The sequence below is a fragment of the Bacteroides sp. AM10-21B genome (genome assembly GCF_003472565.1).
Classification (GTDB): domain Bacteria; phylum Bacteroidota; class Bacteroidia; order Bacteroidales; family Bacteroidaceae; genus Bacteroides; species Bacteroides propionicigenes.
Genome location: NZ_QRME01000003.1, coordinates 57,672 through 115,342, shown reverse-complemented (window position 1 = coordinate 115,342; position 57,671 = coordinate 57,672). Strand labels below are relative to the sequence as shown.

Below are 57,671 nucleotides of genomic sequence, written 5' to 3'. Positions count from 1 at the left end.
CCCAATGCGGCCATCTCGTCTGCCGTATAACTTCCCCGGGCTTTTATATGCTGTACTTCTTTTATGAATGCCTCAGCATTAGCCAGAAAGTCCCGGAAAGTCTTCATCTCTTGAGGATGCCCCTTCACCATCGGCAAGCGCTTGGCAATGTCCAACTGGATAACCAGTTTCATTATCTTCATATCCAGACGAGCCATGTCGGGAGCTGGCTTGCGCATACACTGTCGCAGAATGCTCTGCATCGTGACAGACATCCTGTTCATGGCAAGTATTTGCTCCTTCATCGGATTATCATTCAGCAATATTTTCTGCGCCCCTTCGGTAAAAGGTGACAATATGTCAAGAATATTCTCTTTATATTCAGCCATCTCAACGCTCAGCCGATAGTTAACAGGCAATAGCTTATCAGCGGCAGTCTTATCCTTTACTTTCAAGAACGAGAGATACTGATTAAAACCGGTATAAAATTGCTTTCTTGCCTGAAATAACTGCATAAAATTCTGTTTCAGATTGCGCTGAGTCTCTTCATTAAAATACGTACCGGGATTGACTGCCAACGCCGAGTCCTTCTGAGAGAAAACCGGAGAGACAACAGTTGTCAACATCGGTGCATTCCCGCCTTGTTCCATATATCCCAGTACGGAATTCACATCTTTCTCCACTACCAAATTCTTCAATAAGGCGAGTGAAGTAGTATAGTAGTTCATCACTTGATTAGCCTGCTCCACCTCCGTAGCAGAATATTTTTCAGAAAATTCCTTCCGGACGCCGCTGCCGCAAGCAGCCAACATAAGGGTAATCGCAAATACTCCCACAAACATTAAATTCTTTCTCATAAGGTTTCCTTTCATTATTTAATATGCACGTACGCTTTTAATCATTGATTTTGCAAACCATTATGTGGAACAAACAATGAAAGAGATAGGTTCCGGCATATCGTTTAAAATTCAAGAAAAAGATTCTACTTCGCCCGCTTATAGTCCGCAATAAAACCTTCCATCATCCATTTTGCCAAAGCTTGGCGGTTAGAGCTGATGACAAAACGACGTTGATCGAAAGAATTCTGTATATTGCCCAATTCCACAAAAAGGGAAGCCGGTGCAGCTTTCAGCAATACATAAAGGTTGCGTGAACTGACAGTCCCTTCAAATCCGCGGTTCGGCTGATGTTTGTCGTATTTCGACTCGAATGTTTCTTTCATGGTAACAGCCAGTTTCTTCCCTAACACACTTTTCGGAGCGTGATAAAAGAATACATCCGTCTGCGCACTCTTACTGCGGCTGTCCACATGCAAAAATATAGCCCGGCAATATTTATAAATTTTGCGGTCTTTCCGATAAAGCTCATTGATTTTTGCACAACGCTGCTGCAGACGAGCTACCTGATTCAACGGAATGGCATCTCCCATACAAGTTTCCCTCTTGCTGTTGGCCAGGTAGCGGTCATCGCGAATCCCGTCTTTGGCATCCTGAATGATGATACGTACTTCCGCCCCTTCCTGCATCAAGTTACGGGCAAGGCGCAAGGCAACATCATAGGCATACTCATCTTCATGCAATTCCACCTTTCCTATTTTCCCGATAGCTCCCGGGTCGGGACCTCCATGTCCGCTGACGACATAGAAACACGCCCCTTGCAAACGGTTAGAGGTCACTTTCACATCAGCAAGTTTTTTCCCGAACAGACGTTCCCGGACCGTTTCTTTTTTATTAGTGGCAAATTTGGACGAAACTGCGGCAGAAGTCCCTTTCCTCAATGGGGGTAACACATATTTCACTCCCAACCGCAATTCCTCTTTTCCACGCAGACGCTTCTCATTCAACTTCATAAACTCATTATAGTACGCTTTTCCCGGACGCTTGTTCCGTTCTAAAAAAGCAGAGATACCCTCACCCGATTTGGGTGTGGCATATTCTCCCTGAGCCGAGACATCAAAAACAAGAAAAGTGCAAAAGAGGATAGCCAGCAAGCAAAATATACGTTTCATATTCCCGTTATTCGTCATTTATTCATATCGGCTGCAAATTTTCAGCCGCTAAATTATAGCATTTTACTATTCACGCGTACAAATTTATATTTTTTTCCCTACTTTTGCGACAACTTACGCGTTTTAAAGAAAAGAAACTCTAAAAACAGATAGCATTATGGCAAAGCAATTCAAACCGGAGACACTGTGCGTACAAGCTGGGTGGACTCCTAAAAAGGGCGAACCTCGTGTACTCCCCATTTATCAAAGTACAACTTTCAAATATGACACCAGCGAACAAATGGCGCGTCTGTTCGACCTCGAAGACAGCGGGTACTTCTACACCCGTCTGCAGAACCCTACGAACGATGCAGTTGCCGCCAAAATAGCCGCCCTTGAAGGCGGTGTAGCCGCTATGCTTACCTCAAGCGGACAAGCTGCTAATTTCTATGCTATCTTCAATATCTGCCAGGCAGGCGACCATTTCGTATGCTCATCCACTATCTATGGAGGAACGTTCAATCTGTTTGGCGTAACAATGAAAAAACTGGGTGTCGATGTAACTTTTGTCAATCCGGATGCGCCTGAAGAGGAAATTTCCGCTGCTTTCCGTCCGAATACCAAAGCATTGTTCGGTGAAACAATCTCCAACCCTACGCTGGAGGTTCTCGATATTGAAAAATTTGCCCGAATTGCCCATAAGCATGGCGTACCCTTGATTGTAGACAATACTTTCCCCACTCCTATCAACTGCCGCCCGTTTGAATGGGGAGCCGATATAGTAGTTCACTCCACTACCAAATACATGGACGGACACGCCACCAGTGTAGGCGGCGCAATTGTAGACAGCGGTAATTTTGACTGGGATGCACATGCCGATAAATTCCCCGGACTCTGTACTCCGGATGAATCGTATCATGGGTTGACTTATACAAAAGCTTTCGGCAAACTGGCTTATATCACTAAAGCTACCGCACAGTTGATGCGTGACCTCGGCAGCATCCAGTCTCCACAGAATGCATTCTTATTGAACCTTGGCCTGGAAACTCTGCACTTACGTATGCCGCAACATTGCGGAAACGCCCAAAAAGTCGCCGAATATCTTTCCAAAAATGATAAAGTGGCATGGGTGAACTATTGCGGTCTGCCCGACAATAAGTACTACGAATTAGCACAAAAATATATGCCCAACGGTTCGTGCGGCGTTATCTCCTTCGGACTGAAAGGCGGTCGCGAGGTATCTATCAAATTCATGGATTCGTTAAAGTTAGCGGCTATCGTAACCCATGTTGCCGATGCACGTACTTGCGTGCTTCATCCCGCCAGCCATACACATCGTCAGCTTTCTGACGAACAACTGTTGGAAGCCGGTATCCGTCCGGACCTTATCCGTTTCTCGGTAGGTATTGAAAATGCGGATGATATCATCGCAGATATAGAACAAGCGCTGAATGAGTAATCAAATAAGTTTTTCACCACAGTGGTATTCCTTTTCCACTGTGGTGAAAATTATAATATATCATTCCGTTCTCAACGTTATCGGTAAACTTTCCTTACCCTGATAAAACGTCTTGGCTTTAACAACCGAAGCATCACACTTCACCGGCGCTTCCCATAAAGCGGATTGTACGGTTGGTTCAGAACCATCCATCGTATAGCGTATCTCAGCCCCGTGAATGGCCGTATTGGCATAAAGTTTACCGTCTTTCACTTGCAGTCCCGGATGCGGCAAGCGGAAGTTGATGCCATTCTTTGCCCAATAAGGCATTTCCATATCACTGATTTTTTCATAATACAATGCCAACGCCTTGTCGAAAGCCTGTCGTTCCTGTACTCCTCGCAGTTTTTCCCATGCCGGACAAGCATTCCAACCGCGTTCTGCCAATCCCATGATTTTCGGGAAAAGAAGATATTCCACACCGTTGAAACTGCGGATAGTCTCGGCAAATAATTGACCCTGTACACCCAAAATATTCTTTTTCCCCTCTGCTGTCAGGGCTGTTTTTCCTTTTTCCACTTTTTCCAAATCAACAGGATTTCCCGCCCCGTCCGTACGCAATGAACGATAGATGCTGTAAGGAAGCATGGAGAAAGATATAGATTCGCCCACATATCCTCCCCAGTCCAGTCCACGTTCGTCAGGATGCCCGTTGTAAGCCATATCCATATAGAAATTTCCCACGTTGCAAAGGATTACCGGATAGCCGTTATTAGCAATCTGATAAACCACCTCATCATATCCGGGAACCGTGTTCCAGCAATACACGCCTGCCGCCTGACTCCGCAATTGCCGGTGTGCTTCTTCAGTATGCCCCAAAGCAACTTCCTGCCAACCGCTGAATTTCAGACCGTTTCTCTGCATAATACCCGCCATCTGCGTAATGAAATACTCCGCCAAATCATGCGGCTTCGTCATTCCTTTTTCTTTCATCAACACCCGGCATTTAGGAGATCCCTGCCATACACCGCGTGCCACTTCATCACCGCCAAGGTGCACCGTAGTGAGTGCTGCACCGGCTTCTTTATACATAGCCGCAAGTTCCCGAATAACTTTCTCCATAAAATGGTAAGACGAAGGCAGGGCGACATTTATCACATTATCCGTGTAGTACTGAACGGATGCATAACGGGAAGTATCCTCCGGCTCACTCAACAGATATTCGACAGCCTTTTCCACATCCGTTTCCTTATACTTATTATAACGCGCCTTCATGGAAACAATAGCGGCACGGGCGTGTCCGGGTGATTCTATTTCCGGTATGACGCGAATATGCCTTTCGGCAGCATAACGTAGCAAACCTATGAAATCCTCGCGGGAGTAATATCCGTTGCCAACGGTTGCGGCATCAGGATCATATCCTCCATCGTAGCATGGAAACAGACACCGGCTTTCGTCAGTAGTATGTCCGCGACGACTTCCCACGGCAGTAAGTTCCTCCAAACCGGGAATTTCCAAACGCCATGCTTCATCATCTGCAAAATGGAAATGCAGCACATTCAATTTATAAGAAGCAAAAATATCCACCAGTTTTTTAAGATTCTCCACTGTTGTGAAATTACGGGCAATATCTATCATCTGTCCGCGATACAAAAGGTCGGGATAGTCTTCCACAGACATGGCATTCAATTGATAAGGCGCCGTTTTATTTTTCAGCATTGCCAGCAAAGTTTGCGTGCCGTTGAAAATTCCATGCGGAGTGGCAGCGCTAATCTTGATTCGGCCACTGCCTATAACCATATTATAATACTCATCGTTCACAGCCTGCACCTTGTCGGACAAGGGTTCCAAAGCAATAATAACAGGGGCTTTACCGTCTACTTCCAAATTGTACAAATCGTGCAACTTTTCTTTCAATAACCTTGCCTCATCCGCATATTCATCGGAATAAGTCAAAGAGACTTTACCGTCCAGTACAACATAGCCTTCGGCAGATACCACTTTCTTTACCGACGGCAGTATATCCGATTGCTCCAAGACCGGAACATTTTTCAAACGAAGATTCGATTCATAGATGTTAGTAGCGTCCGGATAGCCGGGAAGCGACTCTGGCGAGGACAATGGAAGTGCATTCAGTGCAATGGGAAGCGGCTTCCCTTCTTTACCGTCCACGGTAGCCACCCAATAAACACCCTCAGGCGCATGCGAATTCCTATCTAATTTATAAGAACACAAGAAAGAGATACGCATGGAATCACCCGGAGCCAACGGTTTAAAACTATCCGTAGGATACATTTTAAAGAAGTTTCCGTTCACTGCTTCCACTTTAACGGCGGGATTTTCTTCTTGCTTCACATAGCGGGGGAGCTGTGAATAATAGATTGTCCAATCTTTGGAGAGAGGTGAACCGGAAATGTTTGTAAGGACAAAGGAGTTCTCGTAATATCCGGGTTCAATGTTACTCGCACCCATCTCCCAAGTCAAGGAAACCGGTGCTTCAAGTTTGTCACTCGTTCCGCATCCTGCCCAAAACGGCACTGTGCAAAACAATAATCCTACAAGAGGACGTCTTAAAATTTTCATAAAACACTTGTGTTAAGTTAGTAAATTGGGGGTAATACTTAAATATACTGCCAAAAATAAGCATTTTTAGTTTATTTACTGATAAATCTAATAGAAATTATCAGTCGCAAGCTACAATTTAGAACTTTTATCTCTAAATTTGCGACCAAATTATAACCATTTTAACTAATCTATTATGGCTAAGATAACCAAAGAAGCCGCCTTGCTCTATCATTCGCAAGGCAAACCGGGAAAAATAGAGGTAGTGCCAACCAAGCCCTACAGTACGCAAACCGATCTTTCACTCGCTTATTCTCCGGGCGTGGCAGAACCGTGTCTTGAAATTGAGAAAAACCCGCAGGACGCATACAAATATACAGCAAAAGGTAATTTGGTAGCTGTCATCTCCAATGGAACCGCTGTCCTCGGTTTGGGCGATATAGGCGCAATGGCAGGTAAGCCCGTAATGGAAGGTAAAGGTCTGCTTTTCAAAATCTATGGCGGCATCGACGTATTCGATATTGAAGTGAATGAAAAAGATCCCGATAAATTTATCGAGGCAGTAAAAGCTATCGCCCCCACTTTCGGCGGTATCAATCTGGAAGACATCAAAGCTCCCGAATGTTTTGAAATAGAACGCCGCCTGAAAGAAGAGCTCGACATTCCCGTAATGCACGATGATCAACATGGTACAGCCATCATCTCCAGCGCCGGATTGCTGAACGCTCTGGAAGTGGCAGGCAAGAAGATAGAAGATGTGAAGATTGTAGTAAACGGCGCCGGTGCGGCAGCCATCTCCTGCACCAAACTTTATGAAGCGTTGGGAGCTACTCACGAAAATATCATCATGCTCGACTCCAAAGGTGTCATCACCAGCGACCGCCCAGGACTGAACGAAACCAAAAGATACTTTGCTACCGACCGCCGCGATGTCCATACACTGGAAGAAGCCGTACGGGGTGCGGATGTATTCCTCGGCCTTTCCAAAGGTAACGTCCTGACACAAGACATGGTACGTAGCATGGCAGCGCATCCTATCGTATTTGCCCTTGCCAATCCCGTACCGGAAATTTCTTATGAGGACGCCATGGAAGCCCGTCCTGATGTACTTATGTCAACCGGACGTTCGGACTATCCGAACCAGATAAACAATGTAATAGGCTTTCCCTACATCTTCCGCGGTGCTTTGGACGTAGCCGCCACCGCTATCAATGAGGAGATGAAGCTGGCAGCCGTCCGTGCCATTGCAGCACTTGCCAAACAGCCCGTGCCCGATGTAGTGAACGAAGTATACCACGTCAACAATTTCACTTTCGGCCCTGATTACTTCATTCCGAAACCCGTTGACCCGCGTCTGATAACCGAAGTCTCCATGGCAGTAGCCAAAGCAGCCATGGAAAGCGGTGTAGCCCGCAAGCAAATCACCGACTGGGAAGGTTATCGCCAGCACCTGAAAGAGTTGATGGGACAAGAAAGCAAACTTACCCGCCAGCTCTACGACACCGCCCGCCGCAACCCGCAGCGCGTAGTCTTTGCCGAAGGTATTCACCCCAATATGCTGAAAGCCGCTGTTGAGGCCAAAGCCGAAGGCATCTGCCATCCTATTATATTGGGCAATGACGAAGCTATCGAGAAGTTGGCTAAACAGCTCGACCTCAGCCTCGAAGGCATCGAAATCGTAAACCTGCGTCACCCCGATGAAGCAGAACGTCGCGAACGCTACGCACGTATTCTTTCTGAAAAACGCGCCCGCGAAGGTGTGACTTACGAAGAAGCCAATGACAAGATGTTCGAACGCAACTACTTCGGTATGATGATGGTGGAAACCGGTGAAGCTGACGCTTTCATCACCGGACTGTACACCAAATACAGCAATACCATCAAAGTTGCCAAAGAAGTTATCGGCATCCGTCCGGAGTACAAGCATTTCGGTACGATGCACATCCTCAACTCCAAAAAAGGCACATATTTCCTTGCCGATACACTTATCAACCGCCATCCCAATGCGGAAACGCTGATTGATATCGCAAAGCTGTCGGAACACACCGTACGCTTCTTCAACCACACGCCGGTCATGGCAATGTTGAGCTACTCCAATTTTGGTGCAGATAAGGAAGGAAGTCCGGTAAGCGTGCACACAGCCGTAGAATATATGCAGCAAAACTACCCGGAACTTGCCATAGACGGTGAAATGCAGGTGAACTTTGCCATGAACCGTGAATTGCGCGATGCCAAATATCCGTTTACCCGCCTGAAAGGAAAGGATGTAAACACACTGGTATTCCCGAACTTGAGTTCAGCTAATTCCGCCTACAAACTGCTTCAGGCCATGGATATGGATGCCGAACTTATCGGCCCGATACAAATGGGATTGAACAAGCCTATCCACTTCACTGATTTTGAAAGTTCTGTACGCGATATAGTAAATATCACCGCTGTGGCAGTTATTGATGCCATTGTCGATAAAAAGAAAGCCGGTAAATGAAAAGACGATTATCCAAATTCCAAATAGTTTGCATTACGCTTCTTTGGGCGGCACTTTGTTACATAGTACTAACATCTGCCGAACGAATTGACGGTCCAATCATCCTGACCCTTGTCATTTCGGCGGCATTAGTATTCATTCCCGTAATAAAAGCGCTTAAAAGAGGATAAATAATATCTTTTTATTCCTTTTTGCGGGATAAAACAACATTTTTGTTGTTTTATCCCGCATTTTCTTTATAAATTGTTTGTTTGTATCATTTTTATGTTTACTTTTGCAACCGCAAACAAGAAAAAAGTGATAAGGTGACAATTACCACTTTATAATACGAATATGTAACCAAATAAAAGAATATAGATTATGAATGCAGCTAAGGTATTAGAAGATTTGAAAAGACGGTTCCCCAACGAACCGGAGTATCATCAGGCAGTAGAAGAAGTTCTCTCTACTATTGAAGAAGAGTACAACAAACATCCGGAGTTTGACAAAGCCAATCTGATTGAACGTCTTTGCATCCCCGATCGCGTTTACCAATTCCGTGTTACTTGGGTGGATGATAAGGGTAACGTGCAGACCAACATGGGTTACCGTGTACAACACAACAACGCCATCGGCCCGTACAAAGGCGGTATCCGTTTCCACGCTTCCGTAAACCTCTCCATCTTGAAATTCCTCGCTTTCGAACAGACTTTCAAAAACTCACTGACCACTCTGCCTATGGGTGGCGGTAAAGGTGGTTCGGACTTCTCTCCGCGCGGCAAGTCAAATGCGGAAGTGATGCGTTTCGTTCAAGCCTTCATGCTGGAACTGTGGCGTCACATCGGTCCTGAAACTGACGTTCCTGCGGGTGACATCGGTGTAGGCGGTCGCGAAGTAGGTTTCATGTTCGGTATGTACAAGAAGCTGACTCACGAGTTTACCGGAACATTCACAGGAAAAGGCCGCGAATTCGGCGGTTCGCTGATTCGTCCCGAAGCTACAGGTTACGGTAACATATACTTCCTGTTGGAAATGCTGAAAACCAAAGGCACTGACCTCAAAGGCAAGACTTGTTTGATTTCCGGTTCGGGCAACGTAGCTCAATACACTGCCGAAAAAGTACTGGAAATGGGCGGTAAAGTGTTAACCATGTCCGATTCTGACGGTTATATATATGACCCCGCAGGTATCGACCGTGAAAAACTGGACTACATCATGGAACTGAAAAACCTCTATCGTGGACGTATCCGCGAATATGCAGAGCAATATCCGGGCGTCAAATACGTAGAAGGCGCACGTCCCTGGGGTGAAAAAGCTGATATTGCCTTGCCGTCGGCCACTCAGAATGAAATTAACGGTGACGACGCCAAGAAACTCATCGCCAACGGTGTGATGGCAGTATCCGAAGGTGCAAATATGCCTTCTACTCCCGAAGCAATCAAAGTATTCCAAGAAGCTAAGATTCTGTATGCTCCGGGCAAGGCAGCCAATGCCGGCGGTGTATCAGTATCAGGGCTTGAAATGACTCAAAACTCCATCAAACTGGGTTGGAGTTCCGAAGAAGTGGACGAGAAGCTGAAAAGCATCATGAAGAATATCCATGCCGCTTGTGTACAGTACGGTACGGAAGAAAACGGTTACGTGAACTACGTGAAAGGCGCCAACGTTGCCGGATTCATGAAGGTAGCCAAGGCCATGATGGCACAAGGTATCCTGTAAGAACAGACAGCCATAGTATAATAAAAAATAGAGGTGGAAAGCTACAATGTTTTCCGCCTCTATTTTTTTATTTAATAATATTGTCTACATTTACTCCCTGTTAAAGAGATTTCAAAAACAAATCATATGAAACATTTGCTCTTACTCTTATTCAGCCTGGCCCTGTTTGCCAATCCTCACTGCCAGGCACAGCCTCTCACATCCGAGGAACATCCCGTTACATTGAATACTGCCAACGGAAATATCAAAGGTAAACTTCTGTTGCCTGCCAATGCAAAAACCTGTCCCGTAGTGCTGCTAATTGCCGGTTCCGGCCCCACCGACATGGACGGAAATAACCCCATGATGAAAAATAATTCACTGAAATTCCTTGCGGAAGGACTGGTACAGGAAGGTATCGCTTCCCTCCGTTTCGACAAGCGCGGTATAGCCGGCAGCGCCTCAGCCGGTCAAGAAGAGTCCCTGTTACGCTTCGAGGATTATGTAAACGACGTTACGGGCTGGATAGACTTTCTTGCCAAAGACAAGCGTTTCACCGGCATAACAGTGGCAGGACACAGTGAAGGTTCACTTATCGGAATGCTTGCCTGCACAAACCGGCCAAAAGTGAAGAGTTTTATTTCCATCGCAGGTGCAGGCAGTCCCGCATATGAAATCATAGAAAAGCAACTCATTACCCAAATGACGCCGGAATCCATACAAAAAGAAGTGGCAGGCATCAACCGGTCTTTGAGGAACGGAAAAGAAGTAGCGCAAATCCCTCCTTATCTGCAAACCCTGTTCCGCCCTTCCGTGCAGCCCTACCTCATTTCGTGGTACAAATATAATCCTCAGACCGTTATCGCCTCCCTAAAAATGCCCGTACTGATTCTCCAAGGTAAAAACGACATTCAAGTACAGGAAGAGGACGCAACGCTGCTAAAGAAAGCATCTTCCCAAGCTGAGTTAAAGTTGATAGACAAGATGAACCATGTATTGAAAGACTGTGAGAGCATCAACCCCCAACAACAAATGGCTGTGTACAATAACCCGTCATTACCCGTCAATGACACATTGCTGAATACAATCGTGCAGTTCATTAAGAGAAACAAGTAAACAAATAAGATAGAGATTCAAAACCAATATGACAACAAAAGAGATTCCCGTACTGCTCCTTACCGGTTATCTGGGCAGCGGTAAAACAACTTTAGTGAACCACATTCTTTCTAACAAACAAGGTATCAAGTTCGCCGTTATCGTCAATGACATAGGCGAGGTAAACATTGATGCGGACCTCATTCAAAAGGGCGGTGTCGTCGGCAAAAAAGACGAAAGTCTCGTTGCGCTTCAAAACGGCTGCATCTGTTGTACGCTGAAAATGGACTTGATAGAACAAATAGGAGAAATCATGCGGATGGAACGTTTCGATTATATTGTTATCGAAGCCAGCGGTATCTGCGAACCTGAGCCTATCGCACAGACCATTTGCTCCATCCCCCGCATGGGAGGTATGTATACCAAGTATGGCATTTGCCGTCTGGACTGCATCACCACCGTAGTGGATGCCTTGCGCCTGCAAAGCGAATTTTCCTGCGGTAACGACCTTACCCGGAAAGGAATTGATGAGGAGGATATCGAGAACCTTATCATCCAACAGATTGAGTTCTGCAACATAATCCTTCTGAACAAGGCAGCGGAAGTATCACCCGAAGAGCTGCAACGTATCAAGCAAATTATACACACCTTGCAGCCCGGCGCCGAAATCATCGAATGCAATTATGCGGATGTAAACTTGGAAAAAATTATCCATACAAGAATGTTCGATTTTGAACGTGCAGCCACATCGGCCGGATGGATTCGCGGAATAGAAAAACAAGCCACCGAAGAAGAGGAAAAAGAAGCACATGAACACCATCACGAAGAGCATGAACATCACCACCATCATGAAGAGGGTGAAGCAGAGGAATACGGCATCGGAACTTTTGTTTATTATCGCCGTCCGGCTTTCGACATTCACAAATTCGACCATTTCATCGCTACCAAATGGAGCCGGAATATCATTCGTGCCAAAGGTGTATGCTACTTCAGCCACAACCGCGATATGTCCTACCTCTTCGAACAGGCAGGTACGCAAAAGCAATTGACCGAAGCAGGCCTATGGTATGCCACAGCACCCGAAGAAGACTTAATCGAACTGATGCGCCAAGAACCCGGACTACTACGTGACTGGGACGAAAAGTACGGCGACCGTATGCAGAAAATCGTATTCATCGGCCAGCATATGGATAAGGAACAAATTATACGCGACCTTGACAAATGCCTGGAATAAGAATCGGAGCAAAGTCTAAAATTATTTTGTGCCACCTAGGTGGCACAACTTTGCCAACAAAGAGGCACAGTTGTGCCAACGGATAGGCAAGGTTGTGCCAACGAACAGGCAAAACAATACTATTCTTTGCGTTTCAACGCATCGTAAACAGCCGGATGCAGGAAATAGCGCACATCCCTGCCCTCCTCCATTGCCCGGCGGATAAAGGTAGAACTGATTTCGAAGGTAGGCGAAGAGGCCAGTTTTACATTTTGAGGTAAAGTATCCTTGTCTACCGCATAACCCGGACGGGGATAGACAAGAACAGGATTTTCTGCAAGAATGCGCTCCGACTGATACCAGCGCGGAAAAAGCAACCAGTTATCAGAACCTACAATGAGGTGGAAAGTATCTTGCGGATAAGCCTGCTTCAGTTTATCAAGCGTATGAACGGTATAGGACGGACGCGGCAAATGGAACTCAAAGTCGGAAGCACGGAATTTGGGATAACCCGCAATGGCAAGTTGCACCAGCCTCAAACGTAATTCATCGTTCATCAGCAATGTTTCCTCTTTCAGCGGATTATGCGGAGTTACCATGAACCATACCTCGTCCAGCCCTTCGTATTCACAAAGATAGTTGGCAAGGGCCAGATGCCCGATGTGCACCGGATTGAATGAGCCGCTGAAGATACCTATGTCCACTTGGCTAATTGAGAATTAAGAATTGAGGAATCGGGTGATTACTTTCAGGGCTTCCGCCTTGGCCGTCTCCAAATCATCGTTGATAATTACCGTATCGAACTTCGGAGCAAAGCCAAGTTCATATTCGGCTTTTGCCACACGGCTCTCAATGACTTCGGGAGCATCCGTGCCACGCCCCACCAAACGCTTGCGCAGTTCTTCCACGGAAGGCGGCTGGATGAAAACAGACAAGGCACGCTCACCGTAGAACTTCTTGATGTTGCAACCGCCTACCACATCTACGTCAAACACTACATTCTGTCCCGCAGCCAATTGCTTTTCCACCTGTTCTTTCAGCGTCCCGTAAAAACGGTCTTGATAGACTTCTTCATATTCCAAAAACTCATCATTGGCTATACGGCTCCGGAACTCGTCGGGAGTAAGGAAAAAGTATTCCACGCCGTTCTGTTCAGTACCGCGCGGCGGGCGGCTGGTTGCGGAGATAGAAAAAGCCAAGTTCAGGTTCTGCGCCAACAGATAGTTGATAATCGTGGACTTGCCCGAACCGGAGGGGGCGGAAAATATAATCAGTTTACCCATTGATGGTATTTACTATTTGACGATTTACAATTTACTATTTAATACTCTGCCGTGTGGCATTCGGAGTCTGCTCCTTACATCACATTCAGGACTTGTTCCTTTATTTGTTCCAGTTCATCCTTCATCTGCACTACAATCTTCTGCATCTCGGCATGGTTGGACTTACTGCCTAAAGTATTGATTTCACGCCCCATTTCCTGCGCAATGAATCCCAGCTTCTTGCCCTGTCCGCTACCGCTCTCGAGCGTACTGATGAAGTATTTCAGATGATTGGAAAGCCGTTGTTTCTCTTCGTTGACGTCCAGTTTCTCGATATAGTAGATAAGTTCCTGTTCAAGGCGGTTCTTATCGTAATCTACGCTCAACGTTTTTTCAAGGGCATCGGTAATGCGGTCTTTGACCTTGCCTACCCGTTCCTGCTCGTACGGTGCAACCGATTCGAGCAACCGGGCGATATTCGCAATTTTCTCACGGAACTTCTTCTCCAACGCAGCGCCTTCCTGCTTGCGGAAGTCTGTCAGATGATTGATTGCCTCTTCTACCGCTGCATGAACCACCGCCCATTCTTCGTCGCTCAGTTCCTGAGTTTCATTCTTAGTCATCACATCCGGCATACGCAGCAGCGTGGCAAACCAATCGGCAGGTTCGGGAATACCGGCCGTCGCTGAAATTTCCTTAATCCGTTTATAGTAAGCCTCCACCAATTCCTGATTGATAGGAGTAGCCAGTTGTTCTGCATCTTTCTTCTCAATCCAAAGGCTGAAATCGACCTTGCCACGCTCCAGCATCTTGGATATTTCATTGCGGATTTCCATTTCCTTCTCCCTGTAAAGCGGAGCAATACGGGCAGACAAATCCATTGCTTTACTGTTGAGCGACTTAATCTCAACATTGATTTTCTTATCGGACAACTCGGCAGTCGCTTTGCCGTAGCCCGTCATAGATTGTATCATAATGTTATAGTTTTGCGCAAAATTACACGATTATTTTAATTAGTGAAAATAATCACGTAAATTTGCCACAATAAAATTCAGAATAGAAGCTATGTCATGTATCTTGCATATTGAAACGTCCACTTCGGCCTGCTCCGTAGCTGTGAGCGAAGACGGGCAGAACGTTTTCAAAAAAGAAGACCTGAACGGTCCTTCACACGCAGTATCACTGGGAGTATTCGTGGACGAGGCCCTGTCGTTTGCCGACAGCCATGCCATGCCGCTGGACGCCGTTGCCGTAAGTTGCGGTCCCGGCTCTTACACAGGATTGCGTATCGGCGTATCTATGGCAAAAGGAGTCTGCTATGGTCGCAACCTGCCGCTTATCGGACTGCCCACCCTCAAAGTGCAGTGTGTACCGGTGTTGCTTTACCACGAAGAGTTGCCGGAAGATGCGTTGTTGTGTCCGATGATTGACGCACGGCGCATGGAAGTATATGCAGCCGTTTATGACCGTGCCTTGAAACCCGTACGCGAAATTGCCGCCGATATAGTGGACGAAAACTCATATCGGGAGTATCTGGACAAGCACCCCGTATACTTCTTTGGTGACGGCGCAGCCAAGTGCAAAGAAAAGATTACACATCCCAATGCGCACTTCATCGACGGCATCCGCCCGCTGGCAAGCATGATGTTTCCGCTGGCGGAAAAAGCCATAGCCGAAGAGGATTTTAAGGACGTTGCCTATTTCGAACCGTTCTACCTGAAGGAGTTCGTGGCAAGCCAACCGAAAAAACTTTTATAACTATTAAAGATTATGCAATATAATACTCAACAAAAGCGGATGCCTTTGCCGGAATACGGCCGCAGCATCCAGAATATGGTAGACCATGCATTGACCATCGAGGACCGCGCTGAGCGTCAGCGTTGTGCAAACACCATTATCAACATCATGGGAAATATGTTTCCTCACTTGCGAGACGTACCCGATTTCAAACATAAACTTTGGGATCATCTTGCCATCATGGCCGATTTCAAACTGGACATTAACTATCCATACGAAATCATCCGCAAGGATAATCTGAGGACTAAACCTGAAGTTGTTCCCTATCCCAGCACTAAAATCCGCTACCGTCATTACGGCCGCACGTTGGAAGTGCTGATTAAGAAAGCCATCGACTTCCCCGAAGGAGAAGAGAAGCAAAACCTCGTTGCGCTGATATGCAACCATATGAAGAAAGATTATATGGCTTGGAACAAGGATACCATCGACGATCGCAAGATAGCGGACGACCTTGCAGAACTGTCCGACGGCAAACTGCAAATGACCGACAGCCTTCTGCGCCTGATGTCCGAACGGATTGAACAGAATTATCGCCCGAAGATAAACAACCAGAACAACAGGAACAACAACAGAAACAATAAAAGGAAATACTAACCACTAATTCCATGGCTTCATTTATAATAGAAGGCGGACACAGCCTTTCCGGTGATATTTATCCTCAGGGAGCAAAGAACGAAGTGTTGCAGATTATCTGCGCCACGCTGCTTACAGCCGAAGAGGTAACGGTGCACAACATACCGGACATATTAGACGTGAACAACCTGATTCAGTTGATGCGGGACATGGGAGTCTGCGTATCGAAAAAAGGTATTGATACATACAGCTTTCAGGCTGTCAATATAGACTTCGCCTACTTGGAGAGCGATGAATTCCTGAAAAAATGCTCCAGTCTGCGCGGTTCTGTCATGTTGGTAGGACCAATGGTAGCACGTTTCGGTAAGGCTATGATTTCCAAACCGGGCGGGGACAAGATAGGTCGCCGCCGTCTGGATACGCATTTCATCGGTATACAAAATTTAGGAGCCGATTTTATTTACAACGAAAAACGGGAGGTTTACGAAATATCCTCCCGGCAACTGCAAGGCAGCTATATGCTGCTGGATGAAGCGTCTGTCACAGGAACAGCCAACATCGTAATGGCAGCTGTATTGGCTAAAGGCAAAACGACCATTTACAATGCCGCCTGCGAGCCTTACGTACAGCAACTCTGCCGGATGCTGAACCGTATGGGCGCAAAAATAGAAGGTATCGCTTCCAACCTGCTCACCATCGAGGGAGTGGACGAACTGCATGGAACAGAGCATACGATTCTTCCGGACATGATTGAAGTAGGAAGTTTCATCGGTATGGCAGCCATGACAAAGAGCGAACTTACCATCAAGAACGTCTCGCACGAGAACTTAGGCATCATCCCTGACAGTTTCCGACGCTTAGGCATCAAAATGGAACAACGCGGTGATGATATTTATGTACCTGCACAGGACACTTATCAGATAGAATCCTTTATCGACGGCTCCATCATGACAATTGCCGACGCTCCCTGGCCCGGACTTACACCGGACTTGTTGAGCGTATTGCTGGTAGTTGCCACACAAGCCAAAGGCAGTGTTCTGATTCATCAGAAGATGTTTGAAAGCCGCCTGTTCTTCGTGGACAAACTGATAGATATGGGGGCGCAGATCATTCTGTGCGACCCGCACCGTGCCGTAGTTATCGGGCATAATCACGGTTTCAAGCTGCGTGGCGGCAATATGACGTCACCGGATATCCGTGCCGGTATCGCTTTGCTGATAGCTGCCATGAGTGCCGACGGCATCAGCCGTATTCATAACATCGAGCAGATAGACCGGGGGTATCAGAATATCGAAGGGCGACTGAATGCACTTGGAGCGAGAATAACGAGAATATGATAAGAGAGTGATAAGAGAATAAAACGGTATGATACGCAAAGAAGAAGTATATAAGATAGGTATATTCAACAAGCCTCACGGCATTCATGGAGAGTTGTCATTCACCTTTACGGATGACATATTCGACCGTGTGGAGGCTGAATATCTCATTTGCCTGTTGGACGGGATATTCGTACCGTTCTTTATGGAAGAATATCGTTTTCGCTCGGACACTACGGCTCTCGTCAAACTCGAAGGGGTAGATACGGCGGAACGCGCACGGATGTTTACCAACATTGAAGTCTACTTCCCGGTAAAGCACGCCGAAGAAGCCGGGCCGGGAGAACTCAGTTGGGATTTCTTTATAGGATTCCGTATGGAGGAAATTCATCACGGCAAGTTGGGTGAAGTTACGGATGTAGACACATCGACCATCAATACTTTATTCGTGGTAGATTATAAAGGAGAAGAATTACTGGTTCCGGCACAGGAAGATTTTATTATAGACATCGACCAAAAGCATAAGGTTATTACGGTAGATCTGCCGGAAGGACTGCTTGCTTTGGATGATACGGAAGAGGTGTGAATGAAGAAGAAGAAGAAAAGAAGAAAAGCATTCTGGAGTAATATCAAGTTTAAGTATAGACTGACAGTTACGAACGAGAATACCCTTGAGGATATTGTCACGTTGCGTGTGTCCAAGCTGAACGGAATCTCCGTATTGCTTTCCGTACTGACAGTACTGTTTCTGATTGCTTCCCTGATTGTAGCTTTTACCCCGCTGCGCAATTATCTGCCCGGATATATGAACAGTGAAATTCGCGCACAGGTTGTAGAAAATGCCCTGCGTGTAGACTCGCTCCAACAACTGGTGGACAGGCAAAACCTGTACATAATGAACATTCAGGATATTTTTCAAGGTAAGATAAAAGCCGACACCATCCATTCCATAGACTCACTGACCACCGTACGCGAAGATTCACTCATGGAACGTACGCAACGCGAAGCCGAATTCCGCAAACAATACGAGGAAACCGAAAAATACAACCTGACAAGCATCACCTCACGCCCCGAAGTAGACGGATTGATATTCTACCGTCCCACCCGCGGCATGATTTCTTCTCCTTTTAATGCAGAGAAGAAGCACTTCGGTACAGACATAGCCGCCAATCCGGGAGAGAGTGTATTGGCAACTCTGGACGGGACAGTCATTCTAAGTACTTACACTGCCGAAACCGGCTATTTGATAGAAGTACAGCACAACCAAGATTTTGTGTCCGTCTACAAGCATTGCGGCTCTCTGTTGAAACGAGAGGGAGACATCGTAAAAGGCGGAGAAGCCATTGCGTTAGTAGGAAACACCGGACAACTGACTACTGGCCCGCATTTGCACTTTGAATTGTGGCACAAGGGAAGGGCGGTGAATCCGGAACTTTATATCGTATTTTGAGGATGAAATATGAGGTGTAAAGCATGAAATATAAGATATAAAAATCTGAAATCATAAACTATAAAGCTGATGAAGAAACAAATTGCCATACTTGGCTCTACCGGTTCTATCGGTACACAGGCATTGCAGGTCATAGAGGAGCATTCTGACCAATACGAGGCCTATGTGCTGACAGCCAACAACCGGGTAGATGATCTGATTGCCCAGGCCCGCAAGTTCAAGCCTGAAGCAGTGGTAATAGCAAACGAAACAAAATACCAACAACTGAAAGACGCACTTGCCGACCTGCCTATTAAAGTGTATGCCGGAGAAGAAGCATTATGCCAGATTGTAGCGGAAACGCCTATTGACCTTGTACTGACCGCTATGGTGGGCTATGCCGGGCTGAAGCCGACTATGAACGCCATTCGTGCACGCAAAGTAATAGCCCTTGCCAACAAGGAAACATTGGTCGTAGCCGGTGAACTCATTAATGACTTGGCACGTTTCAGCGGCACTCCCATCCTTCCGGTAGACTCCGAACACTCCGCTGTATTCCAGTGTTTGGCCGGAGAGGTAGGCAACCCTATTGAGAAAGTAATACTGACAGCTTCCGGCGGCCCGTTCCGTACCTGTACAATAGAACAACTCGCCACCGTAACCAAAGCACAGGCTTTGAAACACCCCAATTGGGATATGGGAGCCAAAATCACCATAGACTCCGCTTCCATGATGAACAAGGGTTTTGAGGTGATTGAAGCAAAATGGCTGTTCGGCGTGCGTCCCGACCAAATAGAAGTGGTGGTACACCCGCAGTCCGTTATTCATTCGATGGTACAATTCGAAGACGGGGCGGTGAAAGCACAGTTGGGAATGCCGGATATGCGACTGCCCATTCAATACGCATTCTCCTATCCGGAACGCCTGAAAGCATCCTTCCCGCGGCTGGACTTCAAACTGTGTACAGACCTGACATTCGAACAGCCGGATACGAAACGTTTCCGCAATCTGGCGCTGGCATACGAGGCCTTACACCGCGCAGGCAATATGCCATGTATCGTCAATGCAGCCAATGAGGTGGTGGTAGCCGCTTTCTTACGGGATGAAATCTCCTTCCTCGGCATGAGCGATGTCATTGAAAAGACAATGGCACGCGTGTCTTTCATACAGAAGCCTACTTACGAGGACTATGTAGCAACTGATGCGGAAGCCAGACGGATAGCGGAAGAGCTGATATAATCAGATATTGACAGTTAAAAATCAAACAGTAAACAGTAAATTGTAAATCATAAAATAGTAAATAATTAGATGGAAACATTTTTAATCCGTGCCCTACAACTTATAATGAGCCTTTCATTGCTCATCATAGTCCACGAAGGAGGGCACTTTCTCTTTGCTCGCTTATTCAAGACACGAGTGGAAAAGTTTTGTTTATTCTTTGACTTCGGATTCACGCTATTCAAATTTAAGCCTAAAAACAGCGAGACAGAATATGGTATCGGTTGGTTGCCCTTAGGCGGATATGTTAAGATTGCGGGTATGATAGACGAATCTATGGATACCGAACAAATGAAACAACCTGTGCAACCGTGGGAGTTCCGCGCCAAACCGGCATGGCAACGCTTATTAATCATGGTAGGCGGCGTATTGTTCAACTTCTTGCTGGCATTGTTCATCTATTCCATGATACTTTTTGCTTGGGGAGATGAATATGTACCTTTGCAGAAAGCGCCGTTGGGTATGGACTTCAACGAAACAGCCAAAGCAATCGGTTTTCGCGACGGTGACATATTGGTATCTGCCGACGGCGTACCCCTTGAACGCTATGGAGGCGATATGTTGACAAACATTGTCGATGCGCGCCAAGTTACCGTATTGCGTAACGGACAGGAGGCTTCCGTATATATCCCCGAAGACATGATGGAACGCCTGCTTGCCGACAGTGTCCGCTTTGCATCATTCCGTTACCCGTTTGTTGTTGACAGCATTATACCCGGCCGTCCCGCCGCACTTGCCGGACTGCAACCGGGCGACAGCATCACCCAACTGAACGGACACGACATTGCCTATTTCGACTTCCAAGAAGAAATGCAAAACCGTCAGAAGACAGCTAACGACAGTACCAGCCGCCTTCTCACCCTGACCTATGTAAGAGCCGGGGTGGCAGACACCGTAACACTGGCAACAGATTCTTTACACCAAATCGGTGTTGCCGCATTGTTACAGACCGACAAGTTGTTGCCTTTTGTCAAGAAAGAATATAGTTTCTTCGCATCGATTCCCGCCGGAGTAACTTTGGGGGTAAATACGCTGAAAGGATACGTCAGCCAGATGAAATACCTCTTCTCCAAAGAGGGTGCCAAACAGCTCGGCGGTTTCGGAACAATCGGCAGCATATTCCCTGCAACATGGGACTGGCATCAGTTCTGGTACATGACGGCATTCCTCTCCATCATCCTCGCTTTCATGAACATCCTGCCTATTCCGGCATTGGACGGCGGACACGTCTTGTTCCTTATTTACGAGATTGTGGCACGCCGCAAGCCCAGCGACAAGTTTATGGAACGTGCGCAAATGGCAGGTATGTTCTTACTGTTCGGCTTGCTTATTTGGGCAAACTTTAACGATATACTCCGATTCCTCTTCTGACGACAGGATATAAAAAAACACATCATCTGCTTCAATGAAACAGATGATGTGTACAAGATTAACAGATGATGCATTTCACGTAAACACATCATCTGTTTTTTTATGCTCTTATACCAAATGTGCAATCCACTCTTCGCGGTCGCCCGGCAGCAAATCAATTACCGGAATCTCAACCATTGTATAGCAACCCGGTTGTTGACGCATTGCAGCACGAGCCACACACACCAGCACTTGCGCAGTAAGCGCAGGATTATTGATACGCATATTGAATTCGAACAACTGGTTCTGCGTTTTTCCTGAAACACCCTTACGCGTCAGGTTTACACCGTGACCCATATCTAACAGCGCATCTACACTCGGAACAAGCTTCACGTGCGTTTCATCATTCACGAAGTACGGATCTGCCTTGATATCTGCTGCTACTTTCTCAAATTCATAACCATCCTTCAGTTCGATGTAAACCATACGGCGATGTATGCCCGTTCCGGTAGGAATGGTCATTGAAAGAGCCGCTTTTACACCTTCAACGGCTTTCACCGCTACCGTATGTCCCATACTCATACCCGGACCGAAGTTGGTATAAGTAATACCTTTCGGAGCAATGGCTTCCAGCAAGGTGCGTACAACAGAATCGCTTCCCGGATCCCAACCGGCAGAAATAATAGACACTGTGTTATGGGCTTTTGCCTCAGCATCCAAAGTACGACGCAATGCCGGAATACCGGTATGGATGTCGAAACTATCTACCGTATGAATACCCAATGCCAATATTTCTTTAGCATATTTCTCGACACTGCGAGTAGGAGTACAAAGAATTGCAACATCTACATCCTTCAACTCTTTAATATCTTTCACTACGGAATATTCACTCAATTCCGCAGGACGGTTCTCTGCTCCTGCACGACGTACCACTCCGGCAATTTCAAAATCAGGAGCCGCTTGTAATGCTTCAAGTACAAAATGTCCGATATTGCCATAACCCACGATGGCAGCTCTTACTTTTTTCATCTTTTTATCGGTTTTAGTTATCATCTTTCTATTTTCTGAGCGCAAAAGTAATCATTTTCATTTATATCTTAGTACAGAAGTCCCCAAGTTTCACAGAGTTTTTCTTTTTTTAGAGAGTAAAAGTCGATAATAATTCCTACATTCGCAGAAAAGAAAGAGTGATGTGATATGATAGAATACATTAAAGGTGAGCTTGCCGAACTAAGCCCGGCAAGCGCCATTATAGATTGCAACGGCTTGGGATATGCCATAAATATCTCCTTAAACACATACGCCGCCATACAAGGGAAAAAGAACTGCAAACTGTACATCTATGAAGCCATCCGCGAAGATGCGTATGTCTTGTATGGATTTGTCGACAAGCAAGAGCGAGAATTGTTCCTGTTACTGATTTCCGTATCGGGCATCGGAGGCAATACGGCACGTATGATTCTTTCAGCCTTATCTCCCTCTGAATTGATAAATGTCATCAGTACGGAAAATGCCAATTTACTGAAAACAGTAAAAGGTATCGGTCTGAAAACGGCCCAACGTGTGATAGTTGATTTAAAAGATAAGATAAAAGCCACGGGAATGGCTGCCGGAGCGGACGCCATGACGGGTCCGGCTTTTACCCCTGCCAACGCCCAAGTACAGGAAGAGGCCATAGCCGCCCTTACCATGCTGGGATTTGCACAAGCTCCCTCGCAAAAAGTAGTAATGGCCATTTTAAAGGAAGATGCCGGCGCACCGGTAGAACAAGTTATCAAGTTGGCGCTAAAAAGGCTATAACCTCATAAGCATCAATCACCTACAAAACAGACAAGTGATGAAAACAGCCCCTATTTTCATGAAACAATGGTTAGCAGCCAATAAACGCACACGCATTCTATCCGGCGACCAATGGTATCTTGATTTTGCTGCAAAAATATTGCCGATAATAAAGCTGTCTCCTCTATTCGAGGGGGATGACAATGCGCAAAAAAATGCTGCAATCTCACTCTGTATGTATTTTCAAGATGTAATTGCCCGGACAGGAGGTTGGAAAATATTCTCCGATACATACCATTCATTATATAATACGTATCTTCCTTTCTATCAGTTATCCGACAGCTACATCCCCGATGAAATCAATCCGGAAGATATAGCTTTCGTACTGTGGACATTAAAATCTCATCCCGCACTCAATGAACCGGACGAATATGCCCTGCACAATCCGCATGACAAAGGTTTATCGGCCTTAGCCCAAGAAATATACAAACTAATGGATGAGAATTTTGAAGAAGCTCCTATCAACGAAACGCCTTCTTCTTCATGGGTAACGGGGACCAATCTATTAGACACCCCATCAACTCCTCTTCCTGAAATTACTCCGGAAACAAGACTGAGCAAGAATGTTGAGTACAGTCTGGAATACAGTAGTGGCAACCCCCTGTTATACTTTACTACCTATAAAGAGCTTTGCAAATTCTTTGTTGAGGTCTTGAAATGGGAAGACACCCTTTCTTCTTTGCTGCCCGACTTACAGCATAACAAAGAGTTCGTAATCTACGCCAATTCCAAAGGTATGCTGATAGCCCCTGATGTAGCTGCCTATTTTCGTGAAGCACACAATCCTATGTACAACGCCGAACGCGCCGCAGCCAAAGGTTACGAACTTTTCTGCCGTCCGGGAACTTGCCCATTCGATTTAATAAAATACGGAATGGGGCAAGGAATATTACCGGAAGTACAACTTCCTTTTCCCGACGGCAAAGAAATCTTACACAAGAATTGGGACTTTATCGCCCGCTATTATTTATGTGAATATTATGAAGGAGACTAAAAAAGCACAATCACATCCCAACCGGAACAATAAAGCCAAACCGACAGGAAAGAGAATCGGAAAATCGAAACCGTCCAAGGCTAATAACCAATTGAATAGAAGGGTGAAGTGACTAATATCTATCACAGTTCCACAATCTCCTCTTTGCACAACGTCAGTTTTTCCAAACCATCCGTTGTTACGACCCAAGAGTTTTCAATTCCGACAGGACCGATGCCCGGCAAGACAATCTTGGGTTCCAAAGCAAATACCATACCCGGCTCCAACTCCTGCTTCATGCGGGGAGCCAATACCGGCATTTCGTTTATCTCCAGCCCGATACCATGACCTATGAACTTTGCCTTTTGCTCCACTCCCATAAAATAGTCCGCAAAACCGGCTTTAGCTACTATCTCAACAGCCTTGTTGTACATATCTTCACACACGGTACCCGGTTTTGCCATTGCGGCAACAGCCTCTTGCACCCCCAAACACGTCTGATGTGCGGCATATGCTTGTTCCGGCAACTTACCGATGGAAAACACACGGCTCATATCACCCATGTAGCCATAGAAGTTTCCGCCCATATCTACCATAAAGCATTGTCCCTCTTGCAAGAGAGTGCCGCTTACTCCACCGGGCAATGACGGGTCGATACCTTTACCACCCAATGCAAAATCGTACGGGGAAGGTACTGCCGCATTATCACCTGCCAAAAGGCTTCCCATAAAGATTTCCATGCTTTGCCCGAATACCCGGAAAATGCCCAAACAACCTTCCAGACGCATCAGCCGTTCTATCTCGATAGAAAGTTGGCAATCAGTCATTCCCGGCTGATAAACCGAAGGAATCTGTTCGTACGCCTTTGTGTGGGCAGCTCCGGAACGACGGAACATTTCAATTTCTATCGGAGTCTTTATGCTTCGTGCCTGACGGATTAATGCAGTACCGCAAGGTACAACCTCCGTTTCAGGAAAGCAGGCAGCCAAGCGGTTATACTCTCTGAAAGGAAGCTCGTCACCCTCCAACATCAGCTTGATCGGCAAAGGCAGACCGCATTCTTTCAACAACTCAATAATCTGTTCCGGTTTACGGATAGGGTGGATATGTTCGCCCTCAATGTCATTAGGACGTTTTATGAACAAACGTGCAGGGGCATTCAGCGGCAAATATAAATATCCGCTGACAACACGTCCGTACGTATAGATTAAATTTACATTACAAGTGATAAGAGCCGCATCAATGCCTTGCTGTGCCATGAGAGCACGTATCTTATCACGTCTTAATTTCAATTCCGGTTGTAACATCTCTTTGTTATTTATAATTTCGAGATGCAAAGGTAAGAAAAAAAATAATGCTGCCCACACCTTCGCAGGCCGGGGCAGCACAAACCACAAATACAAATACAACTAAACAAAGTTTTTCTTTAGATAATTCCCTGACCCATCATGGCATGGGCTACTTTCATGAAGCCGGCAATATTGGCGCCTTTCACGTAGTTAATGTAGCCGTCAGGTTCAGTTCCATATTTCACACACTGGGCATGGATACCGTGCATAATGGCATGAAGTTTTTCATCCACTTCGGCAGCGCTCCAGCTAAGGTGCATGGCATTCTGTGACATTTCCAGACCACTGGTAGCCACACCGCCTGCATTCACAGCTTTACCCGGTGCATACATAATCTTGTTCTCGATAAAGAGGTCGATAGCTTCGGGAGTACATCCCATATTGGAGATTTCGCCTACACAAGTCACTTTATTATGAATTAAGTGCTGTGCATCTTCACCATTCAGCTCATTCTGCGTTGCGCAAGGCAAAGCAATATCAGCTTTCACTTCCCATGGGCGTTTGCCGGGAACGAAAGTAGAGCCGGGGAATTCGTCAGCATACGGAGCTACAATATCATTGCCCGATGCACGAAGTTCCAACATATAATCTATCTTTTCACCACTGATACCGTTCGGGTCGTAAATATAGCCGTCGGGACCGGAGATAGTGACAACTTTCGCACCCAGCTGAGTAGCTTTGGTAGCTGCACCCCAAGCCACATTTCCGAAACCGGAGATGGCAACTGTCTTACCCTTAATATCAATGCCTTTGGTTTCCAACATCTGATGTACGAAATACAATCCGCCGAATCCTGTTGCTTCAGGACGTATCAGTGAACCGCCGAATTCCAGACCTTTACCTGTGAATGTTCCCGTGAACTCACGCGTCAGCTTCTTATACATACCGAACATATAGCCCACTTCACGACCGCCTACGCCAATATCACCGGCAGGCACATCCATATCCGGGCCAAGATGACGCCATAACTCCAGCATGAAAGCCTGGCAGAAACGCATCACTTCCGCATCACTCTTGCCACGCGGAGAGAAATCCGAACCACCTTTACCGCCACCCATAGGCAGAGTAGTCAAAGCATTCTTGAAAGTTTGTTCAAATCCCAAGAACTTCAAGATAGAGAGGTTCACGGAAGCGTGGAAACGAATACCGCCTTTGTACGGGCCAATGGCGTTGTTGAACTGTACACGATAACCGAGATTGGTTTGCACCTCACCCTTATCATCCACCCACGTAACACGGAAAGTAAAAATACGGTCAGGTTCAACCAACCGTTCTATAATCTTAGCCTTTTCGAACTCTGGATGCTGATTGTAGATATCTTCGATAGAAAGAAGTACTTCCTTTACGGCTTGAAGGTATTCAGACTCGCCGGGATGCTTTGCCTCCAAAGAGGACATGATACGTTCGATATTCATAATATTACGTTTTAAAGGTTCTTACCTCGTTAGTTAACGCTGTTTTGAACAAAATGTCAACAAACAACACTGCAAATATAGGAAAATTTTTCAAAACACCTAAGCATTGCAGCAATATTTTGATTAAATAATAATAAAACGTCAGATTTTATAGAATATAAATAATGAGAAAACCGGAATTAGGCTGTCCTATGCAAATACATTGCCAAAGCAAATCTTTCTTCCCCATTCTTCATTCTTCATTTTAATTGCTACTTTTGTCCTCCGAACTAATAAACCATGAGAATCCATGCTTAGTAAGTTTAAATTGAACCAGCTATATTTCAAAGATACGCAGTTTGCCAACCTCATGACACGACGTATCTTCAATGTGCTTTTAATCGCCAACCCTTATGACGCTTTCATGCTGGAAGACGACGGACGTATCGACGAAAAAATCTTCAATGAATACACCTCGCTCTCCTTGCGCTATCCGCCACGTTTCACGCAGGTATCCACTTGCGAGGAGGCATTGGCACAACTGTCTTCCATGCCCTACGACCTTATTATATGTATGCCCGGAACAGGAGACAATGAAGGGTTTGATGTGGCACGAAATATCAAAGGACAATACGAGCATATTCCCATGGTAATTCTGACCCCGTTCAGTCATGGCATCACCAAACGCATTGCCAATGAAGACCTCAGTCCGTTCGAATACATCTTCTGCTGGTTGGGCAATACTGACTTGTTGGTGTCTATCATCAAACTGATTGAGGACAAAATGAATCTGGAGCATGATGTCAGCGAAGTCGGTGTGCAAATCATCCTTCTGGTAGAAGACGGCATCCGCTTCTACTCCTCCATCCTGCCCAACCTCTATAAATTCGTATTAAAACAGAGTCAGGAATTCTCTACCGAAGCCCTGAACGCCCACCAACGTACGCTCCGCATGAGAGGACGCCCTAAAATAGTCCTTGCACGTACTTATAATGAAGCAATCGGCATATACGAAAAATACAAGAACAACATTTTGGGAGTTATCACAGACGTTCGTTTTCCCCGCATAGAGCGTGGTGAAAAAGACGCGCTTGCAGGTATAAAGTTATGTGCCGCCATACGCAAGGAAGACCCGTTTGTCCCGTTGATTATACAATCTTCCGAATCGGAAAACGTATTGTATGCCGCCAAATACGATGCGTCTTTCATCGACAAGAATTCCAAGAAGATGGACGTGGACTTACGCCGTATCGTATCGGATAATTTCGGTTTCGGCGACTTCATCTTCCGCAACCCCGACACGTTGGAAGAAATCGCCCGCGTCAAAAACCTGAAGGAACTTCAGAACATCCTCTTTGCAGTACCGGCAGAATCGTTCCTGTACCATATCAGCCGCAACCATGTCAGCCGCTGGCTCTATTCGCGTGCCATGTTCCCTATTGGCGAGTTCCTGAAGCCCATTACATGGAACAGCCTGCAAGACGTAGACGCCCATCGCAAAATCATCTTCGAGGCAATCGTGAAGTACCGCAAGATGAAGAACCAGGGAGTGGTAGCGGTATTCAGACGTGACCGCTTCGACCGTTACTCGAATTTCGCCCGCATCGGAGACGGTTCATTGGGCGGAAAAGGACGTGGCCTCGCATTCATCGACAACATGGTGAAACACCATCCCGAATTCGAAGAATTTGAGAACGCCCGTGTTGCCATCCCCAAGACGGTAGTACTCTGTACGGATGTATTCGACGAGTTCATGGAAACCAACAATCTGTATCAGATAGCCCTTTCTGACGCAGACGATGATGTGATTCTGCGTTATTTCCTGAAAGCCAAGCTGCCCGACCGTCTGGTTGAAGACTTTTTTACTTTCTTCGATGTAGTAAAATCGCCTATCGCCATCCGTTCCTCCTCCTTGCTGGAAGACTCGCATTACCAGCCTTTCGCCGGAATATACAATACTTATATGATTCCCTACTTGGATGACAAGTATGAAATGCTCCGTATGCTCAGTGATGCAATCAAGGGGGTTTATGCCTCTGTATATTTCCGTGACTCCAAGGCTTATATGCAGGCCACAAGCAATGTAATCGACCAAGAGAAGATGGCCGTTATCCTGCAAGAAGTGGTCGGCAACCAATATGGTGACCGTTACTATCCTTCCATGTCGGGTGTGGCACGCTCGCTCAATTACTACCCTATCGGCGACGAAAAAGCCGAAGAAGGCATTGTCAACCTGGCACTCGGCTTAGGTAAATATATCGTAGATGGCGGCATGACCCTCCGCTTCTCTCCCTACCACCCCAATCAGGTGCTGCAAACCAGTGAAATGGAAATTGCGCTGAAAGAAACCCAGACACGTTTCTATGCCCTCGATTTGCGTAATGCCGGTCACGATTTCTCTATCGACGACGGCTTCAACCTATTGAAGTTGCACGTAAAAGAGGCCGAGAAAGACGGTTCGCTCAATTACATAGCTTCCACCTACGACCCGTACGACCAGATTATCCGCGACGGTTTATATCCGGGCGGACGTAAAGTCATCACCTTTGCCAACATCTTGCAACATGATGTATTCCCCCTGCCCCGTATTCTGCAATTGGCATTGAAATACGGGCAACAGGAGATGCGCCGTCCTGTAGAGATTGAATTCGCAGCTACCATGAGCCGGGAAAAAGACAAGACCGGCACATTCTACCTATTGCAAATCCGTCCGATTGTCGACAGCAAGGAAATGCTCGATGAGGACCTCACGGCTATTCCCGATGAAAACCTGCTGCTCCGTTCCAACAACTCCCTGGGACATGGCATCATGAACGAACTGCAGGACGTAATCTATGTAAAGACCGATGATTACAGCGCCTCCCACAATCAGGAAATTGCTTGGGAGATAGAAAAGCTGAACCAACAATTCTTAAATGAAGGAAAGAATTATATTCTGATAGGCCCCGGACGTTGGGGTAGCAGTGATACTTGGTTGGGTATTCCCGTGAAATGGCCTCATATCAGTGCCGCACGTATCATCGTGGAAGCCGGACTGACGAATTACCGTGTCGATCCCAGTCAGGGAACGCACTTCTTCCAGAACCTTACTTCCTTTGGAGTAGGCTATTTTACGATTAATGCGTTTATGAACGACGGTGTATACAATCAAGACTTCCTGAATGCACAACCTGCTGTGCATGAGACCAAATACTTGCGCCATGTCCGTTTCGAGCATCCGATAACGGCCAAAATGGACGGGAAGAAGAAACAAGGAGTGGTATTACTGCCCCAACCCTAACAATTCATAATCAAAAATAAGCTAAAAAGCACTTTAAACAACTTTTCTTTTTTTGCAGGAAATGGGACAAATGATGTCCCATTTTTCATTTATCGCTGTAAAATAAGGCTTTACAGGGCTATTTTATCGCCAAAAAACAGTATCTTTGTCCCCAGTTTTAGATTTTAATAGGTAAAAAAGATAATTAAGTATTGTCAATGGGCAAAAAATACACAACTATTCTGACCCTGTTTGCAACTATATGTTTCATATTATCCGGATGTGAACAGGATGACGAACAAATATCAAACCGAGGCAAGCTTAATCTAAGATTGGCAGCCGATACAAGCGTGGAAAGTACCATCACACGCGCAACTACTGATGAAGGTACAAAACCCGATATAAACAATTTCACTATTGCAGTTCTTCAGAATAATAGCATAAAACTCTCATGGGATAAATATGCCGACTTTACAGACGGCACAGAGATACCGGCCGGCAATTATACCTTGAAGGCAGCTTATGGAAACATCGAGACACAAGGTTTTGATGCTCCATATTATGAAGGGATAGAGGACTTTTCTATCAAGAAAAGTGAAAGCACGGATGTATCCGTAACTTGCCGTCTCGCCAATGTAAAAATCACCACTGAATATACAGAAACTTTCAAAAAATACTTCACCGACTATTCCGTTAAGATACGTCCGGCCGGAGGGTCAGACATTACATTCAGTAAGAGCGAAACACGTGCGGCATACGTCAAGCCCGGAAAAGTAAGCATTTACATGACAGGCAGCAAGCAACAAGGAAACAAGGTAACATTTGAGCCCTCTCCCATTGAAGATGCAAAAGCGCGTACACATTACCGTATCAAATTTGATGTAAATGCGGGCGGAACCGAACTGAACATATCTTTCAGTGAAGAAACGGAGAGAGAGCCGATAGTTATCAATATCTCGGATGAAGCCCTGAATACGTATCCGCCTTTTTTCACTCCAACAGGATTTGAGTCGGGAGTGGCACAGGAATTAATAGAATGGACAGAACCCAAATCGCAACTGTCCACCCTGTTGACGGCACGTGGCGGTATTGCCAAGTGCATACTGATAACCCGTTCGCCCTCCCTCATAGAAAAAGGCTGGCCCGACGAAATAGACTTAGCTAATCCCGACCCGAGTGTTCTTGCCACCATGCAAGGATTAGGGTTGGCAACCAAAGGACTGAGTGCCAATATTGATAAGATGGCAATACTGGACTTTACCAAAGTATTGGTTAATATGGCCTATTCTGAAGCGAACAGTGAAAGTACTTTTACTCTTATTGCCACAGACAAGCTGAATAAAGTGAGCGAAGTACCGTTAGTGCTCAAAATAAAATCCTTGTCCAATGATTTTGATGTGGCCCAGCCTATGAACGTCATGCGGGGAAGTACCTCCATACAGCTGACCATAACTCTAAAAGGAGACATCAGCAAAGTCCGGTATCAATATCAAGCATACGGATATTGGCAGTCGCTCACTCCTGCAAAAGTGGAAAGTGATGTAGAAAAGCATCAAATCTTCCTGCCGTTCGAAGAAATACAAGACCCGCAACAAATCAAAATCATCGCAGGTGATAAAGAAAATATAGTAACCGTGGGAATTGGAGAATCCTCATGTTCATTATCTTCTCCGGAAGGGAGTGTATGGGCAAAGAAAGCTACCATATATTTAGTAGGAGATACGGAAGGAACAACCGAATACCTCAAAACCGTAAATGACATTACCTTAGAGTACAAAAAAGAATCGGGTGCATGGTCTTCTCCAACGCAAAAAAAGGTAAAAGAAGCAATTGAAGTAACCGGATTGGAACCTAATACTAACTATACATTCAAAGCAATCATCAAAGGAACGAATACAATCAAAGTGCTCAATGAGATTTCTGTCAAGACGGAAGAAGAATTGCAAATACCCAATTCCGATTTTGAAGAATGGTCGGAAAGCAAAGTATGGGAGAAAAGCTCAGCCATTGGCGGACAAGTTATCTATGCTTACCATCCTTACAAATCAACAGATACGGACAGATGGTGGAGTACATATAATGATAAGACCACCCAAGAGTTGGCTGATGCATCATGGTATTATGGCGCATATCCGGGTAGTGTGCCAACCAATGCTGCCAATATGCACACCGCAAGCTGGCATTTAAACACGTATAAAGGAATGAGCTTAAATACCGGAGCTTTCGATGGAAATGTATCAGTAGAGCTATCGACAGTCGGTTGGGGTAAAAACAACTGGGGACCCGGAACTGATACCGGCGTAAACTATGCAGACCAAAGAACAGCAGGAAGATTATTTATCGGCACATACGACCGTAAGGCTCAAACAGAAACTTTGGGACATTCATTTGAATCCCGTCCGGCTGCCGTTCACTTCTATTATACATTTTATTCATACAATGGAGAATCAGCAAAAGCGTATGTGGTTTTAGAAGATGAGAATAGAACGGTAATAGGTAAAGGAGAACTGATCATTTCCACAACTACCAACAATTACCTGCCCGGTACTATTAACATAAACTATACAGAAGCAAAAAAAGCCAAATATATAACAATTATGTTCTTGTCGAGCGCATCCGACTCTCCCTCCACATTAGCAGTTGTGGGTAATAGCGGAATGTTTAGCGGATACGGTGACTCCCGTCATATCGGCAATATATTAACCATCGACAATGTTTCATTAGAATATTAAAGAAATAAACAACGAAATATGAAGAATCTAACAGCAATATTTACCCTGGCGTTTTTCACATTACTTGCATTCTCTTCATGCGAGCGTGAAACGTGGAATAGCGGAAAAGTCACTGAAGAAGTAGACAATCGCGCTGAAGGACAAATAAGTTTGTCTGCCCTCCAAGTTTCTGTTGACGAGAGTACTTCCACCGTAACCCGTGCTGTCAGTACGAATGATTTCATTATCCGCATCTACGATAAGGATAAAGAAGGAAAAATGGTGCAAGAATGGAAGTATAGCGAAATGCCCGAAATATTCACTCTCAAAGTAAGCCATTACAGTATTACTGCCATGTCTCACGAGGTGCAGCCGGCTGAATTTGAGAAACCCTATTATTTTGCCAAGCAAGATTTTGAAATAACCGAGAATACAGTAACCGACCTGCAAGCGTTGGTTTGCTCCCTGAACAACATCAAAGTTAGAATAGAGTATGACGATGAGCTTAAAGCCCTGCTCGGAGAGGATTCCAAAGTGGGAGTTTCTCTTGGAGAAGGTCATCTGGAATATGCCAAAGATGAAACACGCGCAGGATATTTCAAAGCTATCGGTGAAACAAACATTCTGATAACCGACCTGAGTGCGACTGTAAACGGAGAAAAGGTTACGATGTCCAAAGCATTCATCGACGTGCAACCCGGAGAAGAGCGCATCATCAAATATTCAATGAAAGAAAACAGCGGGGGTGACGGCGAAAATGGAGAGATGGGAGGTATTAATATACAAATAGACGTCACCTGCGATATTGTTGAAAAAGACATCACCATAGATCCGGGAGATGAAGAGTTGATTCCCGATAATCCCGATCCGGACGAGCCAGACGACCAGACCCAACCAACTATCGTGGGTAAGGATTTCGATATCAATCAAAGCATTACCATTCCGGCAGAGACTTCCCCGGAGAATCCTTATCCGGTTGTTGTAAAAATCGCAGCGCCAAACAGCATCCAGAAACTGGAAGTAGGCATCACATCCAGCAGCTCGGACTTTACCGGAGCTATTGCCGACTTGCACCTCACGGACTTTGACTTGGCAAATCCGGCAGAGAACATATTAGGAACTATCAAAAGCTTAGGTTTACCTTACGGAGACCAAGTAACCGGAAAGACTGATATGGATTTTGACATCAGCGGATTCACAGGTATGCTGGCCGGTTTCTCCGGTACTCACCAGTTCAGTCTGAAGGTTACGGACAATACGGGAAAAACAGCCTCCGCCATATTGACTTTAAAAGTAAATTAATTAAAGCTCGATGATAAGGAAATATATAAAATACAGCTTAATATGTGCAGCGGTGATTGCCCTCACCTCCTGTACGGAAAAAGACATCCTGAACGGAGAAGGTACACTTCATCTGCAAGTCGGTGTAACCGACCGGATAAGCGTAACTACCCGTGCGATGTCCGATGAGCTGCAAGACTCTTTACAGCAACATTGTACTATCAGCATTTTCAGTGACAAGGGAGTGATACGCCGCTATACAGGTGTCAACGAAGTGCCCGGAGCACTCTACCTCTCTTCCGGAAGTTATACAGCCCAAGTGATTGCCGGAGATTCGGTGCCTGCATCTTTCGAGACCAAATTCTACAGAGAAGCAAAGCCATTCGACATCAACAGCGGAGAAGTAACCAATCTCAACCTGACCTGCGGCATTGCCAACACAGTAGTTGCCGTAAAGTACGATGAAGTATTGAGATCCGTTTTCCAGACTTATAAAGTCACGGTTTCCAGCGTGGACGGAACATTAAATTACCTGCCGGAGAGCAAAGATTCCATAGGATACTATATGTTGCCCGAAGACGACAGAACTCTGTCTTGGAAGTTGGAAGCAACCACTCCCGACGGTAAGAACTATACCAAAGAAGAAAACATTAAGGATGTGAAATCCGCCTACCGCTACGATCTCTCTTTCAACTTTGTACCTACGGAATACGAAGTAGGCGGCGGTATGGTACAGGTAAGCGTCAATGCCGAACCCATAAAAACAGAAACCGAAGAAGTGCAAATCTACCAGCGTCCCATATTCCAAGGGGTGGGTTTTGACATCACTTCATCCGCTTTTTACGAGATAAATCAAGGCACAAAGTTGGAATATACCGTAACCACCACAGCCTTTCTGAAAGAGCTCTCCATGTCGTGCCGGCAATTGGCGGACTGCGGACTTCCTGCACAAATGAATCTCATGAAACTGACGCCTATGGAAAGAGGACGCCTGAAAGACAAAGGGCTGGAATTCGTCTCCGTATACAATGCAGGTAGCGGTATGGGAACCATGACGGTAACTTTCTCGGACCACTTGATGAAGCAAATCACTGCCAAGGAAGGAACATACAACATCGTGCTACACGCCACCGATGCCCGCGGACGCACCAACGAAGGATTACTCTCCATATCGGCTTCCGATGCAACGGTGCTGACCAAAGACGCTCTCGAAGGCGAAGTATGGACATCCAAAGCCACCCTGCGAGGCGGTTTGATGAAAGAAACAGCCGAGCCGCTGACATTCCGATACCGGGCAGTAGGTTCGTCCTCATGGGAGGAAACAGAAGCAACCCTGACAGGTAAAGAACTGACAGCTTCCGTCACCGGGCTGAAAGTTGCCACCACCTACGAGTACGTAGCCGTAGCGGGAGAGAAAGCATCCTCGGTGGTCTGCAAGTTCACTACCGAAAAGGCGGCGCAGCTTCCCAATTCGGGATTCGAGAACTGGCACGGTTCCAAGCCGGCTTATGTGTTCGAGTCCGGCGGAACGATGTTTTGGGATACCGGTAATCATGGTTCCAAGAAAGCAAGTGTGGACATCACTACCTCGGACGATGCGGTGAAACACAGCGGCAACTATGCAGCCAAGTTGGAGTCCAAATTCGCCAGTATGTTGGGTATCGGACAGTTTGCCGCAGGAAACATATTTACCGGAAAATATTTGGAAACCAAAATGGATGGTGTTACCGGAAACGGAGTAATAGGTTGGGGACGTCCGTTCAATTCCCGCCCGACAGCACTACATGGCTATGTACGCTATATATCCGCTACGGTAGACAACGACAACAATTGCGACTATATCAATACCGGCGACCCCGACATAGGCAGTATCTTCATTGTACTGGGCAACTGGCCCGGCGAAAGCTATGGCGGCGAGACTTGGCCGGTAATCGTCAAGACCAATTTCAAGAATATCAACAGTGCGCAATTGTTTGATGTGAACAGTGAATATATCATAGGCTACGGTGAAAAGGACTTCACCTCTTCTACCGAAGGCGAAGGGATGATAGAGTTCACCATTCCGGTGGACTATCGCTACACCAACCGGAAACCTACGGCTATCATCATCGTAGCTTCATCCAGCAAGTACGGTGATTATTTCAGCGGCGGGGTAGGCAGTACCATGTGGCTTGACGACTTAGAATTAGTTTACGAATAAAAAACATCGGGAAGTGAGACAAAAAACAATCATTATAGTACTGATTCTGGCTGTCATTGCAGGCGGTAAAGCCCGGGCACAAGAGTTCAAGCGCCACATCGAGCAAAGCACTTTTGTACCCAAAGGGCAATGGGTCGTAGGAAGTTCCATATCCTATTCGGAGCACACCGAAGACAATTATCAGTTCCTGATTATCGACGGATTCAATTCCGACGGCTATACTTTCAAAGTCAGTCCTTTGATATGCTATGCTTTCAAGAACAATATGGCAGCCGGCGGGCGCTTCGCCTACAGCCGTACCCTGATGAAAATAGACGGGCTGACCTTGAATGTTGATGATGACAACCAGTTCGACATCAACGACTTGTACCAGTTAAAGCATACCTATTCCGGCATGCTGATTCTGCGCAACTATATCAGCTTGGGCCGGAGCAAGCGTTTCGCGCTGTTTAATGAGACCCAGCTTGAATGGTCGGGCAGCCAGTCCAGGGTGATAAACGGAAAAGACGAGTCCGTCACCGGAACCTTTGCCACTACCACCGGCATGAGCATCGGAGCCGCCCCGGGCATTGTGGCTTTCATCAACAACTATACAGCCGTAGAGGTCAGTATCGGCGTACTTGGCTTGAACTTCAGCAAGACCAAGCAGGTCACCAATCAGGTGTATCAAGGCGAATATTCGTCCAGCAGCGCCAATTTTAAGATAAACTTATTTTCCATAGGCTTGGGACTGGCCTTTTATTTGTAAGAGAGGATGAAGAAGTTACTTATATATATAGTGTGCATTATAGCGGGAGCGGAAATGGCAGGCGCACAAGAGGTGCATACAATATATGTGCACGATACGATTTACATTGAACGCCCTGAAGCGAAAGCCTCACCGGTGGACAGTACCGATATTATCTACACCAAGCCTATCGGACGTTTCGACCGGGGTATCATCAACTACCGCTTCATCCCCAAAAAGAAATGGGTGGGCGGGCTGACATTCTCGTACGTGAATTTTGACGGAGAAGACAGCAGGCTGCTCTTTTCATTGCTAAAGGACTTTGACTGTAACTTCCGTACGTTGTCGGTAAAGCCGTTCGTGGGTTATGCTTTTAAAGACAACATTATAGTGGGACTGAAAGCCGGTTATAACCATACCGTAGCCGACTTGGGAAATATCTCACTGAGCATTGACGATGATTTGAGTTTCGACCTTAAAGACATACGCTATTCGGAAGACTCATATAGCATCGCCCTGTTCCACCGTTCTTATGTGGGACTGGACAGGGGCAAGCGTTTCGGTTTTTTCAATGAGAGTTCCCTCTCCTACAACAACGGAAGCAGCGTATTCAGCCGCGGCAAGGAAGAAACCCTGAAGCGCACGGAGACAACGATACACGAAATACACTTGGGACTAAACCCCGGTGTGGCCGTATTCATCATGGAGAATGTATGCGCCGAGATGTCCTTTGGAGTTGTCGGCTTCAAATACAGAATAGAGAAACAAAAGAATAATGAAGGCGAAACCGGTAAACGAAGTACCAGCGGTGCAAACTTCAAAATCAATTTGTTCAATATCAATATAGGAATTACACTTTGCTTGTAAGACATAAATGAAGAAGATAGAAACATATACCACCGGATTGTTCATGCTGCTGGCAGCCCTGCTGACCTCCTGCATAGAAAACAATGTGCCTTACCCCACCGTAAAGCTCGATATCACCGCACTTGAGGTAGAGGGGGAAACCACGGGAGCGGTTATCAGCACAGAAAACCGTACAGTGACGGTCACCCTTGCCGATACGGTAAATATGAAGAAAGTATATATCAAGAAGGTGGAGATGACGGCAGGCGCCAAAAGCATATTGCGTGCGGATACAACTTTCGACCTGACCAATCCGCAAACGGTTATCTTGTCTCTCTATCAAGACTACCCTTGGAAGATTATAGGTAAGCAGCCCATCGAACGCCGCTTTGCGGTAGAAGGCCAGATAGGAGAACCGGTTTTCTATGTCAGCGAAAAGGAGCACAGAGCCATCGCTTACGTCAGCAAAGAACAGAATCTTGAGAAAATCAAAGTTACTGACTTGAAACTGGGGCCTACAGGGGCTACGATACACGGATATGACGGCGCTTCCACCGTTATGAACTTTTCGGGCGGCAAGCCGCAGATAGTGATAGTGACCTACCGTGATGTATTGGAAGACTGGACGCTGAACGTATTCGAAACAGATGCTGTACGGGTTACTTCGGCAGACGGTTGGGTCAACGTAGCTTGGCTGTATGGCGAGGGTCTTGCCGGCGAAGACAACGGGTTTGAGATACGCGAAGCTACTTCCGATGAATGGCAGAAAGTGGACGCCTCGTATATGCAGACCACAGGCGGCAGTTTCTCGGCGCGCATTCCTCACCTGAAAGCTGCAACGACCTATGCTTGCCGCGCCTATTCGGGCACATCCGTCAGTACGGAAAAGACTTTCACTACCACTACTGCGGTAGAGTTACCGAACGCGTCTTTCGATTATTGGCACATGAGCGGCAAAGTTGCCAATCCTTGGGAAGAGAACGGGCAACAATTCTGGGATACCGGTAACGTGGGTGTCACCACCGCCAGTTCCAGCAACTCCGTTTCTACCGACGACACGGCGACCGGAACAGGCAAAGCAGCCAAACTGACCTCCAAGAATGTGATTGTGAAATTTGCCGCCGGCAACTTGTTTGTGGGCAACTTTATCAAGATAGACGGAACAAACGGTATTCTGAATTTCGGTCAGCCTTTCACCGGTCGCCCTACCAAGCTGAAAGGATATTACAAATATACCACTGCTCCGATTTCCAGTATACCTGACGAAAGCCATCAGGACTATGCACGATTCAAGGATTACAAAGGAGTACCGGACACTTGTTTCATCTACATCGCTTTAGGTGACTGGACGGAACCGGTAGAAATACGCACCCGTGCCACCAACCGCAAGCTGTTCGACAAGAACGATGAACACGTGATAGCATATGCCGAAATGAGCAGCGGAAGCACGGTGACAGACTATCAACAATTTGAATTGGAATTAGATTATCGTGCAACCAACCGTATACCTACTTACCTCATTATCGTTTGCTCGGCAAGTAAATACGGGGACTTCTTTGTAGGAGGGGACGGAAGTACTCTCTGCGTAGATGCGTTTAGTTTGGATTATGATTACTGAAAGGGATAAGAAGATATGAGAAACGGAATATTAGGACATATAACATTACTTTGCTGTTTGCTTCCTGTCTTTTTGACTGCTTGCCAAGAGGAAGAGCAAATATCCAAAGGTAAGGGACGTCTGATATTGGAAGATATCGGAATATCAATAGATGCGGAAACACGCGCATTTTCTCTCCCGCCACTTAACGTATCGGATATTATAATTGATATTATCGACCCTTTGGGAGCTGTTATTGAAACAGGAAACATCGACCATTATGCGAAAGGAGTTGACCTATTTGCCGCCACTTACACCATAAAGGCATACTATGGCACAAAAGCGCAAATGAACAAGACACCTTATTATGAAAAAAGTGAAACGGTAGCAATCGCAGAAAACGAAACTAAAAGTATTACTCTTACCGTAGGATTGGCGAATGGGATTATCATTCCGAATATACCCGATGATTTAATCGGCAACTACAATAGCGTACCCGTATTCTATGTATCTTATGGCGAAGAGAAGATAGCGGTAGCCAACGGAGAAGCACTCTATGTGATGCCCGCAGAGAATCCCTATGTACTTACATTAGAAGGGCAGAACAAAGCGAATGTTAATATAGTAAAGAGCATTGGCAACCTGAATGTAGTTGTCCAAAAGGTCTATAATATTAATTGCCAATTGACATTGCCGAAACTGATACTGCCGGAGCAACAAAACGGGGCATGGGCAAAGAGACTTTACATAACCCCTGTGGTGACAAAAGACGCCCAAGACAATGTTATACCAACTCCTAAAGGGATTGTGTATAAAATACAAGAGAATAATAAAGAGGGAGAGACTGACAATTGGACGGAATGGAAAACGGTAACAACATCCCAAATTACAACTGATAAAGAGGGAACTTTGGAATATATAACGGGGCTATTACCTAATAAAGAATACAGAATTCAGGTTTATTTACCCAATACCAGTATTCATAGCAATATTATAAACTTTACTACTGAAGAAGATAAAAATGTTCCTAACTCAGGAATGGAAGAATGGTATTCTGTAGATGGTCCCAAAGGAAACGTTTTCGTAGGTGGTCCCCATTGGAAAAGATGGTATGTGCGAAATACTACAGATGAATCTAGTGAAGGTTGGTGTACACTGAATGGACTAACAACCTCCAACAATAGTGCTTTAGCATACCGTTCTAATTCGGGCACTGAACGAACAGAAGATGGAATAGAAGGTAAATATGCTGCGGAAATAAAGACTATCGCTTGGGGAGAAAATACATCTGCTGCTAGCCCTATTTCAAAGATTGAGCATAATACGCCTGGTGAACTCTTTTTAGGTAAGATAGATAATAGCAATAATCCAATTTATGGCTACAGTTTTACTTCTCGTCCAGATAGTCTCTATTTTCAATATAAATACATTCCTAAAGGTAATCATAAATTTAATGTAAAAATTGAAATAAAAGATGCCAACAAAGAGAATATAATAGAGATACAGTTTCAAGGAGAAGCATCGTCTGAATATAGATTACAAAAAATACCACTAACATATAATAAATTTTATTCACCAGCAAAATCAATTTCTATTTGTTTCAATTCAGGAGAAAATTCCAATGATGAAGTAGACACAGCATCGACAAAGCCCAGTTCTCGCCATACAGGCAACAAATTGTACATTGATGATATATCTTTAATCTATAATGAATAATAAAAACTCAACAATAATAATGAAACACCTTTTAGTATTAGCAGGAATTGCTTTAATGGCAGCAGCTTGCACCGGCAATGATGAGCCCGTACAGGGATATGGACAAATAAATCTGTCTTTGGGGAATACTGTGAATCCGGAAATAGAAGTGAGTACCCGTGCTTACCAAATACTTTCCACAGATGAAGCTAAGGACTACTGGATAGAAGTTCTTCAAAATGGCAAAAGTGTATTAGAGCCTACGAATTATCTGAACTTTATGAACACCAATCCTATATTTCCCAGCGGAGAAGGTTATGCCGTAGCGGCGCAAAGCTGTACGGAAGAGGAAGCTCAGACAGCCAATGGCGGAGCAGGTCAAGTGAGATACACAGGCACAAGTGACGCTTTCGCTATCGCGGTAAGCAGCACAAGTGATGTCACCGTAAGCTGCACTATGGCAAACGCCAAAGTCAGCATTGTGTACGATGAGGAGTTTACAAAGTATTTCACAGATTATAAAGTAACCGTTTATGAAGCCTCGAATGAAGCCCGAAAAATAGAATTCGATGCCAACGGCAAATACACCCCGTCACAAGGAGGTGGTGCTTACGATGCCGTATTTTTCAATATAGACCAAGACCCTACTCTGAAATGTGAGATATCCGGCACTTATAAAGGTATTCTACGCAAAGCCGGTACCACTGTGAATCTTGAAGCCGCCAAATGGTACAAGCTGAAAGTAAAAATCAGCCCCAGCGGACATATCGACTTAAACATAGGAGTAGACAATACGGTAACTGACACGGAAGTGGATGTAGAAGTCAATCCTTACGTATAAAAACTCCCTACATATTCTCAGACTTCAGCAAGAAGTATGACAAGTCAAACGCATCATGTATTACGAGTAGATACATGATGCGTTTGGCTTTAACCAATAATGCGTTTGTCCCCTACGCATCATGCAATTCTTTCCGATACCTCCTCCGTTTATCTACCTAATACAGTTTCACACCCCTCCCCTTCCACCCTCCTGAAACCCTCTATTCATGCGGGATAGCGGGTGGAACCCCATATCGCAGACTGCACATCCAGGCAATTCCAATGACACATCTCAGCTTCCCGGACAACACACCTTAGTCCCCCTGACCTCACACTTCAGCTCCCTTAACCACGGGCATTTGTCTTGCAAACCACAGGCATTTGAAGAGTTGAGGTGTGAGGTTAGGGGGACTAAGGTGCGGCATTAGGAAAGCAAAAAGCCGGTTCCACCCGCTATCCCGCATGAATAGGAGGTTTCAGGAGGGTGGAAGGGATGCAGGTGCAAACTAAAATCAAAGAAAATCCTCTATTCTTATATATATGATAATCTGTTTTGATGTACATCAAAACAGATTATCATTATAGGAAAAAAAAATTAGTTCCGGACTTACTTCAGCCGTTTCAGCGTAATCACCACCACCTCACTCGGTGCAAACAAGCGGATATTCTTGTTGGAAGTACCGATGCCGTTGGTAATGATAATCGGAGTGTTATTAGAATTATACCTCAACCCGGTGAGGAAACGTTGTCCGTAATGAGAGGGAATGATAGGTGCGTACAAACCGAATAAAGTAACCTGTCCGCCATGCGTATGCCCGGCAAGAACCAAGTCGGTATTGGTAATAGGAACATCTTCGGCATAGTCGGGAGTATGCGTCAGCAGTATAACGAAGTCATCGGGAGAAAGGGAAAGTGTAGGCGACTGCCCGTTCTGTTCGAGGTTGAAAGGGTCGCGCACTCCGGCTATCACAATCCGTTCGCCGTTCCGCTTTAAGGTATCCACCTTATGCTCCAGCAGACGGATGCCCTGACGCTCCATTTCTTTCAGAATATCATCATAGCAGGCCTCATAATCGTTGTTTCCAAGAACGGCATAAGTACCCAAAGGCGTCTTTACTGCTCCCAATGCCGCTATCACATCGGGAACATATCCGCAACCCTCATGCAAATCACCGCCTATCAGCAAGGCATCGGCTTTCAGGTCATTCAACAGGCGGGTTATATCTCCCAAACCTTCCTCTTTCAGCAAGCTCCGGTAATGCAAATCGGAAACAAAAGCCAGCCGGCAACCGTCGAATGAAGCCGGGACATCACGATGCGCAAACTCATATTGCTTGACGCGCTTCACATTTTTATATCCGGACGCGGACGATTTGGAGGCGCTAATGGAATACTCGGCAGGAAGCGGCGAAGTAAAATTCTGTGTGGACTGACAAGAAGAAAGAAACAACACCGCCAAAGCTGAAACAAACAGCAGGCTCTTAAACTCCCTATAAAACATCACTTGGCACATAGGCTTATCTTTATTGTTTTAACGAAATAAATAATTTTACTCAAACAGTAGTGCAAAGATAACAAATCCTTTGACTATCTTTGTACTATAACTTTCTAAAAAATCAACATGGAAGCAATAAAATCCAACTCATTCCGCGCATGGGTACTTGCCGCCCGCCCCAAGACACTAACGGGAGCAATCATTCCTGTACTGATAGGTTCTTCACTGGCATTTGCTGACGGAAATCTTGACATTATCCCGGCATTGCTGTGCGCACTGTTCGCTTGCGGTATGCAGATTGCCGCCAATTTCATCAACGACCTATACGATTATCTGAAGGGCAGCGACCGTACAGACCGCCTCGGTCCGGAACGTGCCTGCGCGCAAGGATGGATTACTCCTGCAGCCATGAAACGAGGAATTACCGGTATGCTTATATTCTCCTGCCTCATGGGGTGCGCACTGCTGCAACAATGTTGGGGAAAATTGCCGCATGGCGGTTGGGAACTGATTCTGTTGGGGTTGCTCTGCGTGATATTCGCTTTCCTATATACCACCATCCTCTCCTACCGAGGTTGGGGAGATTTGCTCGTATTGGCATTCTTCGGTTTCATCCCCGTAGGCGGAACATACTATGTGCAGGCCCATGCCCTTACCGCCGACGTATGGATAGCGTCACTTATCTGCGGACTGGTAATAGATACCTTATTGGTAGTGAACAACTACCGCGACCGCGAGCAGGATGCCCTCAGCGGCAAACGCACGCTGATTGTCCGCTTCGGCGAGCCTTTCGGCCGTTATCTGTATCTGGGATTAGGCATAGCCGCCGTTTTGCTAAGCCTGTGGTTTGTCCATACCGCCAAGATAGAACCGCTTGCTTTTATCTGGGCCCCCTGCATCTACCTGTGCCTGCACGTGCTGACTTGGCGTAAAATGGCAGCTATACGAAGCGGTAAAAAACTAAACAGCATATTAGGTGAGACTTCACGTAATATGCTGTTCTTCGGCTTGCTGCTAAGCCTTGCGTTTATTCAGTAACGATTATTTCTTTCCGTACATTCTTTCGTAGTATTTCTGATAATCGCCGCTGGTAACTTCTTCCACCCAGCCTTGATTGTTCAGATACCACTCGATGGTCTTCACGATGCCGGTCTCGAACTTCGTTTCGGGATACCAGCCTAAGGCATCCGTTATCTTGGCGGGGTCTATGGCATAGCGCTGGTCGTGACCGAGACGGTCTTTCACGAAGGTTATCAAATCTTCGTTTATCCAGCTGATGTCAATCTGTCCGCCGGCATCTTTGACTTGCTTTTTAAGTACGGCGCGATATTCGGGTTTCTCTTCCATCAGGCGGCGGATAGTGGCGATAGTCAGTTTTACAATCTCCAAGTTGGTCTTTTCGTTATGACCGCCCACGTTATAAACCTCACCCTCTACTCCTTTGCGCACAACAAGGTCGATAGCCTTGCAGTGGTCTTCCACATACAGCCAGTCGCGCACATTGCTTCCGTCACCGTATACCGGAAGATTCTTGCCTTCAAGGATATTCTTTATAATCAGCGGAATAAGTTTTTCCGGGAAATGGTACGGCCCGTAGTTATTGGAACAACGGGTAATAGTGACCGGCATTTTATAAGTGTCATGGTATGCCATCACTACCATATCGGCACTTGTCTTGGAAGCGCTGTACGGGCTGTGCGGGCATAGCGGGGTGTTTTCCGTAAAGAAGCCTTCCGCTCCCAACGAGCCGTAAACTTCGTCCGTAGATACTTGGTGATAGCGCACACCGCTACGCCAAGTGGGATAACCGGATTCATCCTTGCCCGTTACCCATGCGCGACGGGCAGCGTCAAGCAGATTCTGGGTTCCCAGAATGTTTGTCGTCAGGAAGAGCTGCGGATTCTCAATGCTGCGGTCTACGTGACTTTCGGCGGCGAAGTTCACCACATAGTCAAATTTGTACTTCGCAAACAGTTCGTCCGCAAGGACACGGTCGCAAATGTCACCCTTAACGAAGAAACAACGTTCGTCGTCAATGTCTTTGGCAATAGTACCCAGATTTCCTGCATAAGTCAGGGCATCCAATATTACCACTTTTATATCATCGTGCTTTGCCAGAATGTATTTTATATAATTAGCTCCGATAAATCCGGCGGCACCGGTCACAAGATAAGTCTTCATATATTTATATAGTTATGAATTATGAATTAGTTCGGTATGAGTCTGCAAGTTCCATCAGGTATTTGCCGTATTCCGTCTTGCCTAGTTGTTCACCGAGACGGTAGAGTTGGTCGAGGTCTATCCAGCCTTTACGCCATGCTATTTCCTCGATGCAGCTCACACGGAAGCCCTGACGGTTCTGTATGGTAGCCACGAAATTGCTGGCTTCGAGCAGACTGTCGCAATTGCCCGTATCGAGCCAAGCAAAACCACGACCGAACAGTTCCACCTTCAGCGTGCCTTCTTCCAGATAAAGACGGTTGAGGTCGGTAATTTCATATTCGCCGCGGGCGGAGGGCTTCAAGGCGGCAGCCTTTGCTGTCACTGTGGAGTCGTAGAAGTATAAGCCGGGAACTGCATAATTACTCTTCGGCTGTGCGGGCTTTTCTTCCAAAGAAATGGCCTTGCCGTCGGCATCGAACTCTACCACGCCGTATGCACGCGGGTCTTTTACATAGTAACCGAAGATGCACGCGCCTTTCTCTATGGAAGCCGCACGCTTCAACATGGCGGAGAAACCCTGCCCGTAGAACATATTGTCGCCCAGAATAAGGCAGCCCGGCTCACCGTTCAAGAATTCGGCGCCAAGCACAAAAGCCTGTGCCAGTCCGTTGGGATTCTCCTGTACCTTATAAGAAAAAGACATTCCAAGCTCTTCGCCCGTTCCTAATAAATCGCGAAACATAGGCAAGTCGCGCGGAGTGGAGATAATCAGCACTTCACGTATTCCCGCTAACATCAATGTAGAGAGGGGGTAGTAAATCATGGGCTTGTCGTAGACAGGCATTATCTGTTTGGAGATAGCCTTGGACAATGGATAGAGACGAGTGGCGCTGCCACCTGCAAGAATAATTCCTTTCATATTTCAGTTCTTTATTGGATTGACTTCAAATGTAGAATAAAATAAGAAGGAGGACTATGCCCCACGGCTCTCGTTGCTATTCAGGGCACAAAGTTCTGAAAAAGTTCTGACATGGCAAAATTATAAAGTCAAAATCAGCCTGCAAGCTCTATGACTTCAAGGTCCTTGAACACGCCGTTGTCTACTGCGAAACGCACCATGGTGCGCACTTTATGAAAGCCGTAGATACCTGCCGCACCGGGATTTATATGGAGCATCCCCAGTGTCTTGTCAAACTTCACCTTTAATATATGCGAATGACCGCTGATGAACAGCTTAGGAGGATGTACCAAGATGCTTCCCTGTATGGACGGGTCGTACTTGCCGGGATAACCGCCGATGTGTTTCATCAGCACCTCGGCGCCGTCTACCGTAAAACGGAGCGTTTGCGGATAGAGCCGGCGCAGGTCTTGCCCGTCTATGTTGCCATACACTGCACGGAACGGACGGAAAGCCGCCAGCTTCTGCGCCACTTCCAATGTACCGATGTCACCCGCGTGCCATATTTCATCGCACGGCTCAAAGTATTGCAGGTACTTCTCATCCCAATATCCATGCGTATCCGACAGTAAACCAACTTTTGTCATTTTTCCTTTGTTTATATGTGCAAAGGTAGCTATATTTGGAAAATAAACCTAATCTTATGGAGAGCAGATATTTCAAACGCGACATCAGTTGGCTGTCATTCAACTACCGGGTATTGCTGGAAGCAGAGGACGATACGTTGCCGCTATATGAGCGCATCAACTTTATATCCATATACTCGTCCAACCTGGAGGAGTTCTACAAAATACGTGTAGCCGACCATAAAGCCATTGCTACCGGAGCCGCACACAGCGATGAAGAGAGTGTGCAGTCTGCCATGCAACTGGTGGCGGAAATCAACGAAGAAGTAAACCGCCAGCTGGAAGAACGTATCCGCATCTACGAACAGAAGATACTGCCCGCACTAAGGCAGCACCACATTATTTTCTATCAAAGCCGCAACGTAGAGCCTTTCCATAAAGAGTTCCTGAGACGCTTCTTCCGCGAGGAAATCTTTCCGTATCTCACTCCCGTGCCCGTCAGCAAGGATAAGGTCATATCATTTCTGCGCGACAACCGTCTGTATCTTGCCGTGCGCCTGTATCTGAAAGGCGTACCTTTGGATGACCCCAACCGCATACAGTATTTTGTGATGAAGCTGCCCTACAGCAAAGTGCCACGCTTCATCGAGCTGCCCAAGCACGGAAAGAACTACTACCTGATGTTCATCGAGGATATTATCAAAGCCAACATAGACACCATCTTCCCCGGCTATGACGTGGACAGCAGCTACTGCATCAAGATTTCGCGGGATGCGGACATACTGATAGATGAATCTGCCAACACATCCGAAATCATAGAACAGGTAAAGACAAAAGTAAAGAAACGCAAGATAGGCGCAGTCTGCCGTTTTGTGTACGACCGTGCCATGCCCGACGATTTTCTGGACTTCCTTGTAGACGCTTTCCGCATCAACCGCCAGGAGTTAGTGCCGGGTGACAAGCACCTCAACATGGAAGACCTGCGGCATCTGCCCAATCCGAACAATTCCGTACGCCCCATCCGCAAGCCACAACCGATGAAGCTGAACTGCCTGGACGAACGGGAATCTATCTTCCGGTATGTAGAGAAGAAGGATTTGCTGCTGCACTACCCGTACCACTCTTTCGAGCACTTCATCCACTTCTTGTACGAAGCCGTACACGAGCCCACCGTACGCGAGATTATGGTAACACAGTATCGTGTTGCCGAGAATTCCGCAGTTATCAATACCCTGATAGCCGCCGCACAGAACGGCAAGAAAGTAACCGTATTTGTGGAACTGAAAGCCCGTTTCGATGAAGAGAATAATCTGGCAACCGCCGAAATGATGAAAGCCGCCGGCATCAACATCCTGTTCAGCCTGCCCGGACTGAAGGTGCATGCCAAAGTGGCCCTTGTACTGCGGCGTGACAAGCTGGGACACAAACTACCCAGTTATGCCTATATAAGCACCGGAAACTTCAACGAGAAAACCGCCACACTCTATGCCGACTGCGGGCTGTTTACCTGCAATCCGGTACTTGTAAACGACCTGCACAACCTGTTCCGCACTTTTCAGGGTAAGGAAAATCCCGTGTTCCACCGCCTGCTGGTGGCACGCTTTAATCTGATACCCGAACTAAACCGCCTCATCGAACACGAAATAGAATTGGCAAAAAACGGAAAAGAAGGAAGAATCATACTCAAGATGAATGCCCTGCAGGACCCTGCCATGATAGAACGGCTGTACGAGGCATCACAGGCGGGAGTTAAGATAGACCTCATCGTGAGAGGCATCTGTTGCCTGATTCCCGGACGGAAATTCAGCCGTAACATCCGTGTAACACGTATTGTAGATACTTTTCTTGAACACGCCCGTGTATGGTACTTCGGAAACGGCGGAAAGCCGAAACTGTTTCTCGGCTCCCCGGACTGGATGCGCCGTAACCTCTACCGGCGTATCGAAGCTGTCACGCCCATACTGGACCCGGATTTGAAACGGGAACTGTCGGATATGCTTTCCATTCAGCTATCGGACAAGCGCAAGGCTTGCTTTGTAGACGACCACCTGCGCAACCGCTGGAAATCGGCGCGTCCGCAAAAGGAGAAGATACGGTCGCAATATACTTTCTATGAGTACTTGAAGAATTGAAAGTTGAGAGTTAGAGGATGGGAACAGGGAGCCGGGAGGACTCTTGTAACATTTCTGTAACATTTATGACATTTCCCTGCAATACAAAAAACGTTTCTTTGCAGCCAGAAATAAAATACATGTTATGGAAACTATCTATTTATGCATTGTCATCTTCCTGTTCGTCCTCGCGGTCTTCGACCTCGTTGTGGGTGTCAGCAATGATGCGGTCAACTTTCTACAATCAGCTGTCGGAGCAAAAGCAGCATCTTTCAAAACGATACTGTTTATAGCGGGTATCGGTGTATTTATCGGCGCCGCCCTATCTAACGGTATGATGGACATCGCCCGCCATGGTATCTACCAGCCGGAGCATTTCTATTTTGCGGAAATCATGTGTATCCTGTTGGCTGTGATGCTGACGGACGTAGTGTTGTTGGATGTATTCAACACAATGGGAATGCCTACATCCACTACCGTATCCATGGTTTTTGAATTGTTGGGCGGTACTTTCGCTCTTGCACTTATCAAAGTTTACGGCAGTGATACCCTCGGACTGGGTGACCTCATCAACACCGACAAGGCATTATCCGTCATCATGGCGATATTTGTGTCCGTAGCCATCGCCTTCTTCTTCGGTATGCTGGTGCAATGGTTGGCACGTATAGTCTTTACCTTCAACTATACCAAGAAGATGAAATACAGCATCGGTATCTTCGGCGGTATCGCAGCCACTTCCATCATCTACTTCATGCTGATAAAAGGTTTGAAAGACAGCTCTTTCATGACCCCGGAAAACAAACATTGGATACAAGACAACACCGCCATGCTTATCGGCTGTTTCTTTGTATTCTTTACCGTATTAATGCAAGTATTGCACTGGTGCAAAGTAAATGTGTTCAAGGTAGTAGTGCTGCTGGGTACTTTCGCTCTTGCCCTCGCCTTTGCCGGTAACGACTTGGTGAACTTCATCGGTGTGCCCCTTGCCGGATACTCTTCTTTCGTAGATTATACGACCAACGGCGCTGCCGCAGGTCCGGACGGCTTCCTTATGACCTCCTTGCTCGGCCCCGCCAAAACACCGTGGTACTTCCTCTTCGGTGCAGGCGCTATCATGGTTTATGCGCTTTGTACTTCCAAGAAAGCCCATAATGTAATCAAGACTTCCGTCGACCTTTCCCGTCAGGATGAAGGCGAAGAAAGCTTCGGTAGCACTCCCATAGCACGTACATTGGTACGTTTCAGCATGACAATAGCCAACGGGCTTTCCAGAATAATGCCCGAAAGCGGCAAACGCTGGATTGAAACCCGCTTCCAAAAGGATGAAGCCATTATTGCCGACGGTGCGGCATTCGACTTAGTGCGCGCCTCCGTCAATCTGGTACTCGCCGGTCTGCTGATTGCCTTAGGTACTTCATTGAAACTTCCCCTTTCCACTACTTATGTCACCTTCATGGTGGCAATGGGTACCTCGCTTGCCGACCGTGCATGGGGACGCGACTCTGCCGTATTCCGCATTACCGGTGTGCTGAGTGTTATCGGCGGCTGGTTCATCACTGCCGGAGCGGCATTCACCATCTGTTTCTTCGTAACCTTCGTTATCCATTTCGGCGGAACAATCGCTATCATCGCCCTTATCGGTCTGGCCGTATTCATGTTGATACGCAGCCAAGTAATGTACAAGAAGCGCAAAGAGAAAGAAAAAGGCAACGCCACCATCAAGCAGCTGATGCAAAGCACGGACAATATGGAAATTCTGGAATTGCTACGTACACACACCCGTGAGGAGCTTGGCAAGATACTGGAATTTACAGAAGACAACTTTGAACGCACTGTTACCGCCTTCCTGCACGAGAACCTGCGCGGACTGCGCCGGGCAATGGGTTCCGTGAAATTTGAAAAGCAACTGATAAAGCAGATGAAGCGTACCGGTACACTCGCCATGTGCCGTCTGGACAACAATACGGTGCTCGAAAAAGGACTTTACTATTATCAGGGCAATGACTTCGCCAGTGAATTGGTATATAGTGTGGGACGTCTTTGCGAGCCGTGTCTGGAGCATATCGACAACAACTTCAAGCCGTTGGATACAATCCAGAAAGGAGAATTTGCAGACGTAACGGAAGACATTGTTTATCTGCTTCAAGTTTGCCGTCACAAACTGGAGAACAACGATTACAATAACTTCGAGGAAGATATACGCAAAGCCAATGACCTGAACGGCCAACTTGCCCACCTGAAACGTGAGGAACTGCAACGTATTCAAAGCCAATCCGGCAGTATCAAAGTCAGCATGGTATATCTGACAATGATACAGGAAGCACAGAATATAGTAACTTACTCTATCAACCTGATGAAAGTAAGCAGGAAGTTCCAAGCGGAGGAATAATAAAAGTTACGGTTCTTTCAATCCCATTTTTTCTGCCCGTTGCAACATAAATGCACGGGCAGCTTCGTATTCATTAGGAATGACACCGTCCAATATGGCATCTTTAATGGCGCTCTTCAATGCGCCTACCTGCCGGCAAGGGGGCAGATTGAATATTTTCATAATCTCCTCACCGCTTACAGGGGGCTGGAAGTTACGGATACGATCGCGTTCTTCCAAGTCTTTCAGTTTCTGACGTACCAATTGGAAGTTATTCAGGAAACGCTGCTTACGCTCCATATTCTTGGAAGTGATATCGGCTTCACACAACGTCATAAGGTCGTCTATGTCATCACCCGCCTCAAACAGCAGACGGCGGACAGCCGAGTCGGTCACCACATCATCCGCTATCACGATAGGACGCATATGCAGACCTACCAGTTTCTGCACATATTTCATCTTCTCATTCATAGGGAGCTTCATTCTCCGGAAAATATCGGGTATCATCTTCTCGCCTATGAAATTATGGTTGTGGAATGTCCAACCGGCACGGGGCTCCCAACGTTTGGTCGCCGGTTTGGCTATGTCATGCAGAAGAGCTGCCCAACGCAGCCAAAGATTATCGGTCTTTTTACAGATATTATCGAGTACTTCGAGCGTATGATAGAAATTGTCCTTATGCGCTCTGCCATTGCGGGTCTCAACACCCTGCAAGGCTACCAACTCCGGGAAGATAAGTTGCAACAGGCCGGAGCGGTCCAAATCTATGAATCCTTTGGACGGGACGGGAGACAGCAATATCTTATTCAGTTCATCCGCAATCCGCTCTTTGGATATGATGGAAATGCGTTCTTTGTTGCGGCACAAAGACTCAAAAGTATCATCATCAATATAGAAATTCAGCTGGGTGGCAAAGCGGATGCAGCGCATCATACGCAAAGGGTCGTCACTGAAAGTGATGTCCGGGTCAAGCGGTGTACGAATGGTTTTCTCCTTCATATCCTCCATTCCTCCAAACGGGTCCACCAATTCTCCATAGCGATGCCGGTTCAGGCAAACCGCCAACGCATTGATGGTAAAGTCCCGCCGGTTCTGGTCATCCTCCAACGAACCGTCCTCAACAATAGGCTTGCGCGAATCGTGTGTGTAGGACTCCTTACGCGCACCCACAAACTCCACTTCCGTTCCATGATACTTCAACTGCGCCGTACCGAAATTCTTGAAAACAGAGAGATGAGCGCCACGGCCCAAACGTTTGGCAAGAGCCTCAGCCATAACGATTCCGCTACCTACCACTACCACATCAATATCTTTGGAAGGACGTTGCAGGAATATGTCACGCACGTAGCCGCCGACTACGTAACATTCCAATCCCAATTCATCCGCCGTTTCTGAAATACGTTTAAATATGTCGTCACTGAAACGCTGCTTCAGTTCTTCTGTTGTCAATTCAATCATTTGCCAATAAATCATTTTGAGGGTGCAAAGATACGGATATTATTTTTTATTTTTGTCCCCACTAACATCAAGAATGAAAATTATGAAGAAAGCAGCGTTCCTTGCGTGCCTTTGTTGCACGCTCTTCTCTTGCAGCAATGTAGAGAAAAAAGCAGGTGAGAAACTTCAAACAGCCCGCGAAGCCTTCGAGCGCGGAGATTACAGCGAAGCAAAAATGCAAATTGACAGTATCAAGATACTCTACCCGAAAGCTTTTGAAGCACGCCGCGAGGGCATCGGACTCATGCAACAGGTGGAACTGAAAGAACAGGAAAAGACCCTTGCCTACCTCGACAGTATGCTCCAAGAGAAGCAAAAAGCAGTGGATGCCATCAAAAAGAACTACACTTTCGAGAAAGACACCGAATATCAACGGATAGGGAATTACCTGCATCCCTCACAAGTAATAGAAAAGAACCTGCACCGTTCTTACCTGCGTTTTCAAGTAGACGAAACCGGCGTTATGAGCATGACTTCCATCTATTGCGGCCCGTACAACATTCATCACTTAGCCGTAAAAGTTACCGCACCCGACGGCAGCTTTGCCGAGACTCCCGCATCTAAAGACAGTTATGAAACAACTGATTTGGGAGAAAAGATAGAAAAAGCGGATTATAAGCTGGGAGAGGACGGCAATGTAATCGCTTTCCTCAACTTGAACAAGGATAAAAACATCCGCATCAACTATCTTGGCGAACGCTCCTATGCTACTACCATGACACCGAACGACCGCAAAGCGGTGGCGGCTGTTTATGAACTGGCACAGTTGCTGTCTTCCATCACAGAAATCAAGAAGAACATGGAAGAAGCCAACCTGAAGATTGAATTCGTGAAACGCAGGATAGAGGCCAAATCCATGCCTTAAAAAATCATTAACTATATTCTGACACCCTCTTTTATAAATTAGGATTCGCATTTGTCTCCTTTTCAGGAATGGCATATAGATAATACACACTGTTCGGCACAAACTTCGTTCCGTCGGGAAAAGAAGTAAACCAATGGCCTTCGGGATTATACTCTTTATAAGTATCACCTTGCTGCCAGCAATCATATTTCTTCTCCGCTTCCTCTTTGGTCAACGGCACGCGCTCTACGGAACGTTGCGTGCGAAGAATATCGGTAATGCCAAATCCCTCACCCCACAGTTCGCGGCGACGTTCCAGCAAAATATCATCTACAAGCCGGTTTTGCGTCTTGCCGGTCAGATCATAGTCGGCAAGCCCACGGGCATTGCGCAACGTGTTCAACGGTTTCACGGCTTCTCCCGGCTGCCCATCGCGCGCCAATGCCTCTGCCGCTATCAAATACATCTCAGCGGAACGCATCACGACAATATCCCCGGTCTGGTCGGCACGGATACGGAACTTGCGATAACCCAAATATCCCTCACGCATCCACTGAAACAAATCCAGACGGATATCACCCGATTCAAAGGTATCCTTAAAATGCGGGTCTGCCATAAAACTGTTATACGCATCGGGAGTCACCACATCAATATAATAAAAATTATAGCTGGCATCGGACTGGCTTACAGATTGAGGATGCCCCCACATCCACTCGGTATTGGATATATCGTTAAAGCCCATATAGGTTTTAGCATCCGTCATCAAACTATATCCCTTAGCCGCTTCGAGCGCAGCTTCCGCCGCCTCACTCCACTGTCCGGTGAGCAAATACGCACGTGCCAACAATCCGTTGACAACACTTGAATTCGGTTTGAATTTAGAATTATCATCCGGACGGACATAGCCTTCAAGAAGTTCTTTAGCTTTATTCAAATCTTTGAATATCTGCGTATATATCTCTTCCAAAGTGGCCTTGCCTTTAGGCTCTGTCGTAGAAGTGGTAGGTTCTGTATAAAGCGGAACGGCCGGTGCGGCAGGATTTTTCAAATAAGTAAACTGGTAATGCTGCGCCAGATGCAAATAGCAGAAAGCCCGCAAAGCATAGGCCTGTCCCTGAGAATAACGAAAATCGGCTGTATTGTCATCACCGGTAGCAGTAATGGAAATAGCCGTATTACAGTTGTCAATAGTCTTATACATCAGATACCAGGCAAATGCAGTGCGGTTATTGGCAGGCATCACCACATCGTTAAACTGATAGGAAGAGTTGAAGCCATACATAGGACGTGATACTACATCATCCGCCATCATATCGTCCTGTAACATCAAGGCTCGATAACCTATATTGGCATACGTGCTGCCGTACTCAAACAAGTTGTACCATGCACCGTTGAATATACGCCCCGCATTGGAAGGTACAGGAACAATGCCCGCATCTACTGAATCCGTAGGTTTGTTGTCGAGAAAATCTCCACTGCACGAAGACAGGACAGATAATAATCCCAGCGTGAAGATTGCTATATTTTTAATTGAAGTATTCATGTAAATAGTGATTTAGAATGAAACATTAAGTCCTCCCGAAATGGAACGCATGGCAGGATACCGGTAATAAGTCAACCCTGTGATGCCCTGTTCCGGATCCATTCCCTGATTCTTGGAGAAAGTCAGAAGATTATCCGCTTGTACAAAGAGTTGCAGACTGTTCAGGCTGATTTTCTTTATCAACGGCTGCGGGAAGTTATAGGACAGCGTGATATTCTTCATTCGCAAATACGAATTATTGAACAGGTTACGGGTAGAATTTGAGTTCCAGCTATTGGATACCGTTTTCAAAGCCGGCACGTCCGTATAACGGTTCTCAGGTGTCCAGCGTTTCAGCATTTCGGTAGACCAAGCACGTCCGGGATTGCTTCCATTACTCCACAACATCGTAACGTCACGGTCCACAATATAGCCGCCTATACTGTATGCAAAGATTGCCGACAATTCAAATCCTTTGTAAGAGAACGCTGTATTGAAACCACCGTAAACCTTGGGAAGCGAGGATTTGTCTACATAATAATAATCTGCCTGTGCATAATCATTGGTGGTAGTGCGCCCGGTAATATTACCTTCCGCATCCTTCACATTTTTATACCACAGCGGATCGCCGTTATCAGGGTTTACCCCCGCCCATTCGCGCAGATAGAAATCATAGACCGAACGCCCCTCTTTCAGACGGGTAACCCCTGTAATGGGCATATCTTTCAGCGGAAGGTCAGTCACCACATTCTTATAATGTGTGAGGTTGACGCCCATACGCCACATAAAATCGCGGGTATGTATCAGCGTTCCTTTAAGGTCTATCTCAAAACCCGTATTCTTCAATGCACCGATATTTTCATCCATTGAAGTATAACCCAAAGAGGTTGCCAAAGGACGGGAGTACAACAAATCCTTGGAACGACGCTGGAAGAAATCGAACGAACCGGAGAAACGGTTGTCGAACAATGAGAAGTCGATACCGACATTGAGATTCAGATTAGTCTCCCATTTCAAATCGGGCGTTGCAAGGCGGTCGGACACCAAAGCATTCTCACCAGCTTGCGAAACAATGGAATAAAGTCCGCTGCTGGCATAATAAGTACCCAGATTATCATTGCCTTGCGCTCCATAGCTGGCTTTCAAAGTCAAGGCGGAAAGCCAGTCGGCAGTATTCTGCATGAAATCTTCACGGTCTATACGCCACGAAGCCCCCAACGACCAAAAATTACCCCAACGCGTACCCGGTGCAAAACGGGAAGAACCGTCGCGACGATAGGATGCGGAGAAAAAATACTTGCTTTGGTAGTCATACTGGGCATTGACAAGATAACCCAGTAGCGAGTAATCAATACGATAACCTGTGCCCGCAGTTACCAGTGAACCGACAGCCAGTTCCGGCATATCCGGTACAGCCATGTTGCTGCGTGCGGCCTGCAACACATCATAACGGTAAGAGTAAGCCTCTTGTCCGGCAAGGATATTGAAATGATGTTCACCGAAGGTCTTATCGTAAGTCACAATATTATTCCATGTCCATGAGAAAGTACGGGTATATTCACGACTTGCTCCTCCACCTGTATTAACGGCGGGACCTATCTTAGGATTGGTATAATCCAGCGTATTGTAATCTATCAGATCAAAGTTGAAACTGGTCTTGAACTTCAACCCCTCCATAAAAGTAACTTCAAGGAAAGTGCGTCCTGAGAACTCATCCCGCATACGTTCTGACTTGTCGTTGGGCAAAGTGGCGGGTAAGTTCCAGTTAGCCATAGAGCCTGAGGGACGGTAAGATCCGAAGTCATAAATCCGTTTGCCCTCTGAATCGAGTTTATAAGTACCGTCGGTGTTCATTTCGTACATGGGATAAAAATCAGCCATTAAACGCCCGGCGTTAATAACATTACTGGTCTTGGCATCGGACGAAACCGGATAATTCTGTATGGAGTGGGCATAACTCATATTCACACCGCCACGAAACCAGTGGGTTATCTCACTCGAAATATTAGAACG

Annotated in this window: 44 protein-coding genes (2 of these 44 cut by a window edge); 28 read left to right on the top strand and 16 right to left on the bottom strand. The window is 46.3% G+C overall.

Annotated features, from left to right (window positions below; all coding sequences use genetic code 11):
- Positions 1–836, bottom strand: the 5' portion of a protein-coding gene (locus tag DW121_RS04545; RefSeq protein WP_187120007.1) for a DUF6845 domain-containing protein. Its footprint begins 25 nt before the window's first position; the window shows 836 of its 861 coding nt (coding positions 1–836); it begins with the start codon at positions 834–836; its stop codon lies off the left edge, out of view.
- Between the two features lie 125 nt (positions 837–961).
- Complete coding sequence (locus tag DW121_RS04540) at positions 962–2,005, bottom strand: N-acetylmuramoyl-L-alanine amidase (protein WP_118323137.1); 1,044 nt, start codon at positions 2,003–2,005, stop codon at positions 962–964.
- A 139-nt stretch (positions 2,006–2,144) separates the two neighbouring features.
- Here DW121_RS04540 and DW121_RS04535 point away from each other — a divergent pair, with 139 nt between their 5' ends.
- Positions 2,145–3,425, top strand: a complete 1,281-nt coding sequence (locus tag DW121_RS04535) for an O-acetylhomoserine aminocarboxypropyltransferase/cysteine synthase family protein (RefSeq protein WP_118323136.1) — start codon at positions 2,145–2,147, stop codon at positions 3,423–3,425.
- A 60-nt stretch (positions 3,426–3,485) separates the two neighbouring features.
- On the opposite strand, the gene DW121_RS04530 is transcribed toward DW121_RS04535, so the two are convergent.
- Positions 3,486–5,987, bottom strand: a complete 2,502-nt coding sequence (locus DW121_RS04530; protein ID WP_118323135.1) for a family 20 glycosylhydrolase — start codon at positions 5,985–5,987, stop codon at positions 3,486–3,488.
- Between the two features lie 175 nt (positions 5,988–6,162).
- Here DW121_RS04530 and DW121_RS04525 point away from each other — a divergent pair, with 175 nt between their 5' ends.
- From DW121_RS04525 to DW121_RS04505, 5 genes are all read left to right on the top strand, one after another.
- Positions 6,163–8,451 carry an NADP-dependent malic enzyme gene (locus tag DW121_RS04525; RefSeq protein WP_117710753.1) on the top strand — a complete coding sequence of 763 codons (2,289 nt, stop codon included), beginning with the start codon at positions 6,163–6,165 and terminating at the stop codon, positions 8,449–8,451.
- On the top strand, positions 8,448–8,621 hold the full coding sequence (locus DW121_RS04520) for a hypothetical protein (protein WP_117710754.1): 174 nt from the start codon (positions 8,448–8,450) through the stop codon (positions 8,619–8,621). Before DW121_RS04525 ends, DW121_RS04520 begins: the two co-directional genes overlap by 4 nt.
- 190 nt (positions 8,622–8,811) lie before the next feature.
- Entirely contained in the window at positions 8,812–10,149 is a 1,338-nt protein-coding gene (locus tag DW121_RS04515) for an NADP-specific glutamate dehydrogenase (RefSeq protein ID WP_117710755.1), read from the top strand.
- 126 nt (positions 10,150–10,275) lie between these two features.
- Entirely contained in the window at positions 10,276–11,244 is a 969-nt protein-coding gene (locus DW121_RS04510) for an alpha/beta hydrolase (RefSeq protein ID WP_118323134.1), read from the top strand.
- Positions 11,245–11,272: 28 nt separating this feature from the next.
- The gene (locus tag DW121_RS04505; protein WP_117710757.1) at positions 11,273–12,457 is read left to right on the top strand and encodes a GTP-binding protein; all 1,185 of its coding nucleotides are present in this window, start codon (positions 11,273–11,275) and stop codon (positions 12,455–12,457) included.
- 119 nt (positions 12,458–12,576) lie between these two features.
- Here DW121_RS04505 and nadD read toward each other — a convergent pair whose 3' ends face one another.
- The 3 genes from nadD to DW121_RS04490 all read right to left on the bottom strand — a co-directional run bounded on the left by nadD (position 12,577) and on the right by DW121_RS04490 (position 14,672).
- Entirely contained in the window at positions 12,577–13,140 is a 564-nt protein-coding gene (gene nadD / locus DW121_RS04500) for a nicotinate (nicotinamide) nucleotide adenylyltransferase (protein WP_117710758.1), read from the bottom strand.
- A gap of 15 nt (positions 13,141–13,155) precedes the next feature.
- Complete coding sequence (gene gmk, locus DW121_RS04495) at positions 13,156–13,719, bottom strand: guanylate kinase (RefSeq protein ID WP_117710759.1); 564 nt, start codon at positions 13,717–13,719, stop codon at positions 13,156–13,158.
- A 74-nt stretch (positions 13,720–13,793) separates the two neighbouring features.
- Complete coding sequence (locus DW121_RS04490) at positions 13,794–14,672, bottom strand: YicC/YloC family endoribonuclease (protein WP_117710760.1); 879 nt, start codon at positions 14,670–14,672, stop codon at positions 13,794–13,796.
- A 91-nt stretch (positions 14,673–14,763) separates the two neighbouring features.
- On the opposite strand from DW121_RS04490, the gene tsaB reads away from it, so the two are divergent.
- From tsaB to rseP, 7 genes are all read left to right on the top strand, one after another.
- Positions 14,764–15,456: a tRNA (adenosine(37)-N6)-threonylcarbamoyltransferase complex dimerization subunit type 1 TsaB gene (tsaB, locus tag DW121_RS04485; protein ID WP_118323133.1), complete on the top strand. Its 693-nt coding sequence runs from the start codon at positions 14,764–14,766 to the stop codon at positions 15,454–15,456.
- 12 nt (positions 15,457–15,468) lie between these two features.
- The gene (locus DW121_RS04480; RefSeq protein WP_117710762.1) at positions 15,469–16,089 is read left to right on the top strand and encodes a DUF4290 domain-containing protein; all 621 of its coding nucleotides are present in this window, start codon (positions 15,469–15,471) and stop codon (positions 16,087–16,089) included.
- An 11-nt stretch (positions 16,090–16,100) separates the two neighbouring features.
- The gene (gene murA / locus DW121_RS04475) at positions 16,101–17,405 is read left to right on the top strand and encodes a UDP-N-acetylglucosamine 1-carboxyvinyltransferase (RefSeq protein WP_117710763.1); all 1,305 of its coding nucleotides are present in this window, start codon (positions 16,101–16,103) and stop codon (positions 17,403–17,405) included.
- Positions 17,406–17,433: 28 nt separating this feature from the next.
- Positions 17,434–17,970 carry a ribosome maturation factor RimM gene (gene rimM / locus DW121_RS04470; protein ID WP_118323132.1) on the top strand — a complete coding sequence of 179 codons (537 nt, stop codon included), beginning with the start codon at positions 17,434–17,436 and terminating at the stop codon, positions 17,968–17,970.
- Positions 17,971–18,834, top strand: a complete 864-nt coding sequence (locus DW121_RS04465; RefSeq protein WP_118323131.1) for a M23 family metallopeptidase — start codon at positions 17,971–17,973, stop codon at positions 18,832–18,834.
- Between the two features lie 69 nt (positions 18,835–18,903).
- Positions 18,904–20,052 carry a 1-deoxy-D-xylulose-5-phosphate reductoisomerase gene (locus tag DW121_RS04460; protein WP_118323130.1) on the top strand — a complete coding sequence of 383 codons (1,149 nt, stop codon included), beginning with the start codon at positions 18,904–18,906 and terminating at the stop codon, positions 20,050–20,052.
- 69 nt (positions 20,053–20,121) lie between these two features.
- Positions 20,122–21,462 (top strand): RIP metalloprotease RseP, encoded by a 1,341-nt coding sequence (gene rseP, locus DW121_RS04455; RefSeq protein WP_118323129.1) that lies wholly within the window; start codon positions 20,122–20,124, stop codon positions 21,460–21,462.
- 108 nt (positions 21,463–21,570) lie between these two features.
- On the opposite strand, the gene DW121_RS04450 is transcribed toward rseP, so the two are convergent.
- Entirely contained in the window at positions 21,571–22,470 is a 900-nt protein-coding gene (locus tag DW121_RS04450; protein ID WP_118323280.1) for a diaminopimelate dehydrogenase, read from the bottom strand.
- 168 nt (positions 22,471–22,638) lie between these two features.
- On the opposite strand from DW121_RS04450, the gene ruvA reads away from it, so the two are divergent.
- Both ruvA and DW121_RS04440 read left to right on the top strand, forming a co-directional pair.
- Positions 22,639–23,241 carry a Holliday junction branch migration protein RuvA gene (gene ruvA / locus DW121_RS04445; protein WP_118323128.1) on the top strand — a complete coding sequence of 201 codons (603 nt, stop codon included), beginning with the start codon at positions 22,639–22,641 and terminating at the stop codon, positions 23,239–23,241.
- Positions 23,242–23,278: 37 nt separating this feature from the next.
- Positions 23,279–24,274 carry a DUF3843 family protein gene (locus tag DW121_RS04440; protein ID WP_118323127.1) on the top strand — a complete coding sequence of 332 codons (996 nt, stop codon included), beginning with the start codon at positions 23,279–23,281 and terminating at the stop codon, positions 24,272–24,274.
- 122 nt (positions 24,275–24,396) lie between these two features.
- On the opposite strand, the gene DW121_RS04435 is transcribed toward DW121_RS04440, so the two are convergent.
- Both DW121_RS04435 and gdhA read right to left on the bottom strand, forming a co-directional pair.
- Positions 24,397–25,560, bottom strand: a complete 1,164-nt coding sequence (locus tag DW121_RS04435) for a M24 family metallopeptidase (RefSeq protein ID WP_118323126.1) — start codon at positions 25,558–25,560, stop codon at positions 24,397–24,399.
- 119 nt (positions 25,561–25,679) lie between these two features.
- On the bottom strand, positions 25,680–27,017 hold the full coding sequence (gene gdhA / locus DW121_RS04430; RefSeq protein ID WP_117710771.1) for an NADP-specific glutamate dehydrogenase: 1,338 nt from the start codon (positions 27,015–27,017) through the stop codon (positions 25,680–25,682).
- 289 nt (positions 27,018–27,306) lie between these two features.
- Here gdhA and DW121_RS04425 point away from each other — a divergent pair, with 289 nt between their 5' ends.
- From DW121_RS04425 to DW121_RS04385, 9 genes are all read left to right on the top strand, one after another.
- On the top strand, positions 27,307–30,276 hold the full coding sequence (locus DW121_RS04425) for a PEP/pyruvate-binding domain-containing protein (RefSeq protein ID WP_117710772.1): 2,970 nt from the start codon (positions 27,307–27,309) through the stop codon (positions 30,274–30,276).
- A gap of 197 nt (positions 30,277–30,473) precedes the next feature.
- Positions 30,474–32,987, top strand: a complete 2,514-nt coding sequence (locus DW121_RS04420) for a DUF4493 domain-containing protein (RefSeq protein ID WP_118323125.1) — start codon at positions 30,474–30,476, stop codon at positions 32,985–32,987.
- Positions 32,988–33,005: 18 nt separating this feature from the next.
- Positions 33,006–34,268: a DUF4493 domain-containing protein gene (locus DW121_RS04415; protein ID WP_118323124.1), complete on the top strand. Its 1,263-nt coding sequence runs from the start codon at positions 33,006–33,008 to the stop codon at positions 34,266–34,268.
- 10 nt (positions 34,269–34,278) lie between these two features.
- A complete protein-coding gene (locus DW121_RS04410) occupies positions 34,279–36,447 on the top strand; it encodes a DUF4493 domain-containing protein (RefSeq protein ID WP_117710775.1) in 2,169 nt (722 codons plus the stop codon).
- 13 nt (positions 36,448–36,460) lie between these two features.
- Entirely contained in the window at positions 36,461–37,195 is a 735-nt protein-coding gene (locus DW121_RS04405; protein WP_117710776.1) for a hypothetical protein, read from the top strand.
- Between the two features lie 6 nt (positions 37,196–37,201).
- On the top strand, positions 37,202–38,041 hold the full coding sequence (locus DW121_RS04400) for a hypothetical protein (protein WP_117710777.1): 840 nt from the start codon (positions 37,202–37,204) through the stop codon (positions 38,039–38,041).
- A 7-nt stretch (positions 38,042–38,048) separates the two neighbouring features.
- Positions 38,049–39,638, top strand: a complete 1,590-nt coding sequence (locus DW121_RS04395) for a PCMD domain-containing protein (RefSeq protein WP_118323123.1) — start codon at positions 38,049–38,051, stop codon at positions 39,636–39,638.
- 15 nt (positions 39,639–39,653) lie between these two features.
- Positions 39,654–41,333 carry a DUF4493 domain-containing protein gene (locus tag DW121_RS04390; RefSeq protein ID WP_118323122.1) on the top strand — a complete coding sequence of 560 codons (1,680 nt, stop codon included), beginning with the start codon at positions 39,654–39,656 and terminating at the stop codon, positions 41,331–41,333.
- Between the two features lie 19 nt (positions 41,334–41,352).
- The gene (locus tag DW121_RS04385) at positions 41,353–42,153 is read left to right on the top strand and encodes a DUF4493 domain-containing protein (protein ID WP_118323279.1); all 801 of its coding nucleotides are present in this window, start codon (positions 41,353–41,355) and stop codon (positions 42,151–42,153) included.
- A 588-nt stretch (positions 42,154–42,741) separates the two neighbouring features.
- On the opposite strand, the gene DW121_RS04380 is transcribed toward DW121_RS04385, so the two are convergent.
- On the bottom strand, positions 42,742–43,647 hold the full coding sequence (locus tag DW121_RS04380) for a metallophosphoesterase (RefSeq protein WP_118323121.1): 906 nt from the start codon (positions 43,645–43,647) through the stop codon (positions 42,742–42,744).
- Between the two features lie 108 nt (positions 43,648–43,755).
- Here DW121_RS04380 and menA point away from each other — a divergent pair, with 108 nt between their 5' ends.
- A complete protein-coding gene (menA, locus tag DW121_RS04375) occupies positions 43,756–44,667 on the top strand; it encodes a 1,4-dihydroxy-2-naphthoate octaprenyltransferase (RefSeq protein WP_118323120.1) in 912 nt (303 codons plus the stop codon).
- A gap of 3 nt (positions 44,668–44,670) precedes the next feature.
- Here the strand turns inward: menA and rfbB are convergent, their stop codons facing one another.
- The 3 genes from rfbB to DW121_RS04360 all read right to left on the bottom strand — a co-directional run bounded on the left by rfbB (position 44,671) and on the right by DW121_RS04360 (position 47,337).
- Positions 44,671–45,810: a dTDP-glucose 4,6-dehydratase gene (gene rfbB / locus DW121_RS04370; protein ID WP_117710782.1), complete on the bottom strand. Its 1,140-nt coding sequence runs from the start codon at positions 45,808–45,810 to the stop codon at positions 44,671–44,673.
- 19 nt (positions 45,811–45,829) lie between these two features.
- Positions 45,830–46,711: a glucose-1-phosphate thymidylyltransferase RfbA gene (gene rfbA / locus DW121_RS04365; protein ID WP_117710783.1), complete on the bottom strand. Its 882-nt coding sequence runs from the start codon at positions 46,709–46,711 to the stop codon at positions 45,830–45,832.
- Positions 46,712–46,845: 134 nt separating this feature from the next.
- On the bottom strand, positions 46,846–47,337 hold the full coding sequence (locus DW121_RS04360) for a metallophosphoesterase family protein (RefSeq protein WP_117710784.1): 492 nt from the start codon (positions 47,335–47,337) through the stop codon (positions 46,846–46,848).
- A 56-nt stretch (positions 47,338–47,393) separates the two neighbouring features.
- On the opposite strand from DW121_RS04360, the gene DW121_RS04355 reads away from it, so the two are divergent.
- Together DW121_RS04355 and DW121_RS04350 are read left to right on the top strand one after the other, a co-directional pair.
- Positions 47,394–49,448: an RNA degradosome polyphosphate kinase gene (locus DW121_RS04355; protein WP_117710962.1), complete on the top strand. Its 2,055-nt coding sequence runs from the start codon at positions 47,394–47,396 to the stop codon at positions 49,446–49,448.
- Between the two features lie 124 nt (positions 49,449–49,572).
- Complete coding sequence (locus DW121_RS04350) at positions 49,573–51,816, top strand: inorganic phosphate transporter (protein WP_117710785.1); 2,244 nt, start codon at positions 49,573–49,575, stop codon at positions 51,814–51,816.
- A 6-nt stretch (positions 51,817–51,822) separates the two neighbouring features.
- Here DW121_RS04350 and DW121_RS04345 read toward each other — a convergent pair whose 3' ends face one another.
- Positions 51,823–53,253, bottom strand: a complete 1,431-nt coding sequence (locus DW121_RS04345) for a CCA tRNA nucleotidyltransferase (RefSeq protein WP_117710786.1) — start codon at positions 53,251–53,253, stop codon at positions 51,823–51,825.
- An 82-nt stretch (positions 53,254–53,335) separates the two neighbouring features.
- Here DW121_RS04345 and DW121_RS04340 point away from each other — a divergent pair, with 82 nt between their 5' ends.
- Positions 53,336–54,157 (top strand): hypothetical protein, encoded by an 822-nt coding sequence (locus tag DW121_RS04340; RefSeq protein WP_187120006.1) that lies wholly within the window; start codon positions 53,336–53,338, stop codon positions 54,155–54,157.
- Positions 54,158–54,188: 31 nt separating this feature from the next.
- Here the strand turns inward: DW121_RS04340 and DW121_RS04335 are convergent, their stop codons facing one another.
- Both DW121_RS04335 and DW121_RS04330 read right to left on the bottom strand, forming a co-directional pair.
- Complete coding sequence (locus tag DW121_RS04335) at positions 54,189–55,679, bottom strand: RagB/SusD family nutrient uptake outer membrane protein (RefSeq protein WP_118323118.1); 1,491 nt, start codon at positions 55,677–55,679, stop codon at positions 54,189–54,191.
- Between the two features lie 12 nt (positions 55,680–55,691).
- Positions 55,692–57,671, bottom strand: the 3' portion of a protein-coding gene (locus tag DW121_RS04330) for a SusC/RagA family TonB-linked outer membrane protein (RefSeq protein WP_118323117.1). Its footprint extends 1,149 nt past the window's final position; 1,980 of the gene's 3,129 nt are visible here — the last part of the coding sequence; its start codon lies beyond the right edge, outside the window — the gene reads right to left on this strand; its stop codon occupies positions 55,692–55,694.

Bases quoted from the DNA above. Each gene is read 5' to 3' on its own strand.
- ruvA (WP_118323128.1), top strand. From the start codon at position 22,639: ATGATAGAATACATTAAAGGTGAGCTTGCCGAACTAAGCCCGGCAAGC.
- gdhA (WP_117710771.1), bottom strand. From the start codon at position 27,017: ATGAATATCGAACGTATCATGTCCTCTTTGGAGGCAAAGCATCCCGGC.
- rfbA (WP_117710783.1), bottom strand. From the start codon at position 46,711: ATGAAAGGAATTATTCTTGCAGGTGGCAGCGCCACTCGTCTCTATCCA.
- menA (WP_118323120.1), top strand. From the start codon at position 43,756: ATGGAAGCAATAAAATCCAACTCATTCCGCGCATGGGTACTTGCCGCC.
- DW121_RS04400 (WP_117710777.1), top strand. From the start codon at position 37,202: ATGAAGAAGTTACTTATATATATAGTGTGCATTATAGCGGGAGCGGAA.
- DW121_RS04520 (WP_117710754.1), top strand. From the start codon at position 8,448: ATGAAAAGACGATTATCCAAATTCCAAATAGTTTGCATTACGCTTCTT.
- DW121_RS04395 (WP_118323123.1), top strand. From the start codon at position 38,049: ATGAAGAAGATAGAAACATATACCACCGGATTGTTCATGCTGCTGGCA.
- DW121_RS04480 (WP_117710762.1), top strand. From the start codon at position 15,469: ATGCAATATAATACTCAACAAAAGCGGATGCCTTTGCCGGAATACGGC.
- DW121_RS04335 (WP_118323118.1), bottom strand. From the start codon at position 55,679: ATGAATACTTCAATTAAAAATATAGCAATCTTCACGCTGGGATTATTA.
- DW121_RS04535 (WP_118323136.1), top strand. From the start codon at position 2,145: ATGGCAAAGCAATTCAAACCGGAGACACTGTGCGTACAAGCTGGGTGG.
- rseP (WP_118323129.1), top strand. From the start codon at position 20,122: ATGGAAACATTTTTAATCCGTGCCCTACAACTTATAATGAGCCTTTCA.
- DW121_RS04540 (WP_118323137.1), bottom strand. From the start codon at position 2,005: ATGACGAATAACGGGAATATGAAACGTATATTTTGCTTGCTGGCTATC.
- DW121_RS04435 (WP_118323126.1), bottom strand. From the start codon at position 25,560: ATGTTACAACCGGAATTGAAATTAAGACGTGATAAGATACGTGCTCTC.
- murA (WP_117710763.1), top strand. From the start codon at position 16,101: ATGGCTTCATTTATAATAGAAGGCGGACACAGCCTTTCCGGTGATATT.
- DW121_RS04460 (WP_118323130.1), top strand. From the start codon at position 18,904: ATGAAGAAACAAATTGCCATACTTGGCTCTACCGGTTCTATCGGTACA.
- DW121_RS04525 (WP_117710753.1), top strand. From the start codon at position 6,163: ATGGCTAAGATAACCAAAGAAGCCGCCTTGCTCTATCATTCGCAAGGC.
- DW121_RS04355 (WP_117710962.1), top strand. From the start codon at position 47,394: ATGGAGAGCAGATATTTCAAACGCGACATCAGTTGGCTGTCATTCAAC.
- DW121_RS04350 (WP_117710785.1), top strand. From the start codon at position 49,573: ATGGAAACTATCTATTTATGCATTGTCATCTTCCTGTTCGTCCTCGCG.
- DW121_RS04450 (WP_118323280.1), bottom strand. From the start codon at position 22,470: ATGAAAAAAGTAAGAGCTGCCATCGTGGGTTATGGCAATATCGGACAT.
- DW121_RS04425 (WP_117710772.1), top strand. From the start codon at position 27,307: ATGCTTAGTAAGTTTAAATTGAACCAGCTATATTTCAAAGATACGCAG.
- DW121_RS04515 (WP_117710755.1), top strand. From the start codon at position 8,812: ATGAATGCAGCTAAGGTATTAGAAGATTTGAAAAGACGGTTCCCCAAC.
- DW121_RS04345 (WP_117710786.1), bottom strand. From the start codon at position 53,253: ATGATTGAATTGACAACAGAAGAACTGAAGCAGCGTTTCAGTGACGAC.
- DW121_RS04415 (WP_118323124.1), top strand. From the start codon at position 33,006: ATGAAGAATCTAACAGCAATATTTACCCTGGCGTTTTTCACATTACTT.
- DW121_RS04390 (WP_118323122.1), top strand. From the start codon at position 39,654: ATGAGAAACGGAATATTAGGACATATAACATTACTTTGCTGTTTGCTT.
- rimM (WP_118323132.1), top strand. From the start codon at position 17,434: ATGATACGCAAAGAAGAAGTATATAAGATAGGTATATTCAACAAGCCT.
- DW121_RS04465 (WP_118323131.1), top strand. From the start codon at position 17,971: ATGAAGAAGAAGAAGAAAAGAAGAAAAGCATTCTGGAGTAATATCAAG.
- DW121_RS04410 (WP_117710775.1), top strand. From the start codon at position 34,279: ATGATAAGGAAATATATAAAATACAGCTTAATATGTGCAGCGGTGATT.
- DW121_RS04420 (WP_118323125.1), top strand. From the start codon at position 30,474: ATGGGCAAAAAATACACAACTATTCTGACCCTGTTTGCAACTATATGT.
- DW121_RS04380 (WP_118323121.1), bottom strand. From the start codon at position 43,647: ATGTGCCAAGTGATGTTTTATAGGGAGTTTAAGAGCCTGCTGTTTGTT.
- DW121_RS04360 (WP_117710784.1), bottom strand. From the start codon at position 47,337: ATGACAAAAGTTGGTTTACTGTCGGATACGCATGGATATTGGGATGAG.
- DW121_RS04505 (WP_117710757.1), top strand. From the start codon at position 11,273: ATGACAACAAAAGAGATTCCCGTACTGCTCCTTACCGGTTATCTGGGC.
- DW121_RS04340 (WP_187120006.1), top strand. From the start codon at position 53,336: ATGAAGAAAGCAGCGTTCCTTGCGTGCCTTTGTTGCACGCTCTTCTCT.
- tsaB (WP_118323133.1), top strand. From the start codon at position 14,764: ATGTCATGTATCTTGCATATTGAAACGTCCACTTCGGCCTGCTCCGTA.
- gmk (WP_117710759.1), bottom strand. From the start codon at position 13,719: ATGGGTAAACTGATTATATTTTCCGCCCCCTCCGGTTCGGGCAAGTCC.
- DW121_RS04490 (WP_117710760.1), bottom strand. From the start codon at position 14,672: ATGATACAATCTATGACGGGCTACGGCAAAGCGACTGCCGAGTTGTCC.
- rfbB (WP_117710782.1), bottom strand. From the start codon at position 45,810: ATGAAGACTTATCTTGTGACCGGTGCCGCCGGATTTATCGGAGCTAAT.
- DW121_RS04440 (WP_118323127.1), top strand. From the start codon at position 23,279: ATGAAAACAGCCCCTATTTTCATGAAACAATGGTTAGCAGCCAATAAA.
- DW121_RS04385 (WP_118323279.1), top strand. From the start codon at position 41,353: ATGAAACACCTTTTAGTATTAGCAGGAATTGCTTTAATGGCAGCAGCT.
- DW121_RS04530 (WP_118323135.1), bottom strand. From the start codon at position 5,987: ATGAAAATTTTAAGACGTCCTCTTGTAGGATTATTGTTTTGCACAGTG.
- DW121_RS04510 (WP_118323134.1), top strand. From the start codon at position 10,276: ATGAAACATTTGCTCTTACTCTTATTCAGCCTGGCCCTGTTTGCCAAT.